Origin of the sequence: Streptomyces sp. NPDC002838, assembly GCF_040295365.1 — a bacterium.
Lineage (GTDB): Bacteria > Actinomycetota > Actinomycetes > Streptomycetales > Streptomycetaceae > Streptomyces.
Genome location: NZ_JBEOVF010000004.1, coordinates 220040 through 276019 on the forward strand (window position 1 = coordinate 220040; position 55980 = coordinate 276019).

The window sequence follows — 55980 nt, forward strand, 5'->3', positions numbered from 1 at the left end:
CCGAACTACTGGCCGACCATGAGCGGGTGTTCGGTCCCGACCACCCCAACACCCTGATGGCTCGGAACAATCTCGCCTTCTGGCGGGGGGAGTCGGGGGATGCAGCCGGAGCCGCGGACGCCTTGACCGACCTGCTGCCCGACTTTCTGCGGGTGTTGGGTCCCGATCACCCCGACACCTTGACCACCCGGCGCAATCTCGCCTCCTGGCGGGGGAAGTCGGGGGATGCAGCCGGAGCCGCGGACGCCTTCGCCGAACTACTGGCCGACCATGAGCGGGTGTTCGGTCCCGACCACCCCGACACCCTGACCACGCGGAACAATCTCGCCTCCTGGCGGGGGAAGTCGGGCGGAATCAACGTCGCATAACGATCGTCTGCCGACACTCGGCACCGTGATGGGGCGACACACTGAAGGTCGCCGGGCTCGAACGGCTCTCCCGCTCGGTGCCGCACTACTTCGACAAGTCCACCGTCACCTACATCCGCGCTCGCGAAGGTATTTCCGGGGCTGTCGACACCCACGAGATCAGCCCCAGTGCCAGCGCCGGACGTTCGTGGAACAGGTGGCGGGCCTGACCGAGCCACGCCGCCGTTCCTCACCGGCGGCACGGTCGGCGATGCGGGCCGCCGCGATGGAACTCGGCGGGCGCCCGGGCCAGCGTCTGTGCGCGAAGCTGCGACTCCACGGCCGGCGGACCGCACTGCTGCGGCAACCGCTCGCCCCGCCCGTGCCGGCCCAGGCACCGCGGATACTGGGCATCGACGAGTTCGCGTTCCGCAAAGGGCGGACCTACGGCACCGTCCTCGTCGACGTCGAAAATTCCAGGCCTGTAGACGTCCTGCCTGACCGCGAGACCAGTTCGGTTGCCGCCTGGCTCCACGAGCACCCCGGCGCCGAGATCGTATGCCGTGACCGCCTGATGGCCTTCACCAAGGCAATCAAGCAGGCGGCCCCTGATGCCCTGGAAGTCGCCGATCGCTGGCACCTCTCCAAAACCTCTCGACGGCCGTGAAAACGTGCCGCCGACACCGTGCATGCCTGCGCCGACCTGCCACCACAGATGCCGGACCGCTGCCGACTGCCCCAGCGACTCCCCTCTTGGACCGCGTACGCCAACGCCACAGGGACGTCAACGAACTGGCCGCCACGGGGCTGTCCCTCAGCGCCATCGGCCGCCGCCTGCGACTGGACCGCAAGACGGTACGGCGATACCGGCACAGCGACCTTGATGACCTCCTCGCCTCGGCACGGGACCGGGGCGCAGGTCTCCTCGACCCGTTCACCAACTACGTGCAGCACCGTTTCCAGGCGGGCTGCACGAATTCGATGCAGCTCTACCGCGAGTTGATCGGTCTCGGCTATGCCGGCGGCTATCACGTCGTGAACCGCTACGTGATCACTATCAGGAAGGGCACCGCGGTCCCCACCCATACAGTGACGCCCAGCCCACGCATCATCACCTCATGGATCATGCGCCCGCAGGAGACACTCCGGCCCTCGGAGACCGCGCAGCTGGAAGCCGTACGGAACGCCTGCCCGGAGATCACCGCTGCCTGCGACCTCGCATGGGAGTTCACGGACATGGTCCGCCACCGTCAGGGCCACCGACTCCTGGACTGGATCCAGAAAGCCGAGGTGAGCGGTCCTGAGGCCATCGGTGTCTTCGCCGACTCCGTCCGTCAGGACCTCCCGGCCGTCACCGCTGGTCTCACCCTGTCCTACAGTTCCGGCGCCGTTGAGGGGCACGTCAACAGAATCAAGACGATCAAACGGCAGATGTACGGCCGAGCCTCCTTCACCCTGCTCAGAGCCCGCATCCTCCTGCAGCCGTAGCTATCACGGAAGCGCGGTCACAACCAATGGAAGCACTCAGTCATACTCGCTGTTGTGCTGTGACAGCGAACCTGAGTGTGTGTCATCGAAGTTCGATCGGGTCTCTCGCCGACGCGCGTACGTGCTGAGGCATGTGTCGCAACTGTGATGCCTGTCGTGTCGGTGGGAAGGAGAGTCCGTAACTTGGGGAGGCTGATATGGCGCATGATCGGATGGGACTGGCTGAGGTGCTGGCAGCGGCGGAGGATGCCGCGCCGGTGGGCTCCCTCGATGTGGTGGCCCGCAATCTACGCGACCGGTTCGGTGCGCGATATGTGTCGTTCCTGTTCGTCGACGTCGTCGGCCGACGCCTGCTGCGGGTCAGCGAGAAGGCGGCTGCGCAACAGGAGCGCCTCGCCGATCAGGTTCCCCTCGACGGCAGCGTCTACGACGAGGTGCTGCGTACCCAGAAGCTGGTGCAGGCGCCGGAGGGTGAGCAGGGGCAGCGGGTGCTCGCTCCTGTCACGAACCGCGGCGACACCATCGGTGTTCTGGAGTTGTTCCTTACCCAGGTCACGCAGGACGTGCTGGAGCAGGTCGAAGAGGCTGGGCACGCGCTGGCGTACATCATCGTCACCGACCGCCGGTTCACCGACCTCTACCACTGGGGCAATCGCACCACGTCGGTGAGCCTGGCCGCGGAGATCCAGCGCCAGCTCCTGCCCTCGGCCCCTTCCTGCGAGGCCGCCGAGTTCGCCCTCGCCGGCGCCCTGGTCCCGGCCTCCGACATCGCCGGTGACACCTACGACTACTCCCTCGACCATGACACCCTGCACCTGTCCATCACCGACGCCATGGGCCACGACGTCGACGCCTCGCTCATGGCCACCCTCCTGGTCAACGCCTCCCGCGGCGCCCGCCGCGCCGGGACGGACCTTGCCGAACAGGCCCGCCAGGCCCACCAGGCCCTCCTGGACCACGGCCGGCGGACCTTCGCCACCGGCCAGCTGGTGCGCATAGCCCTGGACGGGACCGGCGCCCAGCTCGTCAACGCCGGCCACCCCTGGCCACTACGGTTGCGCGACGGCACGGTCGAGGAACTGCACCTGGCCGTGAACCTGCCCTTCGGCGTTGCCGGGCAGGGCCCGTACCAGGTGCAGGACCTTGACCTGCGCCCCGGTGACCGCCTCGTGCTCTACACCGACGGCATGCAAGAACGCCAAGCGGAAACAGTCGACCTGGCTGGCCTCATCCGTGCTACCGCCGCCGAGCACCCGCGCGAGGTCGTGCGCGCTCTGGCCGCCGCGGTCACCGACGCCTACAACGGCCACCCGAGAGACGACGCCACCGTTCTGTGCCTGGACTGGCACGGCCCCCTTCCGGAGGCCGCCGCGCGAACGCCTGACCCAGCCGCGCAACTTCAACGCGCTCGACTTCGATGACGCCCTCAAACTTCGATGACACAGGACAGCTGCGACTGAGCGCGCTGCTTGGCCTTTCAGTACTCCAGTCGGCCAGTCGAGCGCACAGTCCTTCACTCCAGCAGTACGAGGAGGCCCCTTGCTCGACCGCCGGCATCTGTGGCCGACTCCGCCATGTGGCTCGCGTGCAAAGCTGGGTATGAGTTTTGTCCAGACGGGACGAGACGCGGAGGACGAATGCAGTGGGATCGGTTCGCGCAGCGGATGGCGTCGATGGCGCGGGATCTCCTGGCGCAGGATTCGGTCGATGCCACACTCCAGCGGATCACGGCATCGGCCACCGAGCTGGTGGACGGTTGCGACGCGGCCGGCATCCTGGTGCTGCAAGGCAACCAGGTGGAGACACTCGCCCCCACCGACCAGCTGGTCATCGACAGCCATCAGCTACAAGCGCGGCTGCGTGAAGGGCCGTGCTTCGATGCCGCCCACACCACGCAGGGAGAGCGGGTCTTCCGCATCGCCGACCTCACCACCGAGCAGCCGCGCTGGCCCGCCTACGCCCCGCAGGCCCACGCGATCGGCGTGGGCAGCATGATGGGCTTCGTGCTGTTCACCGACGACGAAGACCTCGGCGCGCTGAACTTGTACGCCCGCAAACCCGGCGCATTCACCGAGGCCAGCGAGCTGGCCGGGTGGCTGCTGGCCTCGCACGCGGCGGTCGCTTTCTCCAGCGCCCGCACCCACGCCCAGATGGAGCATTCCGTCGCCACCCGCCACGTCATCGGCGAGGCCATGGGCATCCTCATGGGCCGCCACCGCCTCACCGAAGAACAGGCGTTCGATGTGCTGCGCCGCTACTCACAGGAGAACAACATCAAGCTCCGTGAGGTCGCCCGACGGGTCTGCGAACAGGGCAGCCTCTCGTGACCTCGGGCGGGCGGCTCCCCCGGCTCCTTTCTGAACCAGAGGAACCTGAGCCGGGCCAGCCCCATGGGAACGCCGAACCCGGCCTGCGGACCAAGTCCCCCGTCTCGACCCGTCCACACCTGGTTCCTGGTCAGACGGTGGGGCCAGGAACCCGCCGCTGGGACGTGACCGGCTTCCTCGCCGCTCTCTTCGGTACTGATATGATCATGTACACGCCCAGATCCACTGATCTCTCCCCGCTTCAGTGGTCGGCCGACCAGAACGCTCAGCATGGCCAACTAGCGGGGCGTGACCGCGCTTCCGTGCCATGCCGGCCGAATGTCGTAGGGGGCGATGGGTATCTGGCGTGGCCCTCACGCAACAGCGGTCAGAACCAAGTGGCGTGCTCAGTCACAGGAGAAGTCGAGGGCAGCCCTCGGCGTTGAGGTGGCCGGGGTGCCGGTCTCGGAGAGGAGGCACGCGGAATCTGATCGATACCCCGGTACTGATCCAGCAAACGCGCAGGCGCCGACCGAGCCACAAACCGCGATCGCCCGTATAGGGGGTGTCAGCCCGACGCAGGCGCCGCAGCCTGCTCCCGGGCACGCGAATATGCCCCCGCCGCCTGGAGGTGGCCGAACAGAACTGGTCTCATGTACGTACAGCGAGGCAATTGGGCCCGTTCGACTCACTCTCAGGTGGGCAGAAATGACCAGGAGTGTTCAAGGGCTGGACGCCGAATGGTGGCCTAGGCCACAGTGTCAGACCCTTGGGGGACACTACTGTCATCGGGAAGCTACTGGGGGGTAGGGGCGCAGATGACCATTCAAGAGCAGAAGGCAGCCGAGTACGACGACATCATCACCGAGCTGTCGGAAGACGAGTTCCGCGCTGCCGCGTACGAGGCTCTGGACCGACTCGGCCTGACATACGCCCAACTGCGCGACATGGCCGAGCGCCGAAACTTTTCCACAGCGCAGGCCCAGGCGCTATGGGTATCCATCGGCGGCGCACTTGATCTCTGACAAGCTCCGCGACCAGACCATCCGGTTCGCGAACGAGATCAAAGCGCTCCTCAACGGCACCATCACCAACCACGTTCAGATCACGGCGGTCGCGCTCTCCAAAGGCGACGACCGCCTCTTCATTCTGGGCAACCGGCTCAGCAAGGAGACCCTGGACGCCGAACGGTTCCAAATCCGGCCGCGCGCACCGAAGACCGAGCTGTGAATGGACGTGAAATTCCAGCTGCGCCTGGACGCCGAGCGTGAGCACCTCATGGTCCAGCAGTCGTTCTTCGGCGTGTTCGGCTCGAAGGACGCCAAGCACGGTCTCTTCCACTACGACTACGAACGCGACAAGGCCGACGGCTACCCCGACGCTCACCTGCAAGTCGACGCCCGGTCCGCACTGTTCGAAATGCTCAACGACCCGAAGATCGATCCTGGCCGATCGCTGGCACAGCTGCACTTCCCCGTCGGCGGGAAGCGGTTCAGGCCTTGCCTCGAGGACGTCATCGAGTTCCTTGTCGTCGAGCGGCTCGTCCAAGCCCGCGACGGCTACGAGAAAATCTTGGAAGCGGGCCGGGAGGGCTTTCGGAAGAACCAGCTGATGGCGGCCATGCGTCGGGACCCGGCCACGGTGGAAGCGTTCATCGAACGCTACGGCAGCCGGGCGAAGGTGTAGGAGCAGGGGTCGGGCAGTGCGTGGCAGTGCGGCGCCCTCTCACACACGGCGGGAGAGCGCCGAGGAGGAGCCACCTCATGACCGCACCCCCCGCAGTTCCTTCGCGGCGAGCAGGACACGGCGCCCGTAGCGGTCCCCGCGCTCGATCGCCTCACCGGCCGCCTTTCCGGAGAGCTCCGGCGCTACAGCTTCTCGAAGAAGAACTCGTGCTTGAGGAAGGACGTGTCGTACTCGTGGCCGGGGTGCGGCGGTAGCAGTTGCGAGGCCTGGAACAGCCGCCAGCCGTCTTCCAGTGCCGCGAGGCCGGTCTTGTACGGCGGCTCGTCGCTGTCTCCGGTCGTCGGCCGGGTGCGGCCGGTGCCGTCATAGCGGGACCAGCCCACCACATCCGAGTCGAGTGCCGACGAGGCGAGGTAGAGCACCAGGACCTGCTGCTTCACGCGAGTCATGCGTGGCTCCTCAGGGCGGGTCGGTTACGGACGCGGGTGACCCAGTAGTCGATGTCGAACGTGTCGTCTCCGGTCAGCGCTCGCCACAGCAGCACCCGGTTGTGGATCTCCAGCCGGGCGGTGGCCGTCTCGTACCACGGGAAGTACGTGCCGAGTTCCGCCGTGACCGCGGGGTCGTGCAGGTCGGAGGTGTCCCAGAGGCGGACCTGCGGCACGGTCGGGTTGCAGCGGAGCTTGTACATGTAGCGCCGCCGTTCCGTGTCGTTGCGACGCCCGCTGTGCCAGATCCCGTGGTGCACCAGGACGACGGTGCCCGCCGGGCAGGCCAGCCTCGTCTGCCCGCGCAGGTTCTGGACGCGCCCGACGTCGGTCTCGTTGACGCGGCGCAGATGGCTCCCCGGCACGCTGAGGGTTCCGCCCATGGCGGGTGTCACTTCGTGGGGGTAGTACATGAGCTGGACGTCGAAGGCGTCCGGCCGCACGTCGATGATCGCGTCCGCGTGGAGTGCCTGGGCGTTGCCCTCGTGCGGCTCGCGCACATGCACGGCGTGATGGTCGACCGTGGGATGTGGACCGACGAGGCTCTCCAGAGCGCCGGCCACTTCGGGCAGCGCGAGCAGGCGGTGGATGAACGTGTCCTGCGCGAACGCCCCGGCCAACGGCGTGCCGTACGACACCTCGGGTATCCCCGTGGACAGGGCAGCGAGGGCGTCGTCGTTCAGCTCCTGAGGCACGACTCCGTCCAGACGCAGGAACCCCTGTGCCACAAAGCGGGCCATCTGGACCGATGTGAGCAGCTGTTTGGTGGTTGGCATACGGCGAACCTAAAGCGCGGATCCCTGGCGGGCGTAGGCTGTAATCACCGACTACTGGTCAGTTTCCACCGTGCACGGCGTGAGCCTCCCCGCGCCCGCCGTACCGCGCCTGCGGTACGCGCCGGACGGCCGTACTCCCCTGGGAGGGGCAGCGGTTCGGTCTGCGGTAGATAACTTGCCGACAGCTTCACCCCGTACCGTTGGAGCATGGATCTTCGATTGCCCGGACTGCGGGGGCGTATGCGGAGGCCGCGACGGTGGATTGCCGCCGCGGCCTCCGTCGTCGTCCTCGCCGGTGCCGGTACATGGACGGCCGTCGCCTCCGACGACGCGCCGCCGGTGCGCAGCACCGACCGGGTCATGGACATGGGCGGCGGGGTGCGTATCGACACCTCGTACTTCACCTCCTCCGCGGACGGCCGTCGTCCCGCCGTCCTCCTCGCCCACGGCTTCGGCGGCAGCAAGGACGACGTACGGCAGCAGGCACAGGACCTGGCCCGGGACGGGTACGCGGTGCTGACCTGGTCGGCCCGCAGCTTCGGCAGGTCGACCGGCAAGGTCGGGCTGAACGATCCCAAGGGCGAGGTCGCCGACGTCTCCAAGCTCATCGACTGGCTGGCCGAGCAGCCGCAGGTGCGGCTCGACAAGACCGGCGACCCGCGCGTGGGCGTCGCGGGCTCCTCGTACGGCGGCGCGGTCTCGCTGCTGGCCGCCGGGTACGACGACCGGGTGGACGCCATCGCCCCGGCGATCACGTACTGGAACCTCGCGGACGCCCTGTTCCCGAACGGCGTCTTCAAGAAGCTCTGGGCGGGCATCTTCGTCAACTCGGCGGGCGGCTGCGAGAAGTTCGAGCCCCAGCTCTGCCGGATGTACGAGCGGGTCGCCGAGTCCGGCACCCCGGACGCACAGGCCCGGCAGATGTTGGAGGAGCGCTCGCCGTCCGCCGTCGGCGACCGCATCAAGGTGCCCACGCTCCTTCTCCAGGGGCAGACCGACTCCCTCTTCCCGCTCGGCCAGGCCGACGCCGCCGCGAAGGCGATCCGTGCCAACGGCGCCCCGGTCGACGTCGACTGGATCGCGGGCGGCCACGACGGCGGCGACATGGAGGCGAGCCGCGTCCAGGGGCGCGTGCAGTCCTGGTTCGACCGGTATCTCAAGGACGACAAGAGTGCCGACACCGGCCCGGAGTTCCGGGTCACGCGCACCCTCGGCACCGGCAGCGGGGACGGCGAGACGCGGCTGAGCGGCGTGAGCGAGGACACGTACCCGGGCCTGGAGGGCGACCCGCGCTCGATCGCCCTCGCCGGGCGTGAGCAGAGCTTCGACAACCCGCCCGGCGCCAACCCGCCCGCCGTGTCCGCCCTGCCCGGCATCGGCGGCGCAGCCGGCGGCCTCGCCCAGCTGTCCACGCTCGGCATCGGGGTCTCGCTCGACTTCCCGGGCCAGTTCGCCGCGTTCGAGTCGGCGCCCATGACGGAGGAGGTGCAGATCACCGGCTCGCCGACGGTCACCGTCCACGTGAAGTCGACCAGCGACGACGCCGTGCTCTTCGCCAAGGTGTACGACGTCGGCCCCGGCGGCGGTCAGCAGGTGCTGCCCTCCCAGCTGGTCGAGCCCACCCGGGTGGAGGGCGCCAAGGCGGGCAAGGACGTCGAGATCACCCTGCCGGCGATCGACCACGAGGTCGACGACGGCCACCGCCTGCGTCTGGTCCTGGCCTCGACGGACCTCGGCTACGCCTCCCCGGCGACGCCGGCGACGTACACCGTCTCCCTGAAGGGCGACCTGAAGGTGCCGACGGCCCTCGGCGAGACGGACCAGGCGGCGCAGCTCTCCGCGTGGGTGTGGTGGCTGCCGCCCGTTGGTGCGGCGATCGCGCTGGCCCTGGTGCTGTCGGCCCGGCGCCGCACCGCGGCGCCCGCCCCCGACCCCGCGCTGGCCGAAGTCCCGCTCCAGATCACGGACCTGAGCAAGCGGTACGCCAAGTCGAACGACCGTTACGCGGTCCGGGACCTGTCCTTCCGCGTGGAGAAGGGCCAGGTGCTCGGCCTGCTCGGCCCGAACGGCGCGGGAAAGACGACGACCCTGCGCATGCTGATGGGCCTGATCAAGCCGGACGGCGGCGAGGTCCGCGTCTTCGGCCACGCGATCGCCCCCGGCGCCCCGGTGCTCTCCCGCGTCGGCGCCTTCGTCGAGGGCGCGGGCTTCCTCCCGCACCTGTCCGGCCGCGAGAACCTGGAGCTGTACTGGCGGGCCACCGGCCGCCCGCCCGAGGACGCCCACCTGGACGAGGCCCTGCAGATCGCCGGCCTCGGCGAGGCACTGGCCCGCGCGGTGCGCACGTACTCCCAGGGCATGCGACAGCGCCTCGCCATCGCCCAGGCCATGCTCGGCCTGCCGGACCTGCTGATCCTCGACGAGCCGACCAACGGCCTCGACCCGCCGCAGATCCGCGAGATGCGCGAGGTCGTGATCCGCTACGCGGCGGCCGGCCGCACGGTGATCGTCTCCAGCCACCTCCTCGCGGAGGTCGAACAGACCTGCACCCACCTGGTGGTCATGGACCACGGCCGGCTCGTCCAGGCGGGCCCGGTCGCTCAGATCATCGGCTCGGGCGACACGCTGCTGGTCGGCACGGCGACACCTGTGGACGAGCCCGTCGTCGACAAGGTCGCCGCGCTGCCCGGCGTGGCCTCGGCGGTCCGCACCGACGACGGTCTGGTGGTACGGCTCGACGCCGACGGCACCGCACGGCGTCTGGTCGCCGAACTCGTCCGGCTGGAAGTGCCCGTGGAGTCGGTGGGCCCGCACCGCCGCCTCGAAGACGCCTTCCTCACCCTGATCGGAGACTGAAGCATGAGCACGGTGACCGACCGCGCCAAGGCCGTCGAGGTCGCCGACGGCTACCGCGCGGGCCGTACGCTGCCCATCCGGGTCGAGCTGGTCCGGCAGTTGAAGCGGCGGCGCACGCTCGTCATGGGCGGCATCCTGTTCGCCCTGCCGTTCATCCTGCTCGTCGCCTTCCAGATCGGCGGCGAACCGGGCGGCGGCAACGAGGGCGTGAACCTCATGGACACGGCCACCGCGTCCGGGGCGAACTTCGCCGCGGTGAACCTCTTCGCCTCCGCGGGCTTCCTGCTCGTCGTGCCCGTCGCGCTGTTCTGCGGGGACACGGTCGCCTCGGAGGCCAGCTGGTCCTCCCTGCGCTATCTGCTCGCCGCTCCCGTGCCGCGCGCCCGCCTGCTGTGGTCCAAGCTGGTCGTCGGGCTCGGCCTGAGCCTCGCGGCGATGGTGCTGCTGCCGGTCGTCGCACTCGCTGTCGGCATGGCGGCGTACGGCACGGGCCCGCTGGAGCTGCCCACCGGCGGCACGCTGCCCTTCGGCACCGCGGCCGAGCGCCTGGCGATCACCGTGGCGTACCTCTTCGTGTCCCAACTGGTCACCGCGGCCCTGGCGTTCTGGCTGTCCACCAAGACGGACGCGCCGCTGGGCGCGGTCGGCGGCGCGGTGGGCCTGACCATCGTCGGCAACGTGCTGGACCAGGTGACGGCTCTCGGCGACTGGCGCGACTTCCTGCCCGCGCACTGGCAGTACGCCTGGCTCGACACCGTACAGCCGCAACTCGACTGGTCCCGCATGATCGAGGGCACGGCCCTGTCGGTAACGTACGCCCTCGTGCTGTTCGCCCTGGCCTTCCGGGGTTTCGCCCGCAAGGACGTGGTCTCCTAGGTCAACGGAGGATCACCTACCGGTCTCGACGGCCCCGCCGCGTGGCCGCTTCGAGACCCATCCGCAACGCTCCGTAGCGCACGTTCCGGCCCCCTGGCCCGTCACAGTCACAGATGTCGACGTCAACCCACCCAGGGGGCACGGAAGATGGAACGGTACCGAATACGACGCCTGCGCGGCGCCCTGCTCGCCCTCACCGCGGCGAGCGGCCTGCTGCTCACAGCATGCGGCGCGGGCGACACCGGCAGCGACAACAGCGGCGTGGACCGGGCGGACGGGGCGACCGGCTTCCCGGCCCCCCACTACAGCCGGGGCTCCGGCGAACAGGACACCGCCACCCCCGACGACGAGTCCCGCGGCATCGCCCCGTCTCCCGACTACCTCTCCACCTTCGCCCTCGACGTCGACACCGCCTCCTACGGCTACGCCCGCCGCACCCTCGCCGAGGGCCGGCGCCCCGCCCCCTCGACCGTCCGCCCCGAGGAGTTCGTCAACAGCTTCCGCCAGGACTACGAACGCCCCGACGGCAACGGCTTCTCGGTGACCGTCGACGGCGCCCGTACCGACGAGGAGGACTGGTCCCTGGTCCGCGTGGGCCTGGCCACCCGCTCAGCCACCGAGCACGGCGAACGCCCGCCCGCCGCCCTCACCTTCGTCATCGACATCTCCGGCTCCATGGCCGAACCCGGCCGCCTCGACCTCGCCCAGAACTCCCTCGGCGTGATGACGGACCGGCTGCGCGACGACGACTCCGTCGCCGTCGTCACCTTCAGCGACGAGGCCGAGACCGTCCTGCCGATGACCCGGCTCGACGGCAACCGGGACGAGATCCACGACGCGATCAACAGCCTGGAGCCGACGTACTCCACCAACCTCGGCGCGGGCGTGGAGACCGGCTACGCGACGGCCGTGGAGGGCCTGCGCGAGGGCGCCACCAACCGGGTCGTCCTGGTCTCCGACGCCCTCGCCAACGACGGCGACACCGACCCCGACTCCATCCTCGAACGCATCGACGGCGCCCGCCGCGAGCACGGCATCACCCTCTTCGGGGTCGGCGTCGGCAGCGACTACGGCGACGCCCTGATGGAACGCCTCGCCGACAAGGGCGACGGCCACACGGTCTACGTGTCCGGGGACGACGAGGCCGAGCAGGTCTTCTGCGAGCAGCTCCCGCGGAACATCGACCTCACCGCCCGCGACGCCAAGGCGCAGGTCGCCTTCGACCCGGAGACGGTCGCCGAGTTCCGTCTCGTCGGCTACGACAACCGCCGCGTCGCCGACGACGACTTCCGGGACGACCGTGTCGACGGCGGCGAGGTCGGCCCCGGTCACACGGTCACCGCCCTGTACGCCGTCCGCACCGAGCCCGGCGCCGAAGGCCACCTCGCCACCGCGACCGTCCGCTGGCAGGACCCCGAGACCCGCACCCCGCACGAGGAGTCCGGCCAACTGGAATCCGACTCCCTCGACGACTCCCTGTGGAGCGCGAGCCCCCGCCTCCAAGTCACCGCAGTGGCCGCCTACTTCGCCGACGCCCTGCGCAGGGGCGACGAACGCTGGGACTCCCTGCCGGGCGCCCCGTCCTTCCGCGAACTCGCCGGACGGGCGGACGACTTGGCGGACACCACCGAGGACGAGGCGGTACGCGGGCTCGCCGACACGATCCGCCGGGCGAGGCACCTCGGGCGATAAGGTCCCGCACGACTCACCTTCACGGCCGCCGGCCTGCGGCGAGATCAACTGCTCCGGAATGCCGGCAACGTGCCCTCACGGAACCAGCGGTACGCCGTGCGCGGGGCGTTCCCCTACACCCGCCTGCTGCCGGCCGCCGTACCCGGCGTCCGGAACGGGCGACTGGCCGGCGCAGACGGACGGCAACGCCCGCGCCAGCCCCTCCAGGTGCAGGAGGTCCAGCCGGTGGCCGTACGCGGATCGCGCGGCGGCGAGGGACAGCCGAGGCGCGCACGAGGGCTTGGCCCGCAGCCCCTGAGTCGTCCGCAACTCGGTGAGCACCTCTGTCGTGATGCGGTCCAGCTGCGGCCGAACCTCCTTCACCAGGTCCGGCCGCTCGGCGGGCCGCTGCTCGGGGTGTGCGTCCCAGCGCGCGTACAGCCCGCGCTGCACCAGCTTGTTGGCCTCTATCTGATCCCGGAAGACGGACTTCACAGCGTCCGGATCCAGCCCGAGCCCGACCGCACGGGCGGCCACGTCGTCCAGGATCTGCCGCTCGCGTACGGGGTCGTCGATCGGCTTGTCGGTGCCGTGCTTCGCCGCGGCCACCTTGTCGGCGAGCAACAGCCGCTCGGCGAACAACTCGGTCAGCGGGGCGAGTCCGGGCGCGACGGCGGCCGCGGGCGCGGGGGGCTGCGCGACCGCGGCCGCCGTACCGGACAGGACTACGACGGTGGAGGCACAGGCGGCTACCACGGCCGACCGGAGAAGTGAGGAACGCACGGGGTGTGTCCTTTCGTGGGGGGAATGCGGCGCGGGCCAACCGGGTGAACCCGCGAAACCAATTCTTATGCGTCGGGTTGATGAAGCGGTACGGCATGCGACGCCATGAGAAAGGAACGCCCAGTTACTCGATCGGGTCGAAACCGTACCGAGCAACGACTGACCGCCCAACGCACCAGCCTCCCGGCTGTGTCACGGCCGGCCTTGGACGTTCCCTTCCAAGGCCGGTTTTCCCAATTCTCCAAGCAGGAAGGCAATCACCTTGCGACAGACCCTGAGCAGGGGAGTTTTCGTGGCGGCCGCCGCCACGGGCATTCTGTCCCTCTACGGCAACCCCGCCTTCGCCGACACGGACTCGACAGCAGTCACCAAGGATTCCGGCGGCCTGCTGTCCGGGAACATCGTGCAGGTGCCGATCGAGGTACCGGTGAACGTGTGCGGCAACAGCATCAGCGTGATCGAGGTGATCGGCCACGCGTACGGCAACCTCTGCGTCAACAAGTCGTACGGCGACGACGGCTACGGCAAGAAGGAGGACACGCCCCCGGCGCCGCCGGCCGTGAGGAAGACGCCTCCGCCCGCCGACAAGGCCACTCCGCCTCCCACGCGCATCAGCGAGACGCATCGTCCCAAGACTCCGCCCACGCGGACCAGCGACGAGAAGCCGCCTGCGACCCAGCCTGGGAAGCCCTCCGAGAAGCCCGCCGAGAAGCCCGCCGGCGAGCCGCCGCAGCTGGCCGAGACCGGCAGCGAGACCAGCAGCGAGGCCCTGGCGGCGGCCTCGGCCGCCAGTGCCGTACTGATCGCGGGCGGAGCGCTGATGTACCGCCGCGGCCGCGCCGCTTCCTACCGGTAGCCGCGCCTGGGTGCCGGACGCGACCCGTCCGGCACCCGCCCCCACACCGGCCAACACGCACGACCATCACACGGGCGGGCCGCTGACGACTTGCTCCGTCAGCGGCCCGCCCGTTCGCGGCCGCGAGGCGGCCGCGCGGGGTTCTCCGTCAGCGGCGCACCGGCGACGGCGACTCGTCGCGGCTGCTGCCCCCGGGGGCGGGGACCGTCCCGCCCGCCGGGATCGTCCCGAGCCGGCGCCGTACCCCTCGCACGAGGGTCGCCGCCGTGAAGGTCGCGCCCTGGACGAAGCGCATGGCCGGGCCGAAGCCGGAGGCGGTCACCAGGCCCGCGAGGAACAGGCCGGGGTGGGAGGACTCGAAGGTGCGCCCGACCGCCGGGGAGCCGTCGGGCAGTGCCGCCATCGTCCCGCGCAGCTCAGGGGAGAGCAGTCCGAGCCGGTCGCAGCGCGCCCGGAACCCCGTGGCGGCGATGACGTGTTCGGTCTCCACGGTGCGCAGGGCGCCCTCGCGGCTCACCGTGTCCAGCCGTACGCCGCCCGGCACCGCACAGGCCGCGGCGACCTCGTGACCCGGCAGCAGCTCCACCACGCCCTCCACCCGGTCCCGCACCCACCACGCGCCCGCCGGCCCCAGTGCCGTGGTCGCGATGCGTGCCCGGGTCGGTTCCGGCAGACGCCGGAAGAGGCCGGGGCGCTCGGAGTAGAACCAGTTCCGCCAGCCGGGGCCGAGCCCGCTGTGCGGAGAGCGAACCGACTGCCACCAGGGGCGTTCCCAGGGCGGCGGCACATCGTTCCACCGCAGCCGCTCCGCCCGCGCCAGCACCCGTACGCGCGTGCCCTGTTCGGCGAGCAGCGCCGCGGTCTCCAGGGCCGCCTGGCCACCGCCGATGACCGTGACGTCCTTGCCGCGGAAGCGGTCCAGGTCGCTGTGGTGGCTGCTGTGCGTCACCAGCGCGGGGTGCAGCCCGCGCAGGGTCGGCGGTACCTCGACGAACGGCATCACACCGACCGCCAGCGCCACCGTCCGTGCCTGCAGCTCCTCCCCGTCCTCGGTGACCACCGCGAAACCGCCGGGGCCGGGCGCCACGCGGGTCACGACGCGCTCGTCCACCTCCGGTACGGCGTGGCGCGCGAACCACAGGCCGTACGCCGCGAACGCCTCGACCGGAATCGGCTTCGCGTGACGTGCTGTCAGGCCCTGCTCCGCGCAGTAGGCGTCCAGGCGCCAGCGCCCGTCCGGATCGGAGAGGTTGGACGCCCATGGCTCCGACTTCAGGAACATGCCGCGGGGCATGTTGTCCCGCCAGGACGCCATGGGCCGGCCGAACACGCGCAGATTCAGCCCGGCGGCCGCGGCGTGGGACGCGATCGACAGGCCGTACGGGCCTGCGCCCACCACCAGAAGGTCGTACATCGTCAACTGCTCGCTTTCTCGTTGTCGGTAAAGGAGGGCGAGGTCGCCCGGGGGATCAGGCGTGGCGCCGACGCCGCCGCCGTCGTCGTGCCCAACCGCTCCCGCAGCCGCTGGGACACATGACGGCACCACATGGCCCACATCGCCCATCCGGGAACGCGGTCGTCCGGGGCGTACCAGGCCAGTTCGCGCCCGCTCGGCGCCGGACGCAGGGCGGCGAGCGGCGCGTAGTTCTCCACCACGAACGCCCGTCCGACCCTCGGGGTCCCGTCCGGCAGCGGGCGGCCCGTCAGGTCCAGGTGCAGGGCCCGTACGACGTCCAGCCCCGCGCTGTCCGCGAAGAGCCGGAACTGGGCGCCGGGGCGCGGGTTGAAGTCGAGCAGGTGGTAGTGGCCCGTCGAGCCGCAGCGGCGGAAGTCGAGGTCGAAGATGCCGCGGTAGCCCAGCTCGCCGGCGAGCCGCTCGGCCAGCGCCTGCACCTGCGTGTTGGGGGTCCAGCAGCCCACCGCGGTCAGTCCCGCTCCCCGCGGCCAGGCCAGCTGCTTGCGGCCCGGCCCGCCCGCGCGCACGGCGCCCGAGTGGTCGGCGTAGCCGTGGAAGAACCAGTCCCGGTTCTCTCCCGGTGGCAGGTACGCCTGCAGCAGCAGTCGGCTGCCCGCCTCCTCGGTGCGCTGGTACAGCTCCTGGGCCTGCGGTACGGAGTGCACCAGCACCGTGCTGCGCAGCCCGCCGCCGGCGGGCAGCAGCCAGGGCCGGCTCCACTTCGCCACCAGCGGCAGCCCGAGCCGCCGTACGTCGTCGGCGACCCGCGCCGGACTGTCCGGGACCAGCGTCACCGGGTGCGGGACGCCCGCGGACGCGCACACGGCGGCCAGTTCCGCCTTGTCGGCGACGCGTTCGGCCAGCGTGCCCGGCATCGTCGGCAGCAGGTAGGAGGGGGCGAGTTCGTCCCGCGTCCGGCCCACGGCGATCGCGCTCGCGTCGTCCAGCGGGACCAGGACGGCGGGACGCGCGATCCGCTCGGCCACGCGGCGCAGCACGGCGAGGATGTCCTCCGGGGACGCTCCCGGGGGCGGCGGGGGATGCATCTGACGTACGTAACGTGACGTGTGGACGGGACTTCTCGCCGAATCGGCGACGACATGCACCTCCACTCCCGCCCTGCCGAGCGAACGCACGGCCCCCAGCGTTCCGTGGTGAAAGGGATTCCGGTCGATCCGCAGCAAAACGGCGGGGACGCGGGTGTCAAGAAGCGACACGAATTCTCCTCCTTCTTTCGGATCGGCTCACCCGCACGGGCGAGCGCAGCACTCGAAAGCCCCAACGGCAATGGCGCCATTGGCTTTTCTGTGCCTGACTTCATATGACTGCTCGTCAATAAGCAGAACTGAGGCAGAAGGCCGGACGAGAGCGAAGAAAGGAGCAGGCATGGCCCCACAGCACAAGCGGGTCCGGGTCGGCTGGCTGGCCGCGGGCGCGGTGGCGGTCGCCGCGTCGGTCGCCCTGGTGTCCGGTCTCCCGGCGGGGGTGGACGTGGTGCCACCCGACGATGCTCGCCCTCCGGTGCCGACCCCGGTGCCGGCCCCGGCGACCAGCCCGGCGACCAGCCCGGTGCCGGGCCAGGCACCGGGCAAGGAGGTCCCGGCCTTCGGAGCCTTCCTCAAGTCCGACGCCCGGGGCGTGACCCGCATGGCACTGTTCAGCCAGTGGCTGGGCGGTGCCGAGCTCCGCGTCGGCCACACCTATCTGCCCGGCCACCGCTGGAGCGACATCGAGGGTGCCCCCGGGTTCCTCGACGTGTGGGCGCACTGGCGCAACGAGAAGGCCGACCGGACGCTCGTCCTCAACGTCCCCATGCAGGAGCGCAACGAGGAGGGTGTCTCCGACGAGGAGGTCCGGCAGCTGGTGCGGCAGGGCGCGGCCGGGAAGTTCGATCATCACTTCCGTGCCCTCGCCGAGCGGCTGGTGGAGCTGAAGGTGCCGGACACGGTCCTCGTGCTCGGCTGGGAGATGAACGGCACCACGTACACCCATCGCTGCGGGCCGGACCCGGAGGCCTGGAAGAAGTACTGGAACAGGATCGTCACCACCATGCGTTCGGTGCCGGGCCAGAAGTTCCGGTTCGATTTCACGCCGACCCGCGGCCGGGACGCCATTCCCTGGACGAAGTGCTATCCGGGAGACGACACGGTCGACGTCATCGGCATGGATTCCTACGACCAGCCGGCCGGGATGTCCTTCGACGAGCAGGTGAAAGAGCCCTACGGGCTGCAGGCACATGTGGATTTCGCGAAGGCCCACGGCAAACCCATCTCGTATCCGGAATGGGGACTCTTCCGCAACGGTGACAATCCCGAGTACATGCGGCGCATGCTCGAGTGGATCGAGGAGCACAGGCCGCTCTACAACACGCTGACCGACTACTGCCCGCACGGTGTCTGGCAGTGCGGGGCCAACCCCAAGTCGTCCCACCTCTACCGGTCCGCCCTCCTCGGCCGCACCGACGAGGCGACCCCGACCCCGACCCCCACACCGAACCCGACCACGCCCACCCCACCGACGCCCCCGGCGGACTGCACGCCGCTGGAACTGGGCAGCTGGGTGGAGTACTGGCTCGGCGGGCAGCTCTGCTTCCGCTTCGACTGGTCGTAGCGCACCCGTCGGCGCACCGCCCGGCCCGGCCACCGCCGTCATCGCACATCGGCGGCGGTGGCCGGGCCGGGCACCGACGCGGCGGGGACGGGATCGTCGTCCTGGCCGGGCTTCCTCGGCCGCGCCAGCAGGGCCAGACCGCCCAGCAGCCCGCCCGCGCTCGTGCCCACCAGAGCGGTCACCGTCGATGACGCGGACGTCGGCTCGGTCGGCTTCACCGCCCGCGAGAACTGCACGAGCCGGACCTGGGTGTTGCCGCTGGTGTCGTCCGCGTGCCGGGTCAGCGCGCGGGAGACCGCGTTGGCCATGTCGACGGCGAGGCCGGGGCGCGCGGAGGTGGCCGAGACGGCGACCATCGGCGCGTCCGGCGAGGTCGCCGTGCGCACGCTGTGCCGCAGTGTGCGCACCGGCACGCCCGCCCACACCTGCGCGTCCCCGAGCACCGCGAGCTGCGTGGCGACCCGGCCGTACGCCTGCGCGAAACCGAGGGCGGAGTCCGGGCCGGGGCTGGACTTCGCGGTCGGTACGGCGATGACGTAGCTGGTGGCCGTGTACGTCGGGGGTGTGAGCACGCCGTACGCGCCGCCCAGCAGGCCCCCGACGAGGGTGCCGGCCGCGAGCACGGACCAGGACGGCAGCCTCCTGACACGGGCCAGGGACAGACGGCGCTGACGGGTCGGGGTGTCGGTCATGACGGGCTGGCTCCCAGAGGTGACAGAGGTGAGAGGGACGAAGGCGAACCGGAGACCGCAGCCGCGTACACGTCCATCAGGCGCGCCGCGCTGCGGGTGATGCTGTGGCGGTGCGCGGCCTCCGGTGCCGTGCGCGGCCGGGGACCCGCCGCGCGGACCTCGGCGATCGCGCGGGCGTACGCTTCGTGGCCGCCGCGCACACGCCGGGCGCCGGCGGCGGCCGACGGCAGGTCCTCGATCGCCGGGCAGGAGGCGTAGAGCACGGGCAGGCCCGAGGCCAGCGCCTCCACGGCCGCCAGGCCGAAGGCCTCCTCCGGGGACGGGGACGCGAGCAGGTCCATCGCGGCGGTGAGCGAGGGCAGGTCGGGGCCGGGGGAGCCGTCGGCGACGTAGGGACGTTCGCCGGTGAACAGGACGCGGTCGGCCACGCCCGCCTCGTGCGCCGTGCGGCGCAGGACGTGCTCCTCGGGGCCGCCGCCCACCAGCAGCAGCCAGTGGTCCTCCGGGAGCCGGGTGAGCGCGTGGACGAGGACGTCGAACCGCTTGCCCCGGGCGAGCCGGCCGACGCCCCCGACGACCCACGCGCCCTCCGGCAGGCCGAGGCGCCGGCGGGTGCGCTCGCGCCGCTCCGGGTCGAAGCGGAAGCGGTCGAGGTCGATGCCGTTCGGGACGACCTCGATGCGGGGCGCGGGCACGCCCCAGCGCTTCAGACGCTCGGCCACCGCCGAGGAGACGGCGACCGTCGCCGAACCGAGCCGCTCGCTGGCGAGGTACAGCGCACGCACCCCTGCCGTCAGCCTGCGGCCCTCCATCTGCGAGTCGCCCAGGGAGTGTTCGGTGGCGACGACCGCGCGGACCCCGGCGAGGCGTGCGGCGAGCCGGCCGTAGACGCAGGCCCGGTACAAGTGCGTGTGCACCAGGTCGTAGCCGCCGGCCCGGATCAGCCGGACCAGGCGCGGGAGCGCCGCCAGGTCGCGGTTGCCGCCCATGCCGAGATGTACGACGCGGACGCCGTCGGCGGTGAGCCCCTCGGCGACCGCACCGGGGTTGGTGAGCGTCACGACGTCGCAGTCGACGGGCAGATGACGCAGCAGCAGGCGCAGTTGCTGCTCGGCCCCGCCGACGCCGAGGCCGGTGATGATGTGCAGAGCCCTCATCTCACAGGCCCTCCACCGGGCGCCGGCGCAGCCGGTGCAGACGGTGCTTGAGGTGCAGGCGCCAGGCCGTGTCGTTCTGGCCGACGTGCACACGCGGAAGGGCGTGCGGACCGGTCAGCGGGCCGGGGTCGATGGCGCAGGCGTAGGCGTATCCCGCTTCCCGTACGGCCTCGACGGCGCGGGCGTCGACCGTGCCGTACGGGTAGCAGAAACCGTCGACCCGGGTGCCGGTCAACTCCGTGAGCAGGGCTCGGCTTTCGGCGACCTCGGTCTTCAGGGTGAGGTCGTCCGCCTTGGTGAGGTCGACGTGCGTCAGCCCGTGCGAGCCGATCTCCACGCCCTCGGCGGCCGCGTGCCGGATGCCGTCCGCGGTCAGCAGCGGCTTGCGCGGGCCGAGCGGGTCCCAGGCGTTGTCGCCGCCGAGCCGGCCGGGCAGCACGAAGAGGGTGGCGCCGCAGTTCCAGCGGCGCAGCAGCGGCAGGGCGTCGGTGACGAAGTCGGCGTACCCGTCGTCGAAGGTGAGCCCGACCATGCGCCGCCCCTCGCCCCGGGCGCGGGCGGCGAGCAGCTTGGCCACGGACACGCCCCGCAGCCCGCGCCGGCGCATCCAGGCCAGCTGCCTCTCGAGCCGTTCCGGCGTGACCGTGATGCGGTACGGATCGTCCGAGCAGTCGCCCACCGAGTGGTACATCGCCACCCATGGGACCGGGCCCGGGCGCGGGGCGGGGGGTCTGCCGGTGCCGACGGAATCAACGGAAGCGACCATGTGTGAGCCTTCGTGTGAGTGTGCGTACGGAGCGCAGTGCGGACGGGGAGCCCTGGGCGCCCAGGGCCCAGGAGAGCGGGACGAAAACGACGGTCACGGTCACGCAGCCGAGCACGAGGCCGGCCTCCGGGGACGGAAGCCGGCCGGCGACGAACGCCCCGGCGACGGTGGCGACGACCGCGGCGCACACGGGCCGGCTCAGCTCGGCCAGTACCTGCCGGAGGCGGATCGAGACGCCGTAGGGGCTGTTCGGTCGCTCCGTGCGCAGGCCGGCGAGCATCAGGGCGGCCGTGACGGTGATGCCGAGGGCGTTGGCGGCGGCGATCCCCTCGACGCCCCAGGCGCGCACGGTCGCGGCGCCGATCAGGGACGTCACGGCGATGCCCGCGGTCATCGCACCGAAGGGGTACCAGGTGGGCCGGCCCGCCGAGAAGTACGAGCGGACCAGGGCGCCCACCAGGGTCTGGCCCAGCAGCCCGAGGGCGTACACACGCATGACGTCCGCCGTCGCCGCGGTGTCGCTCGCGGTGAACGCACCCCGCTGGAAGAGCAGTTCGATCATCTGCGGGGCACAGGCGATCACCGCGCACATGCCCAGCAGCACCAGACAGGAGGCCAGCGACAGATCCCGCTCCACGCGGCTGCGGGCCCGTTCGGTGTCGCCGTCCGCGAGCGCCCGCGCCACCACCGGGAAGGTCACGGTGCACACCATCAGCGACAGCGTCATCGGGATCTGGGCGACCTTCTGCGCGTAGTTCAGGTGCGAGATGGCCCCGGAGGGCAGGGTGGAGGCGAGGAAGCGTTCGACGAGGACCTGCGACTGGCGGCACAGGGCGAACAGGAGCACGGCGGCGACCAGGGCGAGTTGCATCGTCCGTGCCTCGACTCCGGCCCCGGCCGCCCCGCCGAGGGCGGGCCGGCGCGACACCAGTTGCCGCCACAGCGACGGCAGTTGCACCGCCACCATCAGGCAGCCCCCCGCCGCGACCCCGACCGCGGCGGAGCGCACGCCCCAGCGGTCGCCGAACAGGAACATCGCGGCGATGATGCCGGTGTTGTAGGCGATGTAGATCGCCGCGGGCGCGAGGAAGCGGCGGTGGGCCCGCAGAGCGGCGCTGCAGTACCCGGCGAGCCCGAAGGTCAGCACGCAGGTCGCCGTGAGCCGGGTGCAGTCGGCGGCGAGTCGGAGGTCGGGCAGGCCGGGCGCGAGGGCTCGGACCAGGTAGGGAGCCGTGCCGGCGACCAGCGCGGCCACCGCGGCGAAGGCGAGGCACAGGCGGGGCAGGGTGGCGGCGACCAGGGCGCGGACCGGGTCGCCCTGAGCGCCCCGGGCGCGGCGGGCCAGCGCCATGCTGAACGCCGGGATCAGCACCAACGCCAGCCCGTCCTCGATGAGCAGCGTGGCGGCGAACTCCGGCACGGTCCACGCGACCAGGAAGGCGTCCGTGTCGCTCCCGGCACCGAACAGCCGCGCCAGCGCCTGGTCGCGCACCAGGCCGAGCAGGGAGGCGACGATGGACAGCGACGCCGTGACGAGCGCGGCCCTGGCGAGGAACTTCCGGGAGGCCGAGGCCGGTTCGGCGCCGTCCCCTGCCATGGTGGCGGCACGCGCCGCGGGTACGGTCGCCGCGGCGTCCTTTTCCGATCCGGGGGGTTGCGAAGGCACCACCGTCATCGCGCCAGGGCCTCCTCGACGCGCTCCGGCGCCCCGCTCCGCGGCATGACGTCCACCCGCTCGTCGCCGGCCAGCGCCCACCACGCCACGAGCCCCAGGCCCACCGCGGTCAGCACGGTCGAGGGGCCGCCGATGTCTCCGTACATGAAGTCGGTCAGCACCCAGACCAGCAGCCCGCAGGCGACGAGCGCGCAGTCGAGTCCCGGCCTGCGGTCGCGGACGCGCAGCAGCCTGCGCAGTCCGCACACCAGCAGCGCCAGCCAGCTCCCGACGAGCCCGAGCACCCCGATCAGGCCCTGCTCGCTCAGCACCAGCAAGTACATGTTGTGCGGCGACAGCAGCGGCTGCCTGTCATACGTCACTCCCGCGCCGTCGATGTCGCTGGCGGACGACAGCGCCAGGGTGGCGTGCCCGTCCCGGTACTCGGGAAAGCCCTTCAACCCGACGCCGGTCAGGGGGTGTTGGCGCCACATGTCGGTGGCGGACGCCCACAGGGTGTACCGGTCGACGACGGACTGGTCGGGGGCGTCCGTGACCCGCGTGATGCTGTCGATCCGCTGCTGCAGCAGCTCCGTGCCGACGCCGAACCCGCCCACCAGGACCACGCCCGTGGCGGCCACGGCCGCGGCCACCTTCAGCGCGCGCCGCAGCCCGGCCAGCGCCAGCTGCACGGCGCAGGTCAGGGCGGTCGCGATCCAGGCGCCCCGGCTGAAGGAGAGCGTGAGCGGCGCCAGCAGCGCCAGAGCGCACCCGGCGGCGGTCGCCCGCTGCCGTACCGACGCCGGGCCCAGCGCGATCCCGACCGCGCACACCAGGCCGAGGGAGACCGCCGTCGCCATGCCCATCACGTCGTGCGGCCCGAAGGTGCCGACCGCCCGGATGTTCTCGCCCTGGTAGGAGGCGCCGGTCCGGGTGACGTACTGGTGCACGCCGAGGGCGCCCTGACTCAGCCCGAGCCCCACGAACGACCAGGCCAGCAGCCGGAAGTCGGCCCGGTCGCGGAGCAGCAGCAGCACGGCCGCCGGGACGAGCACGAACACCTGCAGATAGCGGCCCAGGCCGGCGAGCCCGGCCTCCGGCGAGGACGCCCCCACGGCGGCGAGCGCCAGCCCCACGACCGGCAGGCCCAGCACCACGGCCGCGGCGGGCGACAGCGGGCGCCGCCGTTCACGCAGGAGACGGATCACGCAGTACACCACCACCAGCCCTGAGACCACGTCGGCGGGCCCCGCGCCGTCCGGCGTCAGCGGCAGGGCCAGCAGGACGGGCACGGCCACCACGGGCAGGACCGGCGTCAGCGCGGCGGCCCGGCGCGGGAGCGTTGTCAGGGCGTGGCTCACGTCTGTCAGCTCCCCGTCGGACGCACCAGCGTGGCCGCGGTGCGCAGCAGGACGCAGATGTCCTGCCACAGCGACCAGTCGTCGATGTAGGCGTTGTCGAACCGGCAGCGGTCCTCGATCGAGGTGTCGCCGCGCAGCCCGTGGATCTGGGCGAGGCCGGTGATGCCGGTCCGCATCCGGTGGCGGGCCGCGTAACCGGGGTAGGTCTGGCTGAACTGCCCGACGAAGTAGGGGCGTTCGGGCCGCGGTCCGACCAGGCTCATGTCGCCCCGGAGCACGTTCCACAGCTGGAGCAGCTCGTCGAGCGAGGTGCGCCGCAACATCCGGCAGAACCAGCGCATCTCGTGCTCGTTCGCCACGCTCCACCGGGTCGCCGACTCGTGCTCGTCGACCGGGCGGTGCGTACGGAACTTCAGCAGCGTGAACGGTTTTCCGTTCCTGCCGATGCGCTCCTGCCGGAACACCACACCCGGCCCGTCGCTGATCCGCAGCGTCACCGCGCACGCCAGCAGCAGCGGGCTGACCAGCAGCAACAGCGTCCCCGACACGAGGATGTCGAGCGCCCGCTTGCCCGCGCCGCCGCGGCGCGCCGCCGACATGTCCAGACGCCGGCAGGAGAACCCGGCCAGCCGCTCCCGCGTCGCGTACGACGGGGAGTCGGCGTCGACCTCCCAGACCACGCAGCCCGACTCGGCCAGCGCCCGCAGCAGCGGCCCCTGTTCGGCGCGTACGGAGGGGTGAACGGCCAGCACCGCCCGCACCCCGTTCTGGATGACCGCACGCTCGACCTCCTCGCCGGTCGTCAGCACCGGCAGGCCGCCGCCGTCCGGCTGCTCGGCGACGATCCCCACCGGCCGCACGCCGCACCGCGGATGGCGCAGCACGGCGGCGGCCACGCGCTGCGCGGTCGCCACCGGGCCGATGACGAGCGCGGTGTGCGGGTGGCGCAGCAGTGCGGCCTGCCGCCGCCCGTGCACGGCTCCGCGCAGCACACAGCCCGCGGCCGCCTGCAGGGCGAGGCCGGTCAGCACGGTGCTCACGGACAACGCGTGCTCCGGCCGGTACGCCGCCAGGAGCGCCGAGACCGCCAGCCAGGCCACGGCGATACGGCCGCACACGGCGGGCAGTTCCTCCAGCAGCCCCGGCACCGGTGGCCGGCGGTCGCGCGGGCGCAGCAGCAGCGATACGACGATCAGCAGGGCGATGTACAGCGGGTGGCGCTGTTCCCCGGCGAGTGCCAGCGTGCCCAACAGGGCGGCGACACCGTCCGCGACGAGCATCGGGAACGGTGAGGCCGACCGGGTCGGGCGTCGCGGGGCGGGGAACCGGAAACCGGTGGCGGTGCCGCGCGGCGGCATGACCGAGACTGCTGAGAATCTGTTCTCCCGTGGCTGAACGCCGGGGGAGGGGACGGTATGTTCGGCGGTCACGAGTGGATCGACTCCCTGTGCTCTGTGGGCTCGACACGCTGTGTTGTCTGGTTCGCCTCGGCGCCACGGCCCGTGTCGAGCGGCCGACCGCGCTCGGCGCGGCGGGCCTCGGCGGGCTCGACCGCTCGGGACGGGCGCGCACCGTCGGTGGCGGGCCGTGTGCCGAGCAGATCGCGGTAGACGTCCGCGAACGCCTCGGCGGTGTGCCGTACGTCGTGGGTGGACAGCACGTGCCGGCGGCCCCGGTTGCCGAGCGACTCGCGCAGCAGCGGATCGAGCAGCAGCTCGGTGACGGCCTCGGCCAGCACCGCCGGGTTCTCCGGCGGGACCAGGCACCGGGCGGCGAAGGAGGGCGGCAGGCTCTCGCGGGCGCCGTCGACGTCCGTGACCACCACGGGCCGCCCGCACGCCATCGCCTCCAGCGGGGCCAGCGCCATGCCCTCCCAGCGGGACGGCAGGACGACGAGGTCGGCGGCCTGGTACCAGGGGGAGGCGTCGGTGACGGCTCCCGCGAACAGCACGGACTCCGGGGCGACTTCGCGCAGCCGGTCGCGGTCCGGTCCGTCGCCGACCAGGACGAGGCGGGCGTCGGGCACCCGGCGCGCGACGGCGTCCCACGCCCGCAGCAGGACGTCCTGCCCCTTCTGCCGGCACAGCCGCCCCACGCAGACGGCGAGCGGCGCTGCCCGGGGGATGCCGGTGAGCGGTGCGAGCCCGGCTCGTACGGCGGTGGCGTCGGCCGGGTGGAAGCGCTCGGGATCGATGCCGTTGGGGACGACGGTCCACCGGCCGGTGATCCCGGCGTGCACGCCGGTCGCGCGTTCCGCCTCGCTCACACACACCATCCGCGCGGCCCAACGCGCCCCGAATCGCTCCCACCTGAGCGCCAGGGCCGCGGTGCCTCCGCCGACCGCCTCGAACGACCAGGCGTGCGGCTGGAAGACCGTCGGAATCCGCCCGCGCACCGCGAGCCGCCCGGCGAGCCCGGCCTTCGCGCTGTGCGCGTGCACCAGATGGGGGCGTACCTCGTCGATCACCCGTGCCAGGTGCCGTACCTCCCGCACGAGCGACGGCCCCGGCGACCGCGTCGCGGGCCAGGGCCGTACGTTCGCGCCGAGCGCCCGCAGTCGTGCGGCGAGGGCGCTGTCGGGGCAGGCCACGGTGACGTCCAGGCCGTCCGCCAGCTGTGCCCGGGCCAGGTCCGTCACGACGCGCGCGACCCCGCCGTCCACCGGTTGGGTGAGGTGCAGGACCCGCGGCCGGGAGTCGGTGGATGACAGGTGCATATGCGCGGCTTCCTCGCTCGCGAAAGCGCTCGGGGGGTGCGGCAACGGGCTCACCGCTGGGCGTCGACGGCGACGAAGAGCACACCGGCCCACGCCGCGTCCTGCTGGGACTGGAGCCGGAAGGTCGCCTGGTCACCGGCTTGCTGCAGGCCTCTTCCGAGATCGAACACGTCGGAGTCGTAGCCGAGGGTGTTGGCGTACGCGGGCACACGCTGCGGATCCGATCCGGGCTCACTGATGGTGGAGTTCAGGACGTCGTCCTGCGGGTTGGCGTTGTTGCTGAGGGCGGCGGAGCCGGACCCGGTCGTCAGGGTGAGCGAGTCACCGTGGGTGCCGCGGTCGCCGTTGTACGCCACCAGGCCCGCGCGGCCCCCCGCACCCGCGGCGAAGTTCAGGCCCTGTACCCGGATCTCCTGTGCGCCGGACCTCAGCGAGGCGAAGCCGTCCCAGAGCGCGAGGTGCCGCAGCGGCTCCGCCGGGTTCTCGTACGCCACCACCAGCGTCCAGCCGCCCCACGCCCCGGCCGCCGACCTGCCCATGGCCACGTTGACCTGCGCCACGGTGTACAGGCCCGGCCCGCCCTCCCGCACCAGCCGCGTGACGTCCGCCGAGGCCTGGAAGGCGTCCGCGCCGTCCGCCACGCGGTGTCCGACGACCGCGTCCGCGAGAACTTCCTTGTACTCCCCGCCGGGTTCGGCGATCAGCACCCGCCCGTTGTCCTGCGGCGGCTTCTGTTCGCCGACGCGCAGGTTGCCGCCCCAGTACAGGCGCGCGTACGTCACCCGGGAGCCGCCCGGCAGGCGGACCTCCGCGCGGGAGGAGTTGTAGGTGTTCGGGTCGCGGTCGACGTCGGTGTAGAACATGTCGAAGTCGCCGTTCACCCCGCGCCCGCCCGCCCGCACGTCCGAACAGGAAGGCGCCGCCATCTGCGCGCAGCTGATGCTGGCGTTGGCGGCGCGCACGATGCCGCCGTGCTGGTGCGCGTGGTACCGCTGGGCGAACGCGAGGCTGCTCGCCTCCGGCGCGGCCGGCGCGGCCGGCACGGCAGCCGGGAAACCACCGGGTGCCCACATCGCCGCGAGGGCGAGGACGCCCACGGTCACACCACGAAACAGCGGACGCAGGGAATGGCGCATGACCGTCGGTGCCCTTTCGGAACAGGTGGCGGTGGCAGCGGCGGTACGAGTGCGCTGTGTCCGCCTGGAGGGGTGCGTCGAGACGTCCGAACCCTAGTCGCTAACCGGACAAATATGGTGAAACCCGACAAGTGTGTCGGAATCGTGAAACCAGTTCTGGCTGTCCGTCGGGCAAGGTCATGGCCGGTGCCGTTCCCCCGAACGGGCGCCGAGGCGCAGTCGGTCTGACATACCGTCTGATCAGGCAGGGCGCGGCGACAGGGGGAAATGCGGGAGCCCGAAAAACATATGAGCGGTTGCGGGAAGTCATGGGCGCTCTCACGGTGGGCTCAAGATCCAACGCCCGTCGAAAGGAATCCCCATGTGCGCTCTGCCCGCACGGCGCATCGCGTCCAGCGCATTGTGCGCCGCCCTCCTGGTCGGGATCACCGGCCCCGCCGCCATGGCGGCCGACTCGGCCCGCGAGCACAGCCATGTGGCGTCGCCCGATGAACGACTCCCCGGCGCGGACGCGCGTCTCGCGCTGGTCAGGAATCTCGGGGGCGACCTCACCCCGGTCGCCGACCTGCTGAAAGCCGTGCTCGAGGAGGACGACGGGCAACTGCCCCCCGCAAAGGCCAGGAAACTGGGAGCCGCCGCGAAGGCCGCTCTGACCAAGGTGGCCGCCAAGGCTCCGGCGACGGGCGTGCTGCTGCCGGCTCCCGCCTGGACCGCCGTCGAGCTCAGGACGTCCGAGCGAAGTGCCGCCGACGACACGAGTGACGCACTGGACGCCTTGGAGGAGGCCCTCGACAGCCTCCTGGAGGCGATCACCTCCGGTGTCGACACCGAGGTGTTGCCGACGGTCGATGACCTGCTGACCGAGGTGGACAGCCTCCTCGACCAGCTGCTCGACATCGGCCTGTCCGTTCTGCCGGTGCTGTCCGACACGTCTACTTCGACGTCGGTGTCTTCGGTGCAGACCGTCACGCTCGATGGGACCACGGTGTCGACGACGGTGCTGCGTCCGGCCTTGTGAGCGTCATATGAGCGTCGTACGGCACGACTCTCACTCGTTCGGCTCGTCCAGTCGTGGTGCCGCCTCCGGGGGCGGCACCACGACTGTTGTTGTTTCCGCCTTTCTCCCGACTTTCTTCTGGTTGAGATCTCATATGAGGACTCGCGATCTTCGGCAACTCCGGTTTCCGCCCCGACCACAGCTCGTTAGGCACGGCGACAGAACCCCCCTCCGGCGACTTGCGTTGCCGAAGAAAGGAACACGATGAAGTCCCTTAAGGCTGCCGCTGTCTTTGCCGGGTCCTTGATCGCTGCTGGTACCGCAACGCCGGCGGTCGCCCATAACGCCCCGGCCCCGGCCATGGCGCCCACCGGCCACAGTGCCCCGGACGTGGCGTACCCCGCGCAGAGTGCTCCGATGGCCTACCCCGCGCAGACTGCTCCCATGGCGCCTGCCCCCCAGGCTCCGATGGCGTACCCCGCGCAGAGTGCTCCGATGGCGTACCCCGCGCAGACTGCTCCCATGGCGCCTGCCCCTCAGGCTCCGATGGCGTACCCCGCGCAGAGTGCTCCGATGGCGTACCCCGCGCAGACTGCTCCCATGGCGCCTGCCCCGCAGCCCGCCCCCGTGGCGCCTGCTCCCCAGCCCGCCCCCGTGGCGCCTGCCCCGCAGCCCGCTCCCGTGGCGCCTGCTCCCCAGCCCCAGCCCGCTCCCGTGGTGTCCGCCGGTCAGGGCGCCCCCGACCTGGCGTCCACCGGCATCAGCGGCGACCTGAACACCAGGGTCCCCGGCCTGACCCGGTCGGGCGCCCTCGGCAACGCCTCGCTGGTCCACTCCGCGAAGGAGGCCGCGACCGTGGTGAACGACGTCAAGCCGGTGCACGGCAATCTGTGGCTGTAGGGCTGAGACCGTGCTGTACGAAGGGACGGCCCTCGGTGGAGTTCGAGGGCCGTCCCTTCGTATGCACACAGGTGATCACCGGGGTGACCATCGGTGATCACTGGACTGGCCGTGCGGCGGTGACCGCGCGGGACGTTCGGCGGTTACGGCTACGAACAACCGAACCGGACGAGGAGTGGGCCATGGTCGTCAGCATCGGCGGAGTACCGGTGGGTGCCGCGGACGGAGCACAGGACCCGGCGCGGCCGGGACCGGCGGGCAGAACCCGACGGGCTGTGGCGCGCGGCCTGCCCGCCTGCGCGCTCGCCGCCGCCCTGGCGCCGGTGGTCGCCGCCTTCCCGCCCAAGCGCCCCGGATCCGGACCCGGAAACGCCGCGGGTGACACCGTCTTCGACGAGACCTACGGCGGCCGCCGTATCCGCGGTGTATGGATCCCCGCGCGCGGCGCGGCCGAGGACGGCCGGTGGCACATCACCGTGGACGGCCGCCCTCTGCATCTGATGCGCCGTGCCGACGGCACCTGGCTGAGCATGGTCGACCACTACTGCTCGTACCGGACACCGCTCGCCGCCGCCCGCGCCGCCGTCGACGAACTCGGTCCCGGTCAGCGGCTGCGCGACCCGGCTCCGGCACCGGCGGGCACGGAACACCTGCACATGGGGCACCGGCATGGCGTACGTGCGTAAGGACGCCGGCACGCTCACCCGGGCGGAGAAGCGCCGCTTCGTCAAGGCGCTGCTTGAGCTCAAACGACGGGGCGAGTACGACGAGTTCGTGCGGATGCACCTCGAGTACTTCTCCCCCGACGGCGAGCGCGGACTGCGCGCCGCGCACATGGCGCCCTCCTTCCTGCCCTGGCACCGCCGGCTCCTGCTCGAACTGGAGCGCGCGCTGCGCCGGGTGGACTCGTCGGTGACCGTGCCGTACTGGGACTGGACGCGCGACCGCACGACCACCTCCGCACCCTGGACGGCGGACCTCCTCGGAGGCAACGGGCGCCCCTCCGACCACCGGGTGATGACCGGTCCGTTCGCCCATCGCGAGGGCAACTGGACCCTCAAGGAGGGCGTGACCGAAGGGGCGTTCCTCACCCGGGACCTCGGCCGCCCCCGCGCCCCGATCGAACTGCCCACGAAGAGCGAGCTCGAGTGGGCGCTGAAGGATCCCGTCTACGACGCTCCGCCCTGGGACTCGACGTCCGGGAAGGGCTTCCGCAACAAGCTGGAGGGATGGGGCACCGGCGGGGGCAGCTCCTCCTGGCGCAACCACAACCGGGTGCACCGCTGGGTCGGCGGGGCCATGGTCGGCGGTGCCTCCGTCAACGACCCCGTCTTCTGGCTGCATCACGCCTTCGTCGACCTGCAGTGGTACCGCTGGCAGCGCCGGCACCGCGGGGCCCGCTACCTCCCCGCGACACCACCGGGCTCCGGCGACGAGCAGCACGGCCGGATCGTGGCACGACACCAGAAGCTGCCGCCGTGGGACGTGACGCCGGCCGAGCTGGAGGACGTCGGCCGGATCTACCGGTACGCGTGAGGTGACGCGGATCATGCGAAGAGCCCCGGCGCTCGGGGTGCCGGGGCTCTTCGGGTCACGACGACAGACATTCAGTGGCCGTGGCCGGCCTTCTTCGCCTTCTTCGCGGACTTCGTGGTCTTCTCGGCGCTCTTCTCGGCGCTCTTCTCGTTCTTCTTGTCGCTGTCGTTCTTGCAGAGGTTGCCAACGGCCGGGTTGAGGCCGCCGAACACGGTGACGGTGTTGCCGCACACATTGATCGGCGCGTGGATCGGGACCTGGATCACATTGCCGGACACGAGGCCGCCCGACTCGACCGTCGCGCCCTTGGCGGTGGCCTCCGCCACGGCGAGACCTGCCCCGCTGAGCACCACGGCGCCCGTGCCGAGAGCGACAGCGCCAACCTTCGCGATGCGAGACATCACGTTCTCCTTATTGACTCGGTGAGTGCGGCAGCAGTACGCGCCACCGCACTGCCCGTTCAACGCGACCGTCCCGGACCGGTCACGACGATCGTCCCGGTATCACCCTTTTGAACAGCGGCTTCGCCGTACGGGCGGTGGCCTCCGCGCAGGGCCGCTCTCATCCGACGCGTGCACACCAGCGCCACACCGTGCACTTTTTCAAGAAACCGACGACATTGGGCGTTTCATCCTATAAAAGGGATAAATGATCACCTACAGTATCGACTGTCAGTGATCGGTCCATCACGGATCGTGCCTACTCGAGAAACGGAGAGGTAATGCGCAAGTTCCAGAGGGCCGCGGTCGTCGCGGCCATGCTCGGCAGTGTCAGCTTCCTGGGTGCCGGCGTCGGCCACGCGGGGGGCGGCAACGACTGCGACATGAACGACTTCCAGCAGGGACTCATCCAGCTCGACGACGTCAACGTCAACGTCGCGGCCATCCTCGCCGTCGCCAACCAGGACGCCAGCGAGAAGGAGTTCATGCACTGCAAGGGCCACTGATCGCTGACCGGGCGATCTAGGCAGGCCCCGGGGCTCGGGTCGGGTGTCCGAGCCCCCAGGGCACCGGTCGGGCGTGACGGCCCGCTTCGACACGCTTTTCAAGAAATCGGCGTCATTGGGCGTTTCATCAGATAAAACTCCTAATCGTCGCCTAGTGTTGCGACTGTCGGTGATCAGCCCGCCACGGGCTGTGTCCACTCGAGAAACGGAGAGGTAATGCGCAAGTACCAGAGGGCCGCGGTCGTCGCGGCCATGCTCGGCAGTGTCAGCTTCCTGGGTGCCGGCGTCGGCCACGCGGGGGGCGGCAACGACTGCGACATGAACGACTTCCAGCAGGGGCTGATCCAGCTCGACGACGTCAACGTCAACGTGGCCATCATCGGCCTCGCCAACCAGGACGCCAGCGAGAAGGAAGTCATGCACTGCAAGAGCCACTGATCGCCGGTCAGGTGATCTAGGCAGACCTTGGGGCTCGGGCCGGGTGTCCGAGCCCCAACGGCCAGGTTCGCCGCCGTGCATGATGCGGCGTCAGCTTGACCGGACCCAGCGGCCTCCGTTCGGCCACTCGACGTACGTGCGGCGGCGCCACGACATGCATTTTTTCAAGAAACTTATGCGATTGGGCGTTTTGTGTGGAAAAAGCCGCAAAGTCCGCTTACGTTATCGGCTGTCGGTGACCAACCCATCACGGGTTGTGTCTACTCGAGAAACGGAGAGGTAATGCGCAAGTACCAGAAGGCCGCAGTCGTCGTGGCCATGCTCGGCAGCGTCAGCTTCCTGGGCGCCGGCGTCAGCGCTGCGGACGGGGATGCGAAGTTCAAGCTCGACAACAAGCAGAACCAGTCGTGCGACATGAACGACTCGCAGCAGGGGCTCGTCCAGCTCGACGACGTCAACGTCAACGTCGGTGCCATCCTCGGCTTTGCCACCCAGGATGCCAGCGAGAAGGAGTCCCTGTCTTGCTCTCAGGGCTTCAAGATCGGCAAGCACCACTGATCGGCTGATCCAGACAGGCCTCGGGGCTCGGACCATGTGTCCGGGCCCCGAGGCCTTTTGCGTGCCTTCTTTGCCGTCTGCGGTGGGGAGGCGTGCACGGCAGTGTCACAATGTGACTTTTTGCGAGAAACATACTGATTGGGTGTCTCGTCCCTCGAGAGTCACACAGGTCACTTACAGTTGGCGACTGTCAGTGACCGGCCCGCTACGGGTTGTGTCGACATGGAGAAGAACGGAGCAGTAATGCGCAAGTTCCAGAAGGCCGCTGTCGTCGTGGCCGCGCTCGGCAGTGTCAGCTTCCTGGGCGCTGGCGTCGGCCACGCTGCGGACGGTGACGCGAAGTTCAAGCTCGACAACAAGCAGAACCAGTCGTGCGAGTCGCACGAATTGCAGAAGGGGCTCGTCAACCTCGACGACGTCAACGTTGGCGTCGGTGCCCTCCTCGGCTACTCGGAGCAGGACAACAGCGAGCGCAAGTCCGTCACCTGCTCGCAGAACCTCTCCCTGGGCAGGTGATCACCGGTCAGGTGATCTAGGCAGACTTCGGGGCCCGGACCAGGTGTCCGGGCCCCGAGGCCTGCGGCCTGGCTTCTTTGCCGGTTCAGGCGTCCGGAACGACTCCCCCGCCCCGGTTGCGGGGTCGACCGTAAAGGAAAAGGTAGATGCTCGGTTCGAAGAAGATCGCAGTGGCAGCGGCAGCGGGAGTCCTGGGGGGCTTTGCCCTGATGGGTGTCGGAGGCGCTCAGGCCTTCGCCGTTGATGGCCCCGGCAAGTGTGTCGAGGACGGCAAGGGCAACGTTCGCTGCGTGAAGGTGAGCAAGTACAAGCTCGACAAGAGCGGAAGCGCCGTCCTCGTCAACGAGTCGACGCAGACCTGTCCGACTTCGCGCAGCCGGGTCACCTGTGTCGACAGCGTCGACATCTCCGGCGCGGAGTTCTGACTCCTTCGTCCGCCCTTTGTCTGTGAAGAGGGGCCCCCTTGCCCCGAACAGAGGCTGCCGGAGCGGCAATTGGCCGGGTGTGGCTGTCCGGCTGCGACTGCCCGACGTATGCGCAGCGGCGCAACTAGGTGGCCTTTCTTAGGGAATTTACGTGATTGGGCGTTTCGCTCATCAAACACACCAAACGTCGCCTATAGTTGGCGACTGTCGGTGACCAACCCATTACGGGTTGTGTCCACTTGAGAACGGAGAGGTAATGCGCAAGTACCAGAAGGCCGCAGTCGCCATGGCTATGCTCGGCAGCGTCAGCGTCCTGGGCGCGGGCGTCGGCAACGCTGCGGACGGGGACGAGAAGGTCAAGCTCAACAACAAGCAGAACCAGTCGTGCGAGCAGAGCGGCTCGGCCAAGGGGCTCGTCAACCTCGACGACGTCAACATCAACGTCGCCATCCTCGGCTTCGCCGAGCAGGACAACACCGAGCGCAAGTCCGTGACCTGCTCGCAGAACTTCTCCCTCGGCAGGTGATCACCGGTCAAGTGATCTAGGCAGGCCTCGGGGCTCGAACCAGGTATCCGGGCCCCGAGGCCGCCGCCTGGCTTCTTTGCCGGTCCAAGCGTCCGGAACGACTCCGACGTCCAGTCGCGGGGAGTCGACCGTAAAGGAAAAGGTAGATGCTCAGTTCGAAGAAGATCGCAGCGGCAGCGGGAGTCCTGGGGAGCTTTGCTCTGATCGGTGTAGGAGCCGCCCAGGCCTTCGGTCATGAAGGCGCCGGCGCGTGCGTCGACGACGGCAAGGGCCAAGTTCGCTGCGCGGACGTGAGCAAGTACAAGCTCACCACCGACAAGCGCGGAAACGTCACCGTCGTCAACGACTCGACGCAGTCCTGCCCGACTTCACACAGTGAGGTCACCTGCGTCAGCAACGTCGTAGTCCCCGCCAAGAAGTCCTGACGTCGGACCGAGGCGGCCGAAGCGCCTGGTGCACGTCGGCACCGGGCGCGTCAGTCCACCCGCGCAGCGAAGAATGGCCGGGACCCGATACCGGGTCCCGGCCATCCCTGTTGCGGCGGCGGTATCTCCCGTGCTCACAAGCGTCTCTCGGCCGGCTTGATCGCTGAGGGTGACCTCGTCCGCACACCGAGACGGGCTCGGTGCGTCCGCCGGTCAGCGCGGTCGGCCGACCTCGCGGAAGTCGGACTTGCGGATCCTTGCGTGGACGCCCTTCACGTCGTCGACGACCTGGGAGACCGCGAAGTCGCCTGCCGCGCTGAGGTAGGCCATCGCCAGGTGGCGTTCGATGCCGTAGTCGGTGGTGAGCAGGTCCAGTGCGCAGCGCACGCAGTCGCGCATCGCCTCGTTGAGGTCCTTGTCCAGGCCGATCGGCACCAAGTAGTCGTCGGTCTCGGCGAACGGGGCGACGCGGCCGTGGCCGGGTCGCAGAGCCGCACCGCCGGGTACGACCTCGAGCTTGACGGTGGCGCGCAACGACGCCTCGAAGGCGGTGAGGGCGACCTCGCCGTCGCCCTGGGCGAAGTGGGGGTCCCCGAAGTAGACCAGCGCGTCGTCGACCTGCACCGGGAGGAACAGCGTGGCGCCCTCGCCGAGCAGGGAGATGTCGATGTTGCCCCCGTGGCGCCCCGGCGGCACCGAGTGCGGCCGCTCGTCGCCGGGTACCGCCACGCCCATCACGCCGAGGAACGGCCGCAGCGGGAAGCGCAGTGAGCCGCGGGAGGGGTCCGTCGGATCCACCGCCATCCGGCCCCACGCGCCGTGGCGATCCGCGTGTGCCGTGGCGAAGGTGCACACGGGACCGGGCAGCGACGGCATCTCGCCGGGGAGTGCGCCGAAGCCGTGGCGTGCGGAGACCATGCCGTACGGAACCCGCGGGGTGAGGCCGAGGACGGTCAGGGCGAGCAGATCGCCGGGCCGGGCGCCGGCCACGGCGATCGGCCCGGTGACGAGGTGCGGTCCGTCGTCGTCGAAGTCGTGCGGCATGCCGGAGTCCGCCACCTGCTGGGCGTCGTCGAGCACATGGCCGCCGCCGACGCCGTAACGGCTGAAGAACTGGGCGGGGTTGCGGCCCTGGTCCTCGAGAACTCCCTCGTGGCTGATCGTGTCGACCGTGACGACGGCGCCCGGTCGCACGACCGCGCACGGTGCGTCCGCCTCGCACGGAAGGCGACCCCACAGGGTGTTCCCGGGCGTGGCCGGGACGTAGGTCGTCGACGCGATCGCTCCGTGGCCGGGCTGGAGGATCGGGAATCCGGTCGCGGCGACGTCGAGGAGGGGCGAGGCGGTCGCTGTCATGGTCCACCTTTCATGGAGTGGAAGGGCTGGCCCGACGCTAGGAACGCTCCGTTGCCCTGGTGTTTCCGGTGGGGGTCCGCGCGGTAACGCTGTCTCGTATGACAACATGGCATCTCGCATAAGTTGCGGCAGGGGGAGGCAGCGACAAGGCGGAGCGAGCCGGTGCTACCGCGCCTTCCGCCGGCCCGGCCACCGCGCGGGTCCAACGGCGAACGTCGCGTCCGCTGTTGGACCCGTGCGACGGCCGACTACGGCTCAGAGGTCGAGGACGAGTCGGTCGCCCTGACAGCGGCCGACGCAGATCATCATGGTGCGCCCGGCGCGGCGTTCCTCGTCGCTGAGCACGGAGTCCCGGTGCTCCGGCGTCCCGGCCAGCACGCGGGTCTCGCAGGCGCCGCAGTATCCCTTCTCGCAGTCGTAGGACAGGCCGCTCACGGCATCACGCAGGACTTCGATGAGGCGGCGGTCGGCCGGCACGGTGAGCGTGACTCCCGTGCGCGCGAGCTGGACCGCGAAGGCCCGGTTCTCCTCGGCGTCGAAAGCCGTCTCGAGGCCGTCGCCGGCGGTGAAGCGTTCCAGGTGCAGCCGGTCGGTGAGATCCAGGCGGGCGCACTCGCGCTCGACGGCCGCCAGCATCGGCGCCGGCCCGCACGCGTAGATGGCGGCGTCCGCGTCCAACTCGCCCAGCAGCCGGGGGAGGTCCGGCAACCCGGCCACGTCCTGCGGGAGCAGGGTGAGCGCGTCGCCGGCGACGGCGGCGAGTTCGTCGGCGAACGCCATCGTCGAGCGGGTGCGGCCGCCGTACACGACGGAGAAGGGCGTGCCGCGTCCGGCGGCCTCGCGGACCATGGCGAGGATCGGTGTGACGCCGATGCCGCCGGCGAGGAACAGGTAGGACGGCGCCGGCGTGAGCGGGAAGTGGTTGCGCGGCCCGCGTACCGCGAACGTGGCTCCCGGGCGGGCCAGTTCGTGGAGTTCGGCCGACCCGCCCCGGCCCTGGGGCTCGCGCAGGACGCCGATGCGCCACGTCGTGGCGTCGGCGGGGTCACCGCACAGCGAGTACTGACGCAGCCTGCCCGAGGGCAGACGCAGCTCGACGTGCGCGCCGGGCCGCCACGCGGGGAGTTCGCCTCCGTCCGGCAGGCCGAGGTCGACGGCGACGACGTCCTGCGCCGCGGCGCGCACCGCGGTCACCCGCAGCGGGGTGGGCGTGCTCAGCGTGCGGACGGAGCCTGCCGCTGCCCTCGCCCGGGGACCGGGCGTGAAGAGCGCCGGGATCGCGTCCCAGCCGGACTGGTTGCCGCGCGTCGGGTAGGCGACGAGCCCCTCCTCGATCACCCGGTAGTCGGGCAGCCGGGTCAGGACCTGCGTCATCATCGCGCGGAACATGGCTCGGGCGAGGTGCGCGCCGGCGCACCGGTGCGATCCGATCCCGAAGCTGAGGTGCCGGCTGGCGTCGCGGTCCAGCCGCACCTGCTCGGGGTCGGGGAACACGGCGGGGTCGTGGTTCGCGGCGACCCACGGGATCAGCACCCGGTCGCCCCTGTGCATCGGGCAGCCGCCGACCTCGACGTCCCGGGTGACCGTGCGGGCCATCGACTGCGACGGTGCGAACGCGCGGAGGAACTCCTCGGTCGCGGTGTCCAGCAGATCGGGGGAGTCGATCAGCCGCTGCCGCTGCTCGGGGTTGCGGCCGAGGTGGACGAGCGTCCATCCGGTCAGGGAGGTGGTGGTGTCGACGCCACCGGCGATGAGCAGGCCGATCACCGACACCAGCTCGTCCTCGCCGAACTCGCTGCCGTCGGCGCGCCGGCCGGCCACCAGCTCGCTGACCGCGTCGGCCCGTGGCGCGGAGCGGCGCTCGGCGATCAGTTCGCGGATGCGTTGATCCATGTAGGCCAGTCCGGCGGCCCCGCGCACGGCGCGCTCGCTGGCGGCCGGTGCGGCGAAGATGTCGTGGATCGGCCCGGCCAGCTTCGCCCAGTCCTCCTCGGGGAAACCGAGCCAGTCCAAGGTCACCGCGGCCGGCAGCGGGTTGGTGAGGTCACGGACGAAGTCGCAGGAGCCGAGCTCGACGAAGTCGTCCACGATGCGGGCGGCGTGGCGCTCGATCATGGGCACCAGCCGCTCGATGGCCTCCGGGGTGAGCAGCGGGTTGATCAGTTGCCGGTACTCGGTCGACCGCGGCGGGTCGAGCTCGATCGGATACTGATCGAGCCCCGGTCCCTTGGGGATGACGATGCCGACGCCCTGGCCGCCGTGGTCGCTGCGGGCCGAGGAGAACGTCGCGTCGTCGCGGGCGATGCGGGCCACGTCGGAATACCGCGTCGTGTAGGTGAAGCCGCCGTAGGCGGCGGAGCGGCCTACCGGGCAGCTCTCGCGGAAGCGCGCGTAGTAGGCGACCGGATCGGCGTTGGCCTCGTCGGAGTGATGGTCGAAGTCGATGTCGGCGGACATGGTGGGCACGCTCCACGTGCTCGTGTCTTCTGCGCGGTGTTGTCCGGCCGCGCCACCGGATGTCTGGTGCCTCATCGGCGTCGGCCACCCTAAGGTGCTGCCGCTGTGTGCGACAACGTCTGGTGGACGACGTTCTAGAAGGTCAGCACGGCTTTGCCGACCGAGCCGGACCGGACCGCCGCGACGGCCTCGTTGATCTGCTCGAACGGGAAGTAGGTGATCATCTTCTCGACCGGGAACCGGCCCTCGGCGTTGAGCTTGAGCAGTTGGGGCAGGAACAGCTGCGGCAGGCTGGACCCGGCGATGATGCCGGTGACGCTGCGCCCGTTGAGAATGCTTCGCCACTCGAAGCTCATCGACTCGCTCGGGCCGATGCCGATGACCCCGGCGCGACCGAGCGGCCCGAGAGACTCCACCGCGGTGCGCAGGACGTCCTCGCGTCCGGTCGTGTCGATCACGAAGTCGAACCCCTCGGGGGCGAGGACGGCCAACTGCTCGGCGGTCCCCCCGGCCGAGGAGTCGACGGTGTGCGTGGCGCCGAAACCGCGGGCCGCCTCCAGCTTGGCCGGGTTCACGTCGACGGCGGCGACGACCGCGCAGCCGCTCAGCGCGGCGGCGATGACGGCAGCCACGCCGACAGCCCCCGCCCCGAAGATCGCGATCGACGAGCCGGGGCGCGGCCGCAGCACATTGAGCACGCCGCCGGCGCCGGTCTGGAAGCCGCAACCGAAGGGCCCGGCCAGCCGCAGGTCGAACGAGGGGTCGATCCTGACGACCGCCCGCTCCGGTGCGACGACGTGGTCGGCGAACGACGACTGGCCGAGGAAGTGGGCGTTGACCTCCCGCCCCTCGTGGGTCACCGCGGTGGAGCCGTCGGGCCGGCGGCCGGAGAAGTTCACCGCGTCGAAGCTGCGGCAGTAGGCGGGCGAGCCGGTGCGGCACAGCGCGCACGTGCCGCAGGACGCGAAGGACATGGCGACGGTGTCGCCCGGACGTACGGAGGTGACGTGCGCGCCGACCTTCTCGACGATGCCCGACCCCTCGTGCCCGAGCAGTGCCGGCGTGGGGAAGAAGGTGGCGAACTCCAGGTCGGTGCCGCAGATGCCGACGCCGGCGACGCGGACGAGCACCTCGTCGGGACGGGGCGCGTCCAAGTCCACCTCGGTCAGGACGAATGGCTGTCCGGGTTGCTCCAGCAGAGCGGCGGTGGCGCGCACAGGGCCTCCTCGGTGACTCACATGACGAGATCGCATATTGACATGCGTGACAGGGTCGGTCAAGGTTCACCTATGGCGGCTGTTGACTTCCCTTCTTCCCAGCACTTCATCGACGGCGAGTGGGTCGCGGCCCGCGACGGCGGCACCCTGGACATCGTCGATCCGGCCACCCAACAAATGATCACCAAGGTGGCCCGGTCGGGCGGAGCCGATGTCGACGACGCGGTCGCCGCGGCGCGCCGCGCCTTCCCCGCCTGGGCGGCGACCAGCCCCAGCGAGCGCGGGGCAGTGATCCGGCGCTGGGCCGACCTGATCCTCGCCGACGTCGAGGCGCTGGCGGCCGTAGAGGCTCAGGACGTGGGCAAGCCACTGTCCGGGGGCCGGACGAACATCTACATCGCCCACGACATCATCAACTACTTCGCCGGGGCGGCCGACAAGCTCACCGGGGTCACCCTGCCGACCCGCAGCCCCGACTACCTGGGCTACACGGTTCCCGAACCGTACGGCGTGTGCGCCGTCGTCATCCCGTGGAACGTGCCTGCCGTGCTCACCGCCGCGAACGTCGCGCCGGCGCTCGCCGCGGGCAACACGGTCGTCCTCAAGCCGTCCGAGATCGCGCCGCTGGCTCCGTTCGCCCTGGCCGAACTCGCCCGCCGCGCAGGCTTCCCGCCGGGGGTGGTCAATGTCGTCGCGGGCCTTGGCCCCGAGGCGGGCGCCGCGCTCACCTCGCATCCGGGCATCGACCACATCAGCTTCGTCGGCTCCACCGCCACCGGGCGGGCGATCATGGCGGCCGCCGCGCGGAACCTCGTCCCGGTGAAGCTCGAGCTCGGCGGCAAGTCGCCGAACGTGCTGTTCGCCGACGCCGACCTCGACACGGCGATCGAGGCGGTCGTCGCCTCGATCACCGAGAACGCGGGGCAGAACTGCTACGCCGGTTCCCGGCTGCTCGTTCAGGCCCCGGTGCACGACGAGGTCGTGGAGCGGGTCGCCGCCGCCATGGCCGCGGTCAAGACGGGGCCATGGGAGGCCGACCTGGACATGGGGCCGCTGGTCAGCGCCGCGCAGTTCGCCCGCGTCAGCGGCTTCCTCGAGGACGCGCCTCGCGAGGGCGCGCGGCTGGTCACCGGTGGCGCACCCACCGGCGACGGGTGGTTCGTCCAGCCGACCGTGTACGACCGTGTGGACGCGGGCATGCGCGTCGCCCGCGAGGAGATCTTCGGCCCGGTCCTCGCCGTACAGTCGTTCCGCGACACGGCCGAGGCGACCGAGCTGATGAACGCGACGGACTTCGGCCTGCTGGCCTGCATCTGGACCAACGACGTCTCCCGGGCGCTGCGGCTGGCCAAGGACGTCCGCTCCGGGCAGGTGGCGGTCAACCAGTTCCACGACGCGGGAGTGATCGGCTTCCCGTTCAACATGCAGAAGGACAGCGGCTTCAGCCGGGGCGGCGGGTACGGAGCGCTGCGCGAGTACACCCAGGAGAAGGGCGTGGCCATCCGGTTGCTGGCCCGCTGAGACGCGACACCATGGGAACCATCGCCGGAGCGCGGTCCGGACCGGCCCGGGAGAGGGCGGGGCCGGACGCCGAACCCGCCGTACTGGAGCGGGAACTGACCGAGGCCGTGCTCGCCGGCGCCGCGCGCTCGGACGTGCTCCGCGCGCTGTGCCGGGCGACCGGGCGGCCCGTACGCCTGCTGTCAGCCGAGGGCGTGCCGCTGGCGAGCACCGACGGCGGCGCGGGAGTGCCGGCCGCGGTGGCGGGCGGCGTGCTCGCCGGCGTGGCCGGACCGGTGGTCGACACGCTCGACGGGGTGCGGGCCACGGCGCTGCCCGTGCGTGCGGGGACGACCGTGGCCGGTGTGCTGCTGACCGTCGGTCCCGGTGATCAGCGGGTGCAGGCGCTGGCCGGTGCCGCCGTCACCGCGCTGCGCATCGACGCCGTGCGCTCAGGGGACGGCTTGGCCGAGGTCTCGCCGCTGCACACACCGGCCGATGTCGTCGCCGCGCTGCGGTCCGGGACGGTGAGCCCCTCGGTGTGCGCGGCGGCCGCGGGGCTGGGGATCGATCTGGAGCGACCGCCGGCCGGTGCCGTACTGCACTACAGCGGCTCCCGCCTGCGCGCCTGGTCCACCGCGCTCGCCTGGCTGGAGCACCCTGTGCGGCAGGAGGCGCGCACGGCGTGGACGGTGGTGCCGGGCGAGGTCGTGCTCGCCCGGCTGCAAAGCCGGCTGCGCCTCATGACCGGCGACGAGTCCGCCGGTGACCACGTCGTCGCGGCGAGCGGCTCCCACCCCGACTCAGCCGTGGGTCTGGCCCGGTCCTTCACCGAGGCCGAACGGCTGCTCGGTCTGGCCCGGGCCCGGCGCGTCCCGCTGCTCACCTTCGACGGCAGCGGGGTGGTCCGGGTGCTGTTGCCCCTTCCACGCGCGGAGCTCGAGGCGTATGCCGAGGCGCACCTCGGGCCGATCCGGCAGCGTCCGGAGCTGATGGCGACCCTGCGTGCCTGGCTGGCCGAGAGGGGCAGTCGGCAGAGCGTCTCCGAACAGCTCCATCTCCACCGCAACTCGGTGGGCTACCGGGTTCGCCAGATCAAGAACCTCCTCGGCACGGACCCCCTGCTTCCCGCCGCCTCGGCGGAGTTGCACCTGGCGCTCGCGGCGCTCGACCTGCTCGCCGCCGACGACCAGCGGCTGCGCGGCGACGGCGAGCCGGTTTCAGCCGGATGCTGAACCGCCGTTCGCCGTGCCGCCGGGGTGATGCGGCGCGTGCGTCCGTACCCGCTTCCAGCCCGCAGCCCGCGCTGTGAGCCCTTACGAGCTGGCGAAACCCCGGCGAAACCCAGTTTTTCCACAGGAGCGTTGACAGCACTGGTCGGCATGGGCAGAGTGGCCTCACAATACGTTCCACCGCCTCGCAATGCGAGACGGCTGAGGTGAGGAGGGCCGCGGTGCGAGCGATGGTGCAGACCGATTTCGGGGGAACCGAGGTCGTGTCCCTGCGGGATGTCCCGGAGCCGGTGTGCGGACCGCGTGACGTCGTCGTCGAGGTCGCGTACTGCGGGCTGAACCGCCTGGACCTGTTGCAGCGAAAGGGGCCGGGTCTGATCCCCGGCTTCCGCCTTCCGCACGTGCCGGGCATGGACTTCGCCGGAACGGTGGTGGCGACCGGATCCGTGGTCAGCTCCATCGTCCCCGGCGACCGGGTCATCGCCGATCCCACCCAGGGCTGCGGCGGTTGCCCGCGCTGCTCGGTGGGCGATCGTGCGTACTGCGTCAGCCCGCGCATCCTCGGCGGCAACATCCCCGGCGCGCTCGCCGAATACGTCCTGGCGTCCGCCGAATCGATCGTCCGGGTCCCCCAGTCCCTACCGCTCGCCGCGGCCGTCACCCTGCCCACCGCCTTCGCGACGGCGTGGCACGCGGTGCACACCGTCGGAGCACTGGACGCCGGTGAGACGCTCGTCGTGCACGCGGCGGCGAGTCCCGTCAGCCTGGCGGCCATCGCGCTGGCCAAGCAGGCCGGTGCCTCGGTCGTCGCGTTCGCGGGCAGCGACGCGAAGCTGGCCGCGGCCCGCGCGGCCGGCGCGGACCTGGCGCTGCGCAACGACGACCCGGACCCGGCGAAAGCGGTGTCGGCCTTCACCGACGGAGCCGGAGCGGACCTGGTCCTGGACCACGTCGGCACTGACACCTGGCGCACCTCACTGGACTGCCTCGGCATCCGCGGGCGTCTGCTGCTGCTGGGCAACACCAGCGGCGACCAGGTGTCGTTCTCGCTCAGAGAGGTCTTCCACCGCGGCCTCAAACTGCTGGGCGCCGGCGGCTACACCTCGGCCGACTTCGTCGCCGCCACGTCGGTCTGCTTCGCCGACCGCCTGCACCTGCCCACCGCCGCCCGGTTCCCGCTCGAGGATCTCGCCGACGCCTGGGACGTGCTCGGCGCCCGCGACACCATCGGCAAGGTCGTGATCGCGCCATGACCGACCTGCTGATCGTGGGTGGCGACATCGTCACCATGGACTCCGCGCGGCGGGTCCTCACCGGTGCGACGCTCGCCGTGTCCGGGGACAGCATCGCCGCGCTCGGCACCGCCGAGGACCTGCGCGCCCGCTTCCCGGGTGCGCAGGAGATCGACGCGTCGGGCTGTGTCGTGATCCCGGGCCTCGTCGACGCCCACCAGCACACGACCGTCGACCCCCTGGTGCGCAGCACGATCCCCGATCACATCGGCTCGCAGGAGTCGATATTCGACTGGATCGTCCCGCTGCACGCCCACGCCGACGGTGACGACGACGAACTGGCCGCGACCATCACCGCCGTGGAGTGCCTGTCCCGGGGCATCACCACGGTGCTGGAGCCGGGCACGGTGGCCTACCCGGAACGGGTCGCCGCAGGGCTGGCCGCCGCAGGTATCCGCGCGCGGGTCGGCGGCTGGGGCTGGGACGCCGAGGGCGTGCCGTTCGGCGCGCCCGCCGACGAGGTGCTCTGCAGGCAGGAGGACATCGTCCGGTCCCTGCCGGTCACCGGGCCGGTCACCGGATGGGTGACGCTCGTCGGCCACGACCTCGCCAGCGACGAGCTCTTCGCCGGAGCGGCGAGCCTGGCCGAGCGGCTCGACACCGGACTGACCTGGCACGTCTCGCCGGGACCCGCCGACGTCGAGGCGTACGCCCTGCGCCGCGCGCGCCGACCGGTGGTCCACTTCGGCGAGCTGGGAGTACTCGGCCCGCGCCTGTTGCTGGGGCACGCCGTCTGGCTCGACGACGCGGAGGTCGACGCGATCCTCGCCACCCGTACCGCGGTCGCCGCCTGCCCGGGGGCCTACCTGCGTCTCGGCCAGGGCTATACGCGCGCCTCGCGCCACGCCGAGCTGGTGCGCCGGGGCGGCCGGGTGGCACTCGGCTGCGACGCCCACAACGCCGGCGACGCCCCGGACGTCTTCCTGGCCGCCTATCTGTTCGCCGGCCTCGAACGCGACCGTGACCTGCCCGACCCGATCCGCGCCGAGCAGGCGTTCGCGCTCGCGACGGTCGACGGCGCCGAGGCGATCGGTCTCGGCGAGCGGATCGGCTCCCTCGAGGTCGGCAAGGCCGCCGACATCGTCGTGCTCGACACCGGCGATCCCGCCTGGATGCCCCGCGGCGACCTTGCCCGCCAGCTCGTATGGGGCCACGTATCGCGCACCGTCCGGGACGTGCTGGTCGACGGCCGTGTGGTCGTCCGCGACCGGCGACCGACCGGCATCGACCTCGCCGCTGTCGCCGAGGCCGCCGCCGAGCGATCCGCCGCCCTCCTGCGGCGCGCCGGCATCACGCCCCGTCCGACCTGGCCGACGGCGTCCGCGGGCCCCCAGTGAAGGAGACCACCCGTTGAACGTCATCCACATGTCCGGGCGCCCCCCGGCCCAGAAGCAGGGCCTGCTCTCGCAACTGGTGGTACCGCGGCCGATCGCGATGATCACCACGCTCGACCCGGACGGTGGGGTCAACGTCGCGCCGTACAGCTACTACATGCCGGTCAGCGGCGAACCGCCGCTGATCGCGGTCACCATCGGCGCCCAGCGGCAGGACACCCCGGAGCCGAAGGACACCTGGCTCAACATCGAGCGCACGGGCGAGTTCGTCGTCAACGTCACCACCGTCGAGATCGCCGAGCACATCGAGGCGGTGGCCCGCGAGTACCCCCGCGGCGTCAGCGAGATGGACGTCGCCGACTGGCGACCGGTGCCCTCCCAGGTGGTCGACACGCCGTCGCTGGCCGACAGTCCCGCACACCTGGAGTGCCGAGTGCACGAGGTGATCGACCGCGGCGACCACACCACCTGCTTCTCGGGCGTGCACCTCCTGCTCGCCGAGGTCGTCTGCATCACCACCGACGACTCGATCATGTCCGCCCCGGACCGCATCGACCCCACCCGGGTCCGGGCGGTCGGGCGGATGGGTTTCCCGTGGTTCGTCGCCGCGGGTGAGGAGTCCCTCTTCCCCCAGGAGCGGGTCTCCTACGCCGAGCTCGACCGGGCTGTCACGTCCGTCAACTGACCCACCCCCCGACCCCGCCACCGCCTCGACAAGGCGGTGCCACCCAGCGAATGGAACCGCACATGACTGCAAGAAGCTCGCTTCGGCGTTGTCGGGCCCCGCTCGGTCTCGCCCTCGCAGGAGCCCTCGCGCTCTCCGGCTGCGCCGACAACGCGGCGACGGCGCCCAAGACGACCGCCGCGCCGAGCGGCGGCAGCGGCTCGGGCCTCAACGAGCCCGATGTCAACGGCGACGGCAAGGTCGTCATAGGTGTCCTCAGCCCCGGCGACATCAACGACCACGGCTACTACGAGAGCTTCGTCGACTCGGCGGACGCCTTCGCCAAGGAGAAGGGCTGGACGGTCATCAAGCGCGGCAGTGTGCCCGCGAGCGACGCACTCACCGCGGCACGCGCGCTGTGCCAGCAGCACGTCGACATGGTCGCGCTCGGCGCGAGTGAGCTCAAGACCGCCATCCCCGCCTCCGAGGAGCCGGTCTGCGGCAAGACCGCCTGGTACGTGCCGTCGTCGGCGAACATCGACCAGGCCCCGCGGGTCCTGCTGTCCACCGACGACCCCAACCAGTCCCTGTTCGCCGCCGGCTACGCCGCGGGCCTGAAGATGAAGGCCGCCGGCTACACCAAGGCCGGGTTCATCACCGGAACCAAGGCCGGCTTCAGCGTCGCCGCCGCCAAGGCCTTCCTGGCCGGGATCCGGGAGATCGTCCCGTCGGCCACCCTGACGAGCACCTACACCGGCGACTTCAACGACTCGGCGAAGGCCAAGGAAGCCACCCAGGCACAGATCAGCCAGGGCATCAAGCTCATCTACCCCTACCTCGGCGGCGCGACCGACGCCGCGGCGCAGCTGGCGAACGCGGGCGGCGCGCTGACTCTCACCCCGGGCACCGACCGGTGCGACTCGACCAGCCCGAAGTTCGACATCTCGGTGATCTTCAGTCCGGGTGACTACTTCCGCGCCGCGCTGGAGGAGTTCGCCAAGGACAACCTGAAGATGGGCACGACGCGCGTGTGGCAGTTGGGTGTCGACCCCTACCCGACCGTCAAGATCTGCGATGGCCAGGGCGACGAGGACCAGCAGCTGGCGCAGTTCATGAAGAAGATCGGCAGCAAGCAGATCAACACCGAGGCCGAGGTCAAGCGCCTCGGCTGACCGTGTCGGCACCGACCCAGGAGATCACGCGATGACACCGACGACCTCAGCGGTTCGTGTCCTTGAGCTTCGCGGCATTACCAAGTCCTACGGACCCGTCACGGCCTGCGACGCCGTGGACCTCACGGTCGAAGCCGGCGAGATCCACGGTCTCCTGGGCGAGAACGGGGCGGGCAAGTCCAGTCTCATGAAGGTCCTGCTCGGGCTGGTCCGGCGCGACGCCGGCGCCGTGCTGGTGCGCGGTGAGGAGGTCGCGCTGGACAGCCCGCAGGAAGCGGCCGATCTGGGCATCGGCATGGTGCACCAGCATTTCAGCCTCATCAACGGGCTGACCGTGTGGGAAAACGTGGCGCTCGGCGACACCGGCACAGTGAACAAGCAGGCCATCTGTGCCGACATCGCCGAGGTCTGCGCGCGGTACGGGCTGCCGATCGACCCCGAGGCACGCGTCGAGGCGCTCTCGGCGGGTGAGCGGCAGCGGGTCGAGTTGGTCAAGTGCCTGCGGCGCAACCCCCAGATCCTGATCCTGGACGAGCCCACCTCCGTGCTGACCCAGGCCGAGTCGGAGGAGTTGTTCGCCGTGCTCGGCCGGGTGGTGCAGGAAGAGGGGCGCGCTGTCATCCTCATCAGCCACAAGCTCGCCGAGATCGTCCAGGCCACGGACCGGGTGACGGTCCTGCGCAAGGGCCGTATCGCCTTCCGGGCGGTCACCGCCGAGACCACCGCGCCAGAACTCGCCCGGCAGATGGTGGGCCGTGAGGTGTCGCTGCGCGAGGAGGCCGCTGCCCTCGGCCTGCTGCCGGTGCACACCACGCGCACCGGCGAGGGCGGGGTCCACGACCGGCAGCCGGCCGTCCTGCGTCTGGCCGGACTCACCGTCGAGGAAGGCGGGGTCAGACTTCTCGAAGGGGTGGACCTGACCGTGGGCGCGGGCGAGATCGTCGCCCTCTACGGCGTCGAGGGCAGCGGCCAGGCGACGCTCGGCGATGTCCTCGCCGGACTGGTCGCGCCGACCGCGGGCACCATCGAGGTCGCCGGGCGCAGGGTCGAGGTGACCCGGCCCGGCGCGCTCGCGAAGGCCGGACTCGGCATCGTGCCGGAGGACCGGCACCGCAGCGGCGTCGTCCTCGACATGAGTGTCGCCGAAAACCTGACGATGAAGTCGCTCGACAAGGTCAGCGGCCGGTTCCTGGTACGGCGGCGCGCGATGCTCGCCGAGGCCCGTCGCCTCGCGGACGAGTTCAACATCATCACACCCTCGCTGGACGCGCCGGTGCGCAGCCTCTCCGGCGGCAACCAGCAGCGGGTCGTACTCGCCCGGGAACTCTCCGGTCACACCAGCGTCCTGGTGGCCGCGCAGCCCACACACGGGCTTGACGTCGGTGCCATCGAGGACATGTACGCCCGACTGCGCAGGGCAGCCGCGGAAGGCGTCGGAGTGCTGCTCATCTCCACCGAATTCGAGGAAGTCATGGCCCTTGCAACCTGGATCGCGGTGATCTCGTCCGGGCGGATCACCGGAGCACTCCCCGTCTCGGAGGCGACCCCCGAGCGGCTCGGCATGCTGGTCGGCGGTGAGGCCGCATGAGTGCCGCCTCCCTGACGGATCCGGACGACCTCGGCCGGCGTTTCCTCGCCCGGCTTCGACCCGGGCGCGATGGCTGGATGACGGCGGGCCTCACCGCCGTGCTCCTCGCCGTCGCCGCGGGCGCCTCCGCGCTGCTGCTCATGCTGACCGGTGGCTCGCCGAGTGCTTCGGCGGCCGCGATATGGACCGGGAGTCTGGCCGACGCCAACGGATGGACCACGACGCTGCTCAACGCGGCGCCGCTGCTGCTGGTCGCGGTCGGTGCGTGCGTCTGCGCGTCCGCCGGCACGTTCAACATCGGACAGGAGGGGCAGGTCCTCATCGGCGGCCTGGCCGGAGCCTGGGTCGGGCTGCGGCTGGCCATGCCCGGCCCGATGCTGGTTGTCGTGGTGATGATCGCCGCGGCCCTCGGCGGTGGTGCCTGGGCCGCGCTCAGCGCTGTGATGCTCCGCTTCCGCGGCGTCAACGTCGCGGTGAGCACCCTGCTGATGACGTTCCTCGCCATCCAGCTCGTCACGTTCGCCGTCAGCACGCCCTGGTTCCTGCAGGAGAGCGCGCAGGGCTCCTCGGGCATCGCCGACGCGCAGTCCAACCCCCTGCCGGCGAACGCCCAGCTCGCCGGCTTCGGGCAGTACCCGTCGGTGCAGCTGAACACCGGCCTGTTCATCGCGCTCCTCGCCGCGGTCGGCATCGCTCTCGTCCTGAGCCGCAGCCGGTGGGGCTTCAGGGTGCGCATGGTCGGACTGAATCCGCTGACGGCCAAGCACGCCGGTGTCCGGGTGGCCGCGCTCGGCGGCTTCACCCTGGCGCTGTCGGGCGCCTTCGCAGGGCTGGCGGGAGGGCTGCTGCTGGCCAGCCCGGTCGGTACGAACCGGCTGCAGGCCGGGCTCTCGGACAACGCCGGCTGGGACGGCCTGCTCGTCGCGCTCGTCGCGCGCAACCGGCCCCTGGTCGCGATCCCGGTGTCGTTGGTGTTCGCCGTGCTGCGTGCGGGCGGCGACTTCCTCTCGGCCACCGGCGTGCCGTACTACCTCGTCGATGTCGTCAAGGCGCTGCTGGTCCTCGCTTTCGTCGCGCCGCCCGTCCTCGTCGATCTCTTCCGCGGGCGTCGCGGTGCCACGCCGCGGGCGGCGACCGCCATGTCCGTTGTCCCGACCAAGGTGAAGGTAGTCGCGTGAGCGTTCTGGACAGCACCACGACCATTCTCGCGAGCGGTGTCCGGCTGACCGTGCCACTGGCGTTCGCCGCCTGCGGTGAGTACGTGGCCGAGCGCGCCGGCACGATGAACATCTCCGTCGAGGCGATGATGCTCGGCGCCGCGTTCACCTCGATCGCCACCGCCAGCGCGACCGGCAGTGCCACCGTCGGCCTCGCGGTCGGCGTCGTCACCGGCCTCGTCCTCGGCCTCGTGCACGGCAACCTCTCCCACCGGGCGCAGATCAACACCTTCGTCGTCGGCCTTGTGCTGAACGCGCTGGTGCTCGGGCTGACGAGCTACCTGATCACGACGGAGCAGTTCGCCTCGCACCAGGTCGGGGTGCTGTCCGTCCCGCTGCTGCAGGACATCCCGCTCATCGGCAAGCCGCTGTTCTCCGAACGCTGGCCCGCCTTCCTGCTGCTCCTGCTCCTGCCGCTCACCTGGTGGTTGGTGGAGCGCAGCCGCTGGGGCCTGGAACTGCGGGCGGTGGGGGAGAACCCGCAGGCCGCCGACGTCACGGGCATCAAGGTGAACGTGCGGCGCCGGCAGGCGCTGCTGTGGTGCGGCGCACTGGCCGGTCTCGGTGGCGCGTACCTCGCGGTCGGCGAGGTCGGATCCTTCAACCAGAACATGACCGCCGGGCGCGGATACATCGTCATCGCCGCGGTGATCTTCGGGGCGTGGCGGCTCGGCCGGACCATGCTCGGCTGCCTGGTGTTCGGCCTCTCCGACGCGATGCGCCTGGCGCTCCCGGCGCTCGGCGTCACCCTCAACGCCCAACTGCTCGTCGCGGCCCCGTATCTGCTCGCGCTCCTCGCCATGCTGCTGTTCACCACCCAGCACCGGGAGCCCGCCGCGCTCGGCCGGCCCTTCCAGCGCGGGTCGACGTGACGGCCGGGACCCGGCGAGGACGGACGCCGGTTCCGCGAACGCGCGGGGCGGGCATCCGCCGTGGGTGAGCCGCGTCCCCGGTGTCAGCTGCGGCGCGGCGCCGGCGGTGTGTAGCCGGCGTCGAGCGGGTTGGGCACGCTGTAGTCGACCCCGGCGTCCAGCGCCGTCGCCACCATGCGGTGGTACTCCGCCTCGTCGGTGTTGCCCCCGGCGCCGAACATCATCGACCCGAGACAGAGCCGGCTCACCTCGATGCCCGTCCCACCCAGAATCCGGTAGTGCACGTTGTGCCTCGTCTTCCCAGCCGACGCCCTGTCGCTGTCATCTCGCGGGCTCGCACAGCGGCAGGTCCCGAACCGATGTCGCGCGGGGCCGGTATCCCCGGCGTGCGCGTTGTGTCCGCAGCACATCGACCTGCGGGTGCGTGCATGCCTAGTCTCGAAGAAACCCGACCCACTCACGATGGAGGTACCGTGGCCACCGGTCTCACCTCGGCCCGCTGGACTCACCTCGCGCTGCCGACCGGCGATCTCGACAAGGCGATCGCGTTCTACACCACCCTGACTCCGCTGGTCGTGGTCGAGCGGTTCAAGGACGCCGACGGCGAGAGCGTCTGGCTCTCCAACGACCAGCAGGCCGAAACGCCGTTCGTGCTCGTCCTGGTGTCGTTCAACAAGGACAAGGGCAACCAGCTGGGCCTGCTGCACCCGTTCGCGCACATCGGCATCGAGGTGCCGGCGCGGGAGGACGTCGACGCGCTCGCGGACCGGGCCCGCGAGCTCGGCTGCCTGCACTGGGAGCCCCGGCAGATGCCCGATCCCATCGGCTACATCTGCGCTCTGAAGGATCCCGACGGCAACGTCGTCGAGATCTCCCACGACCAGCGGGTGTTCGACTCGGTCCGCAAGAAGTGGGGTTCGTCCTGAAGGACACCCGCGCCGCCATCGAGGCGTACCTCGCGGCGCTGAACGCGCACGACGCCGACGCCGTGGCCGCCTGCGTGGCCGAGGGCTTCGTCAACGAGCACACGTCGTCGATGGGACACAGTCGCAAGGGCCGCGCCGAGTACCGCGCCGCGTTGACCGGGTTCCTCGAGAACTTCGGGGACCTGCACTACGTGCCCGAGTGCTTCCTCGTCGACGGCGAGTCGGCCGCGGTGCCGTACGTCATGACGTTCCGGATGCGTTCGGCGGGCGACCGCCCCGTGCGAGTGCGCGGGGTCTTCGTGTTCACCGTCGCCGACGGCCTCATCACGCGCCGCACGGACTACTGGGACAGCGGTGAGGTGCGGCGGCAGCTCGCATGACGCCCCAGGCCGGCAGCCTGGAACCAGCCCCCTGACACCCCGTCCGCCTCTTGTGCGGACGGGGTGTCGGCGTATCCGCACCCTGACATCCGTATCGCTTGGCATGACGCCGTCTCGCATTGCTTGACACGATGGCGTCTCGCAATGAAAGATGCCGTCATGCGAGTGGTGACAACACAGGCCGGCCCGGGCCGGATCGAGGACGGGGCCATCGCCCTGCTGGACACGGCTTTTCCGCACGTCGGTGCGGTCCTCGAGCAGGACGGCTCGCTGCAGTGCCTGGCGTCCTGCGCGGTGCGCCGGCGGATCCCGCTCGACCAGGCCACGCTCGTGGCACCGCTGGGCCGTCCCCGCGCGGTGTGGGGCGTAGGACTCAACTACGTGTCGAAGGCGGCCCGGGCCGGCCGGGGACTGCCCGAGCAGCCGATCCTGTACCTGGCCGCGTCGTCCGGCGTCCTGGCACCCGGCGCGCAGGTGGTGATCCCCGAGGCCGCGACCGAACCCGACTACGAAGGGGAGATCGCGGTCGTCGTCGGGCGCCGGCTGTACCAGGCGTCCGAGTCGCAGGTCTGGCCCGCCGTCGCCGGCATCACGGCGGCCAACGACATGACGGCGCGCGACGTCATGCGCACCACGGCGGTGCCCGCCCTCGCCAAGAGCTACCCGGGCTTCACGCCGCTCGGCGCGTCCATCTGCACACCCGACGAGCTCGCCGACCGCGACGCGATCCGCGTACGGACCCGGGTCAACGGCGAGCTCGTGCAGGACGACACGAGCGCCGGGATGATCTTCGCGGTCACCGATCTGCTCAGCCGGCTGTCGTCGTTCACCGCCCTGGAACCCGGCGACGTCGTCCTCACCGGAACCCCGGCCGGCACCGGCCAGGACCGCGGATGCTTCCTCGCCGACGGCGACGAGGTACGGGTCGAGGTGGACGGTGTGCTGCCCCTTGTCACCCGCATCGTGCGTCCCGCGGACGCCTGACCGCACGACCACCGGCTGACCGAACCGGTCAGCTGACCGCCCCTCACCCTGGAGCCCACACCGATGCCCATCTCCTCCGCGTCGTCCTACGACCTCGTCCTGGCCGGCGGCACCGTCATCGATCCGGCGTCGGGCATCAACGCCCGGCTCGACGTGGCGGTCACCGGTGACCGCATCGCCGCGATCGGGGAAGGGCTGGCGGCGGGCGCGGCCCGCTCGATCGACGTCACCGGCTCCACCGTGCTGCCGGGCCTCGTCGAGGGCCACACCCACATCTTCCAGTACGTCTCCGCCGTCGGCGCCCCCGCCGAGGAAGCCCATCTGCGCCGCGGCGTCGTCGCCGCGGCGGATGCCGGCACGGCCGGCGCCTCGACGTTCGCGGCCTTCCGCAAGCTGGTGGTCGAGGCGAACCCGCTGCGCATCGTCAACTTCCTCAACGTCTCGGTGCTCGGCCTGATCGACTTCAGGTTCGGCGAGCTGCTGAACCCCGACACCCTGGTCCCCGAGGACGCGCTCGCGACCGCCGAGGCCCACCCCGACGTCGTGCGCGGCTTCAAGATCCGTCTGTCCGAGGACGTCGTCGGCGAGAACTGGGAGCCGTTGCTGAAGAAGTCCGTGGCGCTGGCCGAACAGGCCGGTCTCCCACTGATGCTGCACATCGGTGAGACCGCGGAGCCGCTGCCCGTCGTCCTCGACTACCTGCGCCCCGGCGACATCGTGGCGCACTGCTACACCGGCAAGCCGCACGGGATTCTCGACGGCGACCACGTGCAGCCCGCCGTCACCGCGGCCCGCGAGCGCGGCGTGCTGTTCGACTCCGCCCACGGCAAGAGCAACCTCAGCTTCGAGGTGGCGCGCCGGGCGATCGCCGACGGATTCCTGCCCGACGTCCTCAGCTCCGACACCAGCGCGCGCAACTGGCGCGGCCCGGTGTTCGACCTGCTCACCAGCATCTCCAAGCTGGTCGCGCTCGGCGCGCCGCTCGAGGAGTGCGTCCGGCGGGCCACCGTCGCTCCCGCACAGCTGCTCGGGCTCGATACCGAGGGCTACGGGCGCCTGGCGGTCGGGGGGCGGGCCGACGTCACGGTCGTCACCGAGACCGACGAGGTCACCCTGCCCGACGCCGCGGGCAACACGATCGTCGCGCCGCGCCTGGAGCCGACCGTCGTGCTGCACGCCGGCGCCGAGGTCGACATCGTGCCGTGGCGCGGTCTGCCGTCGGCGTGAGACGCCCGCCCGTCCCGGGGAGGATGCGATGACCGTCGGTGACGTCCACCTGCTGCGGCGCCGGCTGCGCGCGGCCCTGACGACGGGGGGACCCGCCGTCGGTACGTTCGTCAAGCTGGCGTCGCCCGACGTGGTGGAACTGGCCGAGGCGGCCGGGTTCGCGTTCGTGGTCGTCGACCTCGAACACTCCACCCTCACCGAGCAGAACGCCGTCGACCTGGTGCGCCACGCCCACGCGTGCGGCCTGCCGGCCCTGGTCCGCGTGCCCGAGGTGGACGCCGCCGCCGTCAACCGGCTGCTGGAGGCCGGGGCGGCGGGGATCCAGCTGTCCATGCTCACCCGCGTCGCCCAGGCCGAGGCACTCGTGGCGGCGACCCGGTTCGCGCCCGCCGGCCGCCGGTCGGTCAGCCTGGCCAACAGGGCCGCCCGGTTCGGTGCCCTCCCGCTGGCCGGGTTCCTGCGCGCCGAGCGGGACGACCCGCCGGTGCTGGTGGGCCAGATCGAGACGGCGCTGACCGATCCTCTGCCGGACCTGGTCGCCGCTCTCGACGTGTGCTTCGTCGGCAGCACCGACCTCGCGGTCGACCTGGGCCTGCCGACGGACCCGGCGGTGCTGCGCGCCGCCGTGGACCGGGTGCGCAACGCCGCCCGCTCCGCGGCGGTGGCGTTCGGCGGCTGGGCGCCGGCCCGGGGTGCCGCAGCGGACCTGGGCCTGAGTGACGCCGGCTACCTGGTCGTCGGCTCGGACCTGCAGATGTTGGCGGCCGCTCTGCGGGCGGCCGCCGGAGAGGGAAACCAGTGACCACACGCAACGCAGCACTGTTCAACACCGTCCTCAACTGGGACGAGCTGCCGGTGACCCAGGTGCGGCCGGGTGTCCGCCGTCGCGTCTACGCGACGGACGAGGTGATGATCTGCCACCACGAGCTCGAGCTCGGCATGACGCTCAACCCGCACCGGCACGAGGAGTTCGACCAGCTGGTGCATATCGCCGAGGGGCGTGCGAACTACTACGTGGACGGTGTCGCGCACGACATGCGTGCGGGGTCGTTCCTGCTGGTACCCTGCGGCAGCGAGCACTACGTGGAGCCGACCGAGGCCCCCTGCGTGAACATCGACTTCTTCGTCCCGCCGCGGGCCGACCTGCTTCCCTGACCGAAGGAACGGCTTGCCGCCGCACCGGGGGAGGGGGCGGTCACCGTGCCGGGACAGGACCCGGCCGGCGTGAGCCATCGAGGACCTCCGGTGGTGAATGCCAGACACATCCACTCCGCCCGGAGGCCTTCCACGATCTGTCCCACGTCGGCAACGCGCAGGTCACGACAGCCGGCCCGCAGCCCTCCGCGGTGAGTCCGTCCACCGCCCCGACGAGCGGGTCAGCCGGCGCTGGGTGCGCTGTCCGAGGTTCCCAGCCGCTGCGACAGCGCGCGGGCGGTCTCCAGCAGTGCCTGGGCCATCGGCGACTTGACGTCGTCGGGGACGGTCGCCGTCGTGCCGACGACCGCGAGCGTCCCGCTGATCTTGTCGCCCTCGAAGATCGGCGCCGCGATGGTGCGGACCCCGTTGACGGCGGGGGAGTTGACCGACAGACCGTGCCGCCGGATGGCGTCGAGC

The 55980-nt window shown here is 71.1% G+C and carries 58 protein-coding genes (1 of these 58 running past the window's edge); 39 read left to right on the forward strand and 19 right to left on the reverse strand.

Annotated elements, in window-relative coordinates; translation table 11 throughout:
- From ABT063_RS08005 to ABT063_RS08040, 8 genes are all read left to right on the forward strand, one after another.
- On the forward strand, window positions 1-368 hold a 368-nt coding region (locus tag ABT063_RS08005), incomplete at its 5' end, for a tetratricopeptide repeat protein (protein ID WP_351056340.1).
- 196 nt (window positions 369-564) lie between these two features.
- The gene (locus ABT063_RS08010; protein WP_351056341.1) at window positions 565-1014 is read left to right on the forward strand and encodes a transposase; all 450 of its coding nucleotides are present in this window, start codon (window positions 565-567) and stop codon (window positions 1012-1014) included.
- An 86-nt stretch (window positions 1015-1100) separates the two neighbouring features.
- Window positions 1101-1835: a transposase gene (locus ABT063_RS08015; protein WP_351056342.1), complete on the forward strand. Its 735-nt coding sequence runs from the start codon at window positions 1101-1103 to the stop codon at window positions 1833-1835.
- A gap of 197 nt (window positions 1836-2032) precedes the next feature.
- On the forward strand, window positions 2033-3256 hold the full coding sequence (locus tag ABT063_RS08020) for a PP2C family protein-serine/threonine phosphatase (RefSeq protein WP_351056343.1): 1224 nt from the start codon (window positions 2033-2035) through the stop codon (window positions 3254-3256).
- 216 nt (window positions 3257-3472) lie between these two features.
- A complete protein-coding gene (locus ABT063_RS08025; RefSeq protein ID WP_351056344.1) occupies window positions 3473-4162 on the forward strand; it encodes a GAF and ANTAR domain-containing protein in 690 nt (229 codons plus the stop codon).
- A gap of 797 nt (window positions 4163-4959) precedes the next feature.
- Window positions 4960-5166 carry a hypothetical protein gene (locus ABT063_RS08030; protein ID WP_351056345.1) on the forward strand — a complete coding sequence of 69 codons (207 nt, stop codon included), beginning with the start codon at window positions 4960-4962 and terminating at the stop codon, window positions 5164-5166.
- Window positions 5156-5371, forward strand: coding sequence for a hypothetical protein (locus tag ABT063_RS08035; protein ID WP_351056346.1), 216 nt, complete (start codon window positions 5156-5158; stop codon window positions 5369-5371). Before ABT063_RS08030 ends, ABT063_RS08035 begins: the two co-directional genes overlap by 11 nt.
- Window positions 5372-5827 (forward strand): hypothetical protein, encoded by a 456-nt coding sequence (locus ABT063_RS08040; protein ID WP_351056347.1) that lies wholly within the window; start codon window positions 5372-5374, stop codon window positions 5825-5827.
- Window positions 5828-6009: 182 nt separating this feature from the next.
- Here the strand turns inward: ABT063_RS08040 and ABT063_RS08045 are convergent, their stop codons facing one another.
- Together ABT063_RS08045 and ABT063_RS08050 are read right to left on the reverse strand one after the other, a co-directional pair.
- Window positions 6010-6267 (reverse strand): hypothetical protein, encoded by a 258-nt coding sequence (locus ABT063_RS08045; protein WP_351056463.1) that lies wholly within the window; start codon window positions 6265-6267, stop codon window positions 6010-6012.
- A gap of 5 nt (window positions 6268-6272) precedes the next feature.
- Window positions 6273-7091: a phytanoyl-CoA dioxygenase family protein gene (locus tag ABT063_RS08050; RefSeq protein ID WP_351056348.1), complete on the reverse strand. Its 819-nt coding sequence runs from the start codon at window positions 7089-7091 to the stop codon at window positions 6273-6275.
- Window positions 7092-7298: 207 nt separating this feature from the next.
- On the opposite strand from ABT063_RS08050, the gene ABT063_RS08055 reads away from it, so the two are divergent.
- The 3 genes from ABT063_RS08055 (at window position 7299) to ABT063_RS08065 (ending at window position 12515) form a co-directional block, all read left to right on the forward strand.
- Window positions 7299-9947: an alpha/beta fold hydrolase gene (locus ABT063_RS08055; protein WP_351056349.1), complete on the forward strand. Its 2649-nt coding sequence runs from the start codon at window positions 7299-7301 to the stop codon at window positions 9945-9947.
- Window positions 9948-9950: 3 nt separating this feature from the next.
- Entirely contained in the window at window positions 9951-10823 is an 873-nt protein-coding gene (locus tag ABT063_RS08060) for an ABC transporter permease (protein ID WP_351056350.1), read from the forward strand.
- A gap of 147 nt (window positions 10824-10970) precedes the next feature.
- Window positions 10971-12515, forward strand: coding sequence for a vWA domain-containing protein (locus tag ABT063_RS08065; RefSeq protein ID WP_351056351.1), 1545 nt, complete (start codon window positions 10971-10973; stop codon window positions 12513-12515).
- 75 nt (window positions 12516-12590) lie between these two features.
- Here the strand turns inward: ABT063_RS08065 and ABT063_RS08070 are convergent, their stop codons facing one another.
- Window positions 12591-13277: a chorismate mutase gene (locus ABT063_RS08070; protein WP_351056352.1), complete on the reverse strand. Its 687-nt coding sequence runs from the start codon at window positions 13275-13277 to the stop codon at window positions 12591-12593.
- A gap of 262 nt (window positions 13278-13539) precedes the next feature.
- On the opposite strand from ABT063_RS08070, the gene ABT063_RS08075 reads away from it, so the two are divergent.
- The gene (locus tag ABT063_RS08075; RefSeq protein ID WP_351056353.1) at window positions 13540-14133 is read left to right on the forward strand and encodes a chaplin; all 594 of its coding nucleotides are present in this window, start codon (window positions 13540-13542) and stop codon (window positions 14131-14133) included.
- 148 nt (window positions 14134-14281) lie between these two features.
- Here the strand turns inward: ABT063_RS08075 and ABT063_RS08080 are convergent, their stop codons facing one another.
- Together ABT063_RS08080 and ABT063_RS08085 are read right to left on the reverse strand one after the other, a co-directional pair.
- Window positions 14282-15547: an NAD(P)-binding domain-containing protein gene (locus ABT063_RS08080; protein WP_351056354.1), complete on the reverse strand. Its 1266-nt coding sequence runs from the start codon at window positions 15545-15547 to the stop codon at window positions 14282-14284.
- Window positions 15548-15549: 2 nt separating this feature from the next.
- Window positions 15550-16806, reverse strand: a complete 1257-nt coding sequence (locus tag ABT063_RS08085) for a carboxylate--amine ligase (protein WP_351056355.1) — start codon at window positions 16804-16806, stop codon at window positions 15550-15552.
- Window positions 16807-16975: 169 nt separating this feature from the next.
- On the opposite strand from ABT063_RS08085, the gene ABT063_RS08090 reads away from it, so the two are divergent.
- A complete protein-coding gene (locus ABT063_RS08090) occupies window positions 16976-18199 on the forward strand; it encodes a glycoside hydrolase family 26 protein (RefSeq protein WP_351056356.1) in 1224 nt (407 codons plus the stop codon).
- Window positions 18200-18237: 38 nt separating this feature from the next.
- Here ABT063_RS08090 and ABT063_RS08095 read toward each other — a convergent pair whose 3' ends face one another.
- From ABT063_RS08095 to ABT063_RS08130, 8 genes are read right to left on the reverse strand one after another with little or no spacing between them, the layout of a single operon-like run.
- Window positions 18238-18891: a YveK family protein gene (locus ABT063_RS08095; protein WP_351056357.1), complete on the reverse strand. Its 654-nt coding sequence runs from the start codon at window positions 18889-18891 to the stop codon at window positions 18238-18240.
- Window positions 18888-20048 (reverse strand): glycosyltransferase, encoded by a 1161-nt coding sequence (locus ABT063_RS08100; protein ID WP_351056358.1) that lies wholly within the window; start codon window positions 20046-20048, stop codon window positions 18888-18890. Before ABT063_RS08100 ends, ABT063_RS08095 begins: the two co-directional genes overlap by 4 nt.
- A gap of 1 nt (window position 20049) precedes the next feature.
- A complete protein-coding gene (locus ABT063_RS08105; protein WP_351056359.1) occupies window positions 20050-20814 on the reverse strand; it encodes a polysaccharide deacetylase family protein in 765 nt (254 codons plus the stop codon).
- Window positions 20798-22489 carry a murein biosynthesis integral membrane protein MurJ gene (gene murJ / locus ABT063_RS08110; RefSeq protein ID WP_351056360.1) on the reverse strand — a complete coding sequence of 564 codons (1692 nt, stop codon included), beginning with the start codon at window positions 22487-22489 and terminating at the stop codon, window positions 20798-20800. The genes ABT063_RS08105 and murJ overlap by 17 nt, the downstream gene beginning before the upstream one ends.
- The gene (locus ABT063_RS08115; protein WP_351056361.1) at window positions 22486-23829 is read right to left on the reverse strand and encodes an O-antigen ligase family protein; all 1344 of its coding nucleotides are present in this window, start codon (window positions 23827-23829) and stop codon (window positions 22486-22488) included. The genes murJ and ABT063_RS08115 overlap by 4 nt, the downstream gene beginning before the upstream one ends.
- Window positions 23830-23834: 5 nt before the next feature.
- Window positions 23835-25259 carry an exopolysaccharide biosynthesis polyprenyl glycosylphosphotransferase gene (locus ABT063_RS08120; RefSeq protein ID WP_351056363.1) on the reverse strand — a complete coding sequence of 475 codons (1425 nt, stop codon included), beginning with the start codon at window positions 25257-25259 and terminating at the stop codon, window positions 23835-23837.
- On the reverse strand, window positions 25256-26545 hold the full coding sequence (locus tag ABT063_RS08125) for a glycosyltransferase family 4 protein (RefSeq protein WP_351056364.1): 1290 nt from the start codon (window positions 26543-26545) through the stop codon (window positions 25256-25258). Before ABT063_RS08125 ends, ABT063_RS08120 begins: the two co-directional genes overlap by 4 nt.
- Before the next feature lie 50 nt (window positions 26546-26595).
- A complete protein-coding gene (locus ABT063_RS08130; protein WP_351056365.1) occupies window positions 26596-27681 on the reverse strand; it encodes a DUF3344 domain-containing protein in 1086 nt (361 codons plus the stop codon).
- 361 nt (window positions 27682-28042) lie between these two features.
- On the opposite strand from ABT063_RS08130, the gene ABT063_RS08135 reads away from it, so the two are divergent.
- From ABT063_RS08135 to ABT063_RS08150, 4 genes are all read left to right on the forward strand, one after another.
- Window positions 28043-28699 (forward strand): hypothetical protein, encoded by a 657-nt coding sequence (locus tag ABT063_RS08135; protein ID WP_351056366.1) that lies wholly within the window; start codon window positions 28043-28045, stop codon window positions 28697-28699.
- Window positions 28700-29278: 579 nt separating this feature from the next.
- A complete protein-coding gene (locus ABT063_RS08140) occupies window positions 29279-29578 on the forward strand; it encodes a hypothetical protein (protein WP_351056367.1) in 300 nt (99 codons plus the stop codon).
- Window positions 29579-29760: 182 nt separating this feature from the next.
- Entirely contained in the window at window positions 29761-30264 is a 504-nt protein-coding gene (locus ABT063_RS08145) for a tyrosinase family oxidase copper chaperone (protein ID WP_351056368.1), read from the forward strand.
- Window positions 30248-31114 carry a tyrosinase family protein gene (locus ABT063_RS08150; RefSeq protein ID WP_351056369.1) on the forward strand — a complete coding sequence of 289 codons (867 nt, stop codon included), beginning with the start codon at window positions 30248-30250 and terminating at the stop codon, window positions 31112-31114. The genes ABT063_RS08145 and ABT063_RS08150 overlap by 17 nt, the downstream gene beginning before the upstream one ends.
- 71 nt (window positions 31115-31185) lie before the next feature.
- On the opposite strand, the gene ABT063_RS08155 is transcribed toward ABT063_RS08150, so the two are convergent.
- A complete protein-coding gene (locus ABT063_RS08155) occupies window positions 31186-31515 on the reverse strand; it encodes a chaplin (protein WP_351056370.1) in 330 nt (109 codons plus the stop codon).
- A gap of 320 nt (window positions 31516-31835) precedes the next feature.
- Here ABT063_RS08155 and ABT063_RS08160 point away from each other — a divergent pair, with 320 nt between their 5' ends.
- The 7 genes from ABT063_RS08160 (at window position 31836) to ABT063_RS08190 (ending at window position 34948) form a co-directional block, all read left to right on the forward strand.
- Window positions 31836-32060, forward strand: coding sequence for a hypothetical protein (locus tag ABT063_RS08160; RefSeq protein WP_351056371.1), 225 nt, complete (start codon window positions 31836-31838; stop codon window positions 32058-32060).
- 216 nt (window positions 32061-32276) lie between these two features.
- Entirely contained in the window at window positions 32277-32498 is a 222-nt protein-coding gene (locus ABT063_RS08165; RefSeq protein WP_351056372.1) for a hypothetical protein, read from the forward strand.
- A gap of 282 nt (window positions 32499-32780) precedes the next feature.
- Window positions 32781-33056, forward strand: coding sequence for a hypothetical protein (locus tag ABT063_RS08170; RefSeq protein WP_351056373.1), 276 nt, complete (start codon window positions 32781-32783; stop codon window positions 33054-33056).
- A gap of 243 nt (window positions 33057-33299) precedes the next feature.
- Window positions 33300-33572 (forward strand): hypothetical protein, encoded by a 273-nt coding sequence (locus tag ABT063_RS08175; protein ID WP_351056374.1) that lies wholly within the window; start codon window positions 33300-33302, stop codon window positions 33570-33572.
- A 146-nt stretch (window positions 33573-33718) separates the two neighbouring features.
- Window positions 33719-33997 carry a hypothetical protein gene (locus ABT063_RS08180; protein WP_351056375.1) on the forward strand — a complete coding sequence of 93 codons (279 nt, stop codon included), beginning with the start codon at window positions 33719-33721 and terminating at the stop codon, window positions 33995-33997.
- A 256-nt stretch (window positions 33998-34253) separates the two neighbouring features.
- Window positions 34254-34523, forward strand: a complete 270-nt coding sequence (locus tag ABT063_RS08185) for a hypothetical protein (protein WP_351056376.1) — start codon at window positions 34254-34256, stop codon at window positions 34521-34523.
- A gap of 146 nt (window positions 34524-34669) precedes the next feature.
- Window positions 34670-34948 carry a hypothetical protein gene (locus ABT063_RS08190; protein ID WP_351056377.1) on the forward strand — a complete coding sequence of 93 codons (279 nt, stop codon included), beginning with the start codon at window positions 34670-34672 and terminating at the stop codon, window positions 34946-34948.
- 213 nt (window positions 34949-35161) lie between these two features.
- Here the strand turns inward: ABT063_RS08190 and ABT063_RS08195 are convergent, their stop codons facing one another.
- From ABT063_RS08195 to ABT063_RS08205, 3 genes are all read right to left on the reverse strand, one after another.
- Complete coding sequence (locus tag ABT063_RS08195) at window positions 35162-36304, reverse strand: acetamidase/formamidase family protein (protein WP_351056378.1); 1143 nt, start codon at window positions 36302-36304, stop codon at window positions 35162-35164.
- A 255-nt stretch (window positions 36305-36559) separates the two neighbouring features.
- Window positions 36560-38761 carry a cytochrome P450/oxidoreductase gene (locus ABT063_RS08200; protein ID WP_351056379.1) on the reverse strand — a complete coding sequence of 734 codons (2202 nt, stop codon included), beginning with the start codon at window positions 38759-38761 and terminating at the stop codon, window positions 36560-36562.
- Between the two features lie 134 nt (window positions 38762-38895).
- Window positions 38896-39978 (reverse strand): NAD(P)-dependent alcohol dehydrogenase, encoded by a 1083-nt coding sequence (locus ABT063_RS08205; RefSeq protein ID WP_351056380.1) that lies wholly within the window; start codon window positions 39976-39978, stop codon window positions 38896-38898.
- A gap of 72 nt (window positions 39979-40050) precedes the next feature.
- Between ABT063_RS08205 and ABT063_RS08210 the strand changes: the two genes are divergently transcribed.
- The 9 genes from ABT063_RS08210 to ABT063_RS08250 all read left to right on the forward strand — a co-directional run bounded on the left by ABT063_RS08210 (window position 40051) and on the right by ABT063_RS08250 (window position 50849).
- Window positions 40051-41499, forward strand: coding sequence for an aldehyde dehydrogenase family protein (locus tag ABT063_RS08210; RefSeq protein ID WP_351056381.1), 1449 nt, complete (start codon window positions 40051-40053; stop codon window positions 41497-41499).
- An 11-nt stretch (window positions 41500-41510) separates the two neighbouring features.
- Window positions 41511-42713, forward strand: a complete 1203-nt coding sequence (locus tag ABT063_RS08215) for a PucR family transcriptional regulator (protein ID WP_351056382.1) — start codon at window positions 41511-41513, stop codon at window positions 42711-42713.
- A 227-nt stretch (window positions 42714-42940) separates the two neighbouring features.
- Window positions 42941-43963 carry an alcohol dehydrogenase catalytic domain-containing protein gene (locus ABT063_RS08220; protein ID WP_351056383.1) on the forward strand — a complete coding sequence of 341 codons (1023 nt, stop codon included), beginning with the start codon at window positions 42941-42943 and terminating at the stop codon, window positions 43961-43963.
- Window positions 43960-45339: an amidohydrolase family protein gene (locus tag ABT063_RS08225; protein WP_351056384.1), complete on the forward strand. Its 1380-nt coding sequence runs from the start codon at window positions 43960-43962 to the stop codon at window positions 45337-45339. The genes ABT063_RS08220 and ABT063_RS08225 overlap by 4 nt, the downstream gene beginning before the upstream one ends.
- A 13-nt stretch (window positions 45340-45352) precedes the next feature.
- Window positions 45353-46021: a flavin reductase family protein gene (locus tag ABT063_RS08230; RefSeq protein WP_351056385.1), complete on the forward strand. Its 669-nt coding sequence runs from the start codon at window positions 45353-45355 to the stop codon at window positions 46019-46021.
- Between the two features lie 62 nt (window positions 46022-46083).
- Entirely contained in the window at window positions 46084-47172 is a 1089-nt protein-coding gene (locus ABT063_RS08235; RefSeq protein ID WP_351056386.1) for a BMP family ABC transporter substrate-binding protein, read from the forward strand.
- A 31-nt stretch (window positions 47173-47203) separates the two neighbouring features.
- A complete protein-coding gene (locus ABT063_RS08240) occupies window positions 47204-48760 on the forward strand; it encodes an ABC transporter ATP-binding protein (RefSeq protein WP_351056387.1) in 1557 nt (518 codons plus the stop codon).
- Complete coding sequence (locus ABT063_RS08245; protein ID WP_351056389.1) at window positions 48757-49938, forward strand: ABC transporter permease; 1182 nt, start codon at window positions 48757-48759, stop codon at window positions 49936-49938. Before ABT063_RS08240 ends, ABT063_RS08245 begins: the two co-directional genes overlap by 4 nt.
- The gene (locus ABT063_RS08250) at window positions 49935-50849 is read left to right on the forward strand and encodes an ABC transporter permease (protein WP_351056390.1); all 915 of its coding nucleotides are present in this window, start codon (window positions 49935-49937) and stop codon (window positions 50847-50849) included. The genes ABT063_RS08245 and ABT063_RS08250 overlap by 4 nt, the downstream gene beginning before the upstream one ends.
- A gap of 83 nt (window positions 50850-50932) precedes the next feature.
- On the opposite strand, the gene ABT063_RS08255 is transcribed toward ABT063_RS08250, so the two are convergent.
- Window positions 50933-51133, reverse strand: a complete 201-nt coding sequence (locus ABT063_RS08255) for a hypothetical protein (RefSeq protein ID WP_351056391.1) — start codon at window positions 51131-51133, stop codon at window positions 50933-50935.
- Window positions 51134-51322: 189 nt separating this feature from the next.
- Here ABT063_RS08255 and ABT063_RS08260 point away from each other — a divergent pair, with 189 nt between their 5' ends.
- The 6 genes from ABT063_RS08260 to ABT063_RS08285 all read left to right on the forward strand — a co-directional run bounded on the left by ABT063_RS08260 (window position 51323) and on the right by ABT063_RS08285 (window position 55521).
- On the forward strand, window positions 51323-51775 hold the full coding sequence (locus tag ABT063_RS08260; protein WP_351056392.1) for a VOC family protein: 453 nt from the start codon (window positions 51323-51325) through the stop codon (window positions 51773-51775).
- Window positions 51760-52155, forward strand: coding sequence for a nuclear transport factor 2 family protein (locus ABT063_RS08265; protein ID WP_351056393.1), 396 nt, complete (start codon window positions 51760-51762; stop codon window positions 52153-52155). The genes ABT063_RS08260 and ABT063_RS08265 overlap by 16 nt, the downstream gene beginning before the upstream one ends.
- A 159-nt stretch (window positions 52156-52314) precedes the next feature.
- A complete protein-coding gene (locus ABT063_RS08270; RefSeq protein ID WP_351056394.1) occupies window positions 52315-53139 on the forward strand; it encodes a fumarylacetoacetate hydrolase family protein in 825 nt (274 codons plus the stop codon).
- A 63-nt stretch (window positions 53140-53202) separates the two neighbouring features.
- Window positions 53203-54366, forward strand: a complete 1164-nt coding sequence (locus ABT063_RS08275; protein WP_351056395.1) for an amidohydrolase family protein — start codon at window positions 53203-53205, stop codon at window positions 54364-54366.
- Window positions 54367-54394: 28 nt separating this feature from the next.
- Complete coding sequence (locus ABT063_RS08280) at window positions 54395-55168, forward strand: HpcH/HpaI aldolase family protein (protein WP_351056396.1); 774 nt, start codon at window positions 54395-54397, stop codon at window positions 55166-55168.
- Window positions 55165-55521 carry a cupin domain-containing protein gene (locus ABT063_RS08285; RefSeq protein ID WP_351056397.1) on the forward strand — a complete coding sequence of 119 codons (357 nt, stop codon included), beginning with the start codon at window positions 55165-55167 and terminating at the stop codon, window positions 55519-55521. The genes ABT063_RS08280 and ABT063_RS08285 overlap by 4 nt, the downstream gene beginning before the upstream one ends.
- Before the next feature lie 221 nt (window positions 55522-55742).
- Here ABT063_RS08285 and ABT063_RS08290 read toward each other — a convergent pair whose 3' ends face one another.
- On the reverse strand, window positions 55743-55980 hold the 3' end of the coding sequence (locus tag ABT063_RS08290; protein ID WP_351056398.1) for an IclR family transcriptional regulator. It continues 554 nt past the right edge of the window; only the last 238 of its 792 coding nucleotides appear in the window; its start codon lies beyond the right edge, outside the window — the gene reads right to left on this strand; the stop codon is at window positions 55743-55745.

Excerpts from the sequence above, each read along its gene's own strand:
- ABT063_RS08150 (WP_351056369.1), top strand. The coding sequence starts at position 30,248 with ATGGCGTACGTGCGTAAGGACGCCGGCACGCTCACCCGGGCGGAGAAG.
- ABT063_RS08235 (WP_351056386.1), top strand. The coding sequence starts at position 46,084 with ATGACTGCAAGAAGCTCGCTTCGGCGTTGTCGGGCCCCGCTCGGTCTC.
- ABT063_RS08175 (WP_351056374.1), top strand. The coding sequence starts at position 33,300 with ATGCGCAAGTTCCAGAAGGCCGCTGTCGTCGTGGCCGCGCTCGGCAGT.
- ABT063_RS08090 (WP_351056356.1), top strand. The coding sequence starts at position 16,976 with ATGGCCCCACAGCACAAGCGGGTCCGGGTCGGCTGGCTGGCCGCGGGC.
- ABT063_RS08145 (WP_351056368.1), top strand. The coding sequence starts at position 29,761 with ATGGTCGTCAGCATCGGCGGAGTACCGGTGGGTGCCGCGGACGGAGCA.
- ABT063_RS08160 (WP_351056371.1), top strand. The coding sequence starts at position 31,836 with ATGCGCAAGTTCCAGAGGGCCGCGGTCGTCGCGGCCATGCTCGGCAGT.
- ABT063_RS08240 (WP_351056387.1), top strand. The coding sequence starts at position 47,204 with ATGACACCGACGACCTCAGCGGTTCGTGTCCTTGAGCTTCGCGGCATT.
- ABT063_RS08020 (WP_351056343.1), top strand. The coding sequence starts at position 2,033 with ATGGCGCATGATCGGATGGGACTGGCTGAGGTGCTGGCAGCGGCGGAG.
- ABT063_RS08220 (WP_351056383.1), top strand. The coding sequence starts at position 42,941 with ATGGTGCAGACCGATTTCGGGGGAACCGAGGTCGTGTCCCTGCGGGAT.
- ABT063_RS08170 (WP_351056373.1), top strand. The coding sequence starts at position 32,781 with ATGCGCAAGTACCAGAAGGCCGCAGTCGTCGTGGCCATGCTCGGCAGC.
- ABT063_RS08080 (WP_351056354.1), bottom strand. The coding sequence starts at position 15,547 with ATGTACGACCTTCTGGTGGTGGGCGCAGGCCCGTACGGCCTGTCGATC.
- murJ (WP_351056360.1), bottom strand. The coding sequence starts at position 22,489 with ATGACGGTGGTGCCTTCGCAACCCCCCGGATCGGAAAAGGACGCCGCG.
- ABT063_RS08130 (WP_351056365.1), bottom strand. The coding sequence starts at position 27,681 with ATGCGCCATTCCCTGCGTCCGCTGTTTCGTGGTGTGACCGTGGGCGTC.
- ABT063_RS08245 (WP_351056389.1), top strand. The coding sequence starts at position 48,757 with ATGAGTGCCGCCTCCCTGACGGATCCGGACGACCTCGGCCGGCGTTTC.
- ABT063_RS08055 (WP_351056349.1), top strand. The coding sequence starts at position 7,299 with ATGGATCTTCGATTGCCCGGACTGCGGGGGCGTATGCGGAGGCCGCGA.
- ABT063_RS08215 (WP_351056382.1), top strand. The coding sequence starts at position 41,511 with ATGGGAACCATCGCCGGAGCGCGGTCCGGACCGGCCCGGGAGAGGGCG.
- ABT063_RS08190 (WP_351056377.1), top strand. The coding sequence starts at position 34,670 with ATGCTCAGTTCGAAGAAGATCGCAGCGGCAGCGGGAGTCCTGGGGAGC.
- ABT063_RS08100 (WP_351056358.1), bottom strand. The coding sequence starts at position 20,048 with ATGAGGGCTCTGCACATCATCACCGGCCTCGGCGTCGGCGGGGCCGAG.
- ABT063_RS08195 (WP_351056378.1), bottom strand. The coding sequence starts at position 36,304 with ATGACAGCGACCGCCTCGCCCCTCCTCGACGTCGCCGCGACCGGATTC.
- ABT063_RS08140 (WP_351056367.1), top strand. The coding sequence starts at position 29,279 with ATGGCGCCTGCCCCGCAGCCCGCCCCCGTGGCGCCTGCTCCCCAGCCC.
- ABT063_RS08050 (WP_351056348.1), bottom strand. The coding sequence starts at position 7,091 with ATGCCAACCACCAAACAGCTGCTCACATCGGTCCAGATGGCCCGCTTT.
- ABT063_RS08065 (WP_351056351.1), top strand. The coding sequence starts at position 10,971 with ATGGAACGGTACCGAATACGACGCCTGCGCGGCGCCCTGCTCGCCCTC.
- ABT063_RS08125 (WP_351056364.1), bottom strand. The coding sequence starts at position 26,545 with ATGCACCTGTCATCCACCGACTCCCGGCCGCGGGTCCTGCACCTCACC.
- ABT063_RS08025 (WP_351056344.1), top strand. The coding sequence starts at position 3,473 with ATGCAGTGGGATCGGTTCGCGCAGCGGATGGCGTCGATGGCGCGGGAT.
- ABT063_RS08165 (WP_351056372.1), top strand. The coding sequence starts at position 32,277 with ATGCGCAAGTACCAGAGGGCCGCGGTCGTCGCGGCCATGCTCGGCAGT.
- ABT063_RS08040 (WP_351056347.1), top strand. The coding sequence starts at position 5,372 with ATGGACGTGAAATTCCAGCTGCGCCTGGACGCCGAGCGTGAGCACCTC.
- ABT063_RS08105 (WP_351056359.1), bottom strand. The coding sequence starts at position 20,814 with ATGGTCGCTTCCGTTGATTCCGTCGGCACCGGCAGACCCCCCGCCCCG.
- ABT063_RS08060 (WP_351056350.1), top strand. The coding sequence starts at position 9,951 with ATGAGCACGGTGACCGACCGCGCCAAGGCCGTCGAGGTCGCCGACGGC.
- ABT063_RS08210 (WP_351056381.1), top strand. The coding sequence starts at position 40,051 with ATGGCGGCTGTTGACTTCCCTTCTTCCCAGCACTTCATCGACGGCGAG.
- ABT063_RS08180 (WP_351056375.1), top strand. The coding sequence starts at position 33,719 with ATGCTCGGTTCGAAGAAGATCGCAGTGGCAGCGGCAGCGGGAGTCCTG.
- ABT063_RS08225 (WP_351056384.1), top strand. The coding sequence starts at position 43,960 with ATGACCGACCTGCTGATCGTGGGTGGCGACATCGTCACCATGGACTCC.
- ABT063_RS08200 (WP_351056379.1), bottom strand. The coding sequence starts at position 38,761 with ATGTCCGCCGACATCGACTTCGACCATCACTCCGACGAGGCCAACGCC.
- ABT063_RS08280 (WP_351056396.1), top strand. The coding sequence starts at position 54,395 with ATGACCGTCGGTGACGTCCACCTGCTGCGGCGCCGGCTGCGCGCGGCC.
- ABT063_RS08185 (WP_351056376.1), top strand. The coding sequence starts at position 34,254 with ATGCGCAAGTACCAGAAGGCCGCAGTCGCCATGGCTATGCTCGGCAGC.
- ABT063_RS08275 (WP_351056395.1), top strand. The coding sequence starts at position 53,203 with ATGCCCATCTCCTCCGCGTCGTCCTACGACCTCGTCCTGGCCGGCGGC.
- ABT063_RS08135 (WP_351056366.1), top strand. The coding sequence starts at position 28,043 with ATGTGCGCTCTGCCCGCACGGCGCATCGCGTCCAGCGCATTGTGCGCC.
- ABT063_RS08030 (WP_351056345.1), top strand. The coding sequence starts at position 4,960 with ATGACCATTCAAGAGCAGAAGGCAGCCGAGTACGACGACATCATCACC.
- ABT063_RS08270 (WP_351056394.1), top strand. The coding sequence starts at position 52,315 with ATGCGAGTGGTGACAACACAGGCCGGCCCGGGCCGGATCGAGGACGGG.
- ABT063_RS08095 (WP_351056357.1), bottom strand. The coding sequence starts at position 18,891 with ATGACCGACACCCCGACCCGTCAGCGCCGTCTGTCCCTGGCCCGTGTC.
- ABT063_RS08155 (WP_351056370.1), bottom strand. The coding sequence starts at position 31,515 with ATGTCTCGCATCGCGAAGGTTGGCGCTGTCGCTCTCGGCACGGGCGCC.